Source organism: Streptomyces sp. NPDC044571 (genome assembly GCF_040647115.1).
In the GTDB taxonomy this organism is placed as follows: domain Bacteria; phylum Actinomycetota; class Actinomycetes; order Streptomycetales; family Streptomycetaceae; genus Streptomyces.
Window position 1 is genome coordinate 53993 of record NZ_JBEZBN010000011.1, and the last position, 56152, is coordinate 110144.

Annotated in this window: 49 protein-coding genes and 2 pseudogenes (2 of these 51 cut by a window edge); 32 read left to right on the top strand and 19 right to left on the bottom strand. The window is 73.2% G+C overall.

Annotation, left to right across the window (positions count from 1 at the left end):
• A protein-coding gene (locus AB0B01_RS08430) for a GDSL-type esterase/lipase family protein (RefSeq protein ID WP_361714286.1) crosses the window boundary here: on the bottom strand, positions 1-371 show its 5' portion. Its footprint begins 316 nt before the window's first position; the window shows 371 of its 687 coding nt (coding positions 1-371); its start codon is at positions 369-371; its stop codon lies beyond the left edge, outside the window.
• Positions 372-447: 76 nt separating this feature from the next.
• Between AB0B01_RS08430 and AB0B01_RS08435 the strand changes: the two genes are divergently transcribed.
• Positions 448-1458 carry a WD40 repeat domain-containing protein gene (locus tag AB0B01_RS08435; RefSeq protein ID WP_361714289.1) on the top strand — a complete coding sequence of 337 codons (1011 nt, stop codon included), beginning with the start codon at positions 448-450 and terminating at the stop codon, positions 1456-1458.
• A 95-nt stretch (positions 1459-1553) separates the two neighbouring features.
• On the opposite strand, the gene AB0B01_RS08440 is transcribed toward AB0B01_RS08435, so the two are convergent.
• Both AB0B01_RS08440 and AB0B01_RS08445 read right to left on the bottom strand, forming a co-directional pair.
• Complete coding sequence (locus AB0B01_RS08440; RefSeq protein ID WP_361714292.1) at positions 1554-2915, bottom strand: MFS transporter; 1362 nt, start codon at positions 2913-2915, stop codon at positions 1554-1556.
• A gap of 26 nt (positions 2916-2941) precedes the next feature.
• On the bottom strand, positions 2942-3379 hold the full coding sequence (locus AB0B01_RS08445; protein WP_356850709.1) for a MarR family transcriptional regulator: 438 nt from the start codon (positions 3377-3379) through the stop codon (positions 2942-2944).
• A 129-nt stretch (positions 3380-3508) separates the two neighbouring features.
• Here AB0B01_RS08445 and AB0B01_RS08450 point away from each other — a divergent pair, with 129 nt between their 5' ends.
• Positions 3509-3691 carry a ribbon-helix-helix protein, CopG family gene (locus AB0B01_RS08450; RefSeq protein WP_361714295.1) on the top strand — a complete coding sequence of 61 codons (183 nt, stop codon included), beginning with the start codon at positions 3509-3511 and terminating at the stop codon, positions 3689-3691.
• A gap of 9 nt (positions 3692-3700) precedes the next feature.
• Here AB0B01_RS08450 and AB0B01_RS08455 read toward each other — a convergent pair whose 3' ends face one another.
• A complete protein-coding gene (locus AB0B01_RS08455; RefSeq protein WP_361714470.1) occupies positions 3701-5155 on the bottom strand; it encodes an NCS2 family permease in 1455 nt (484 codons plus the stop codon).
• A gap of 163 nt (positions 5156-5318) precedes the next feature.
• On the opposite strand from AB0B01_RS08455, the gene AB0B01_RS08460 reads away from it, so the two are divergent.
• Together AB0B01_RS08460 and AB0B01_RS08465 are read left to right on the top strand one after the other, a co-directional pair.
• Positions 5319-5678 (top strand): DUF2530 domain-containing protein, encoded by a 360-nt coding sequence (locus AB0B01_RS08460; protein WP_361714298.1) that lies wholly within the window; start codon positions 5319-5321, stop codon positions 5676-5678.
• Positions 5679-5792: 114 nt separating this feature from the next.
• Positions 5793-8264 carry an HAD-IC family P-type ATPase gene (locus AB0B01_RS08465; protein ID WP_361714301.1) on the top strand — a complete coding sequence of 824 codons (2472 nt, stop codon included), beginning with the start codon at positions 5793-5795 and terminating at the stop codon, positions 8262-8264.
• 8 nt (positions 8265-8272) lie between these two features.
• On the opposite strand, the gene AB0B01_RS08470 is transcribed toward AB0B01_RS08465, so the two are convergent.
• Complete coding sequence (locus tag AB0B01_RS08470) at positions 8273-9478, bottom strand: MFS transporter (RefSeq protein WP_361714304.1); 1206 nt, start codon at positions 9476-9478, stop codon at positions 8273-8275.
• A 100-nt stretch (positions 9479-9578) separates the two neighbouring features.
• On the opposite strand from AB0B01_RS08470, the gene AB0B01_RS08475 reads away from it, so the two are divergent.
• Positions 9579-10580 carry a DUF5937 family protein gene (locus tag AB0B01_RS08475; RefSeq protein ID WP_361714306.1) on the top strand — a complete coding sequence of 334 codons (1002 nt, stop codon included), beginning with the start codon at positions 9579-9581 and terminating at the stop codon, positions 10578-10580.
• Between the two features lie 23 nt (positions 10581-10603).
• Here AB0B01_RS08475 and AB0B01_RS08480 read toward each other — a convergent pair whose 3' ends face one another.
• On the bottom strand, positions 10604-13735 hold the full coding sequence (locus AB0B01_RS08480) for a molecular chaperone Hsp90 (protein ID WP_361714309.1): 3132 nt from the start codon (positions 13733-13735) through the stop codon (positions 10604-10606).
• Between the two features lie 190 nt (positions 13736-13925).
• Positions 13926-15044, bottom strand: a complete 1119-nt coding sequence (gene serC / locus AB0B01_RS08485) for a phosphoserine transaminase (RefSeq protein WP_361714312.1) — start codon at positions 15042-15044, stop codon at positions 13926-13928.
• Positions 15045-15094: 50 nt separating this feature from the next.
• On the opposite strand from serC, the gene AB0B01_RS08490 reads away from it, so the two are divergent.
• The 4 genes from AB0B01_RS08490 to AB0B01_RS08505 all read left to right on the top strand — a co-directional run bounded on the left by AB0B01_RS08490 (position 15095) and on the right by AB0B01_RS08505 (position 20443).
• Entirely contained in the window at positions 15095-18022 is a 2928-nt protein-coding gene (locus AB0B01_RS08490; RefSeq protein WP_361714315.1) for an FAD-binding and (Fe-S)-binding domain-containing protein, read from the top strand.
• 47 nt (positions 18023-18069) lie between these two features.
• The gene (locus tag AB0B01_RS08495) at positions 18070-19050 is read left to right on the top strand and encodes an EamA family transporter (RefSeq protein ID WP_361714318.1); all 981 of its coding nucleotides are present in this window, start codon (positions 18070-18072) and stop codon (positions 19048-19050) included.
• A gap of 177 nt (positions 19051-19227) precedes the next feature.
• The gene (locus tag AB0B01_RS08500; RefSeq protein ID WP_361714321.1) at positions 19228-19965 is read left to right on the top strand and encodes a GntR family transcriptional regulator; all 738 of its coding nucleotides are present in this window, start codon (positions 19228-19230) and stop codon (positions 19963-19965) included.
• Positions 19966-20116: 151 nt separating this feature from the next.
• Positions 20117-20443 (top strand): DUF6415 family natural product biosynthesis protein, encoded by a 327-nt coding sequence (locus AB0B01_RS08505; protein WP_361714324.1) that lies wholly within the window; start codon positions 20117-20119, stop codon positions 20441-20443.
• A 301-nt stretch (positions 20444-20744) separates the two neighbouring features.
• Here AB0B01_RS08505 and AB0B01_RS08510 read toward each other — a convergent pair whose 3' ends face one another.
• On the bottom strand, positions 20745-21710 hold the full coding sequence (locus AB0B01_RS08510) for a WYL domain-containing protein (RefSeq protein WP_361714327.1): 966 nt from the start codon (positions 21708-21710) through the stop codon (positions 20745-20747).
• Between the two features lie 39 nt (positions 21711-21749).
• On the opposite strand from AB0B01_RS08510, the gene AB0B01_RS08515 reads away from it, so the two are divergent.
• Positions 21750-22202, top strand: a complete 453-nt coding sequence (locus AB0B01_RS08515) for a hypothetical protein (RefSeq protein WP_361714330.1) — start codon at positions 21750-21752, stop codon at positions 22200-22202.
• 44 nt (positions 22203-22246) lie between these two features.
• On the opposite strand, the gene AB0B01_RS08520 is transcribed toward AB0B01_RS08515, so the two are convergent.
• Complete coding sequence (locus AB0B01_RS08520) at positions 22247-23878, bottom strand: alpha/beta fold hydrolase (RefSeq protein ID WP_361714333.1); 1632 nt, start codon at positions 23876-23878, stop codon at positions 22247-22249.
• Positions 23879-24177: 299 nt separating this feature from the next.
• Here AB0B01_RS08520 and AB0B01_RS08525 point away from each other — a divergent pair, with 299 nt between their 5' ends.
• From AB0B01_RS08525 to AB0B01_RS08555, 7 genes are all read left to right on the top strand, one after another.
• Positions 24178-24978, top strand: coding sequence for a TIGR03084 family metal-binding protein (locus tag AB0B01_RS08525; RefSeq protein WP_361714336.1), 801 nt, complete (start codon positions 24178-24180; stop codon positions 24976-24978).
• A gap of 98 nt (positions 24979-25076) precedes the next feature.
• Positions 25077-26906 carry an acyclic terpene utilization AtuA family protein gene (locus AB0B01_RS08530; RefSeq protein ID WP_361714473.1) on the top strand — a complete coding sequence of 610 codons (1830 nt, stop codon included), beginning with the start codon at positions 25077-25079 and terminating at the stop codon, positions 26904-26906.
• Positions 26903-28501: a carboxyl transferase domain-containing protein gene (locus AB0B01_RS08535; RefSeq protein WP_361714339.1), complete on the top strand. Its 1599-nt coding sequence runs from the start codon at positions 26903-26905 to the stop codon at positions 28499-28501. Before AB0B01_RS08530 ends, AB0B01_RS08535 begins: the two co-directional genes overlap by 4 nt.
• Before the next feature lie 20 nt (positions 28502-28521).
• Positions 28522-30513 carry a biotin carboxylase N-terminal domain-containing protein gene (locus AB0B01_RS08540; RefSeq protein ID WP_361714342.1) on the top strand — a complete coding sequence of 664 codons (1992 nt, stop codon included), beginning with the start codon at positions 28522-28524 and terminating at the stop codon, positions 30511-30513.
• On the top strand, positions 30510-31682 hold the full coding sequence (locus AB0B01_RS08545; protein ID WP_361714345.1) for an acyl-CoA dehydrogenase family protein: 1173 nt from the start codon (positions 30510-30512) through the stop codon (positions 31680-31682). The genes AB0B01_RS08540 and AB0B01_RS08545 overlap by 4 nt, the downstream gene beginning before the upstream one ends.
• Before the next feature lie 72 nt (positions 31683-31754).
• On the top strand, positions 31755-32501 hold the full coding sequence (locus AB0B01_RS08550) for an enoyl-CoA hydratase family protein (RefSeq protein WP_361714348.1): 747 nt from the start codon (positions 31755-31757) through the stop codon (positions 32499-32501).
• Positions 32489-33094 (top strand): TetR/AcrR family transcriptional regulator, encoded by a 606-nt coding sequence (locus AB0B01_RS08555; RefSeq protein ID WP_361714351.1) that lies wholly within the window; start codon positions 32489-32491, stop codon positions 33092-33094. The genes AB0B01_RS08550 and AB0B01_RS08555 overlap by 13 nt, the downstream gene beginning before the upstream one ends.
• A 128-nt stretch (positions 33095-33222) precedes the next feature.
• Here AB0B01_RS08555 and AB0B01_RS08560 read toward each other — a convergent pair whose 3' ends face one another.
• The gene (locus AB0B01_RS08560; protein ID WP_361714354.1) at positions 33223-34329 is read right to left on the bottom strand and encodes a citrate synthase 2; all 1107 of its coding nucleotides are present in this window, start codon (positions 34327-34329) and stop codon (positions 33223-33225) included.
• 200 nt (positions 34330-34529) lie between these two features.
• Between AB0B01_RS08560 and pdxH the strand changes: the two genes are divergently transcribed.
• Positions 34530-35192 carry a pyridoxamine 5'-phosphate oxidase gene (gene pdxH, locus AB0B01_RS08565; protein ID WP_361714357.1) on the top strand — a complete coding sequence of 221 codons (663 nt, stop codon included), beginning with the start codon at positions 34530-34532 and terminating at the stop codon, positions 35190-35192.
• 575 nt (positions 35193-35767) lie between these two features.
• On the top strand, positions 35768-37084 hold the full coding sequence (locus AB0B01_RS08570) for a PAS domain-containing protein (RefSeq protein ID WP_361714360.1): 1317 nt from the start codon (positions 35768-35770) through the stop codon (positions 37082-37084).
• A 77-nt stretch (positions 37085-37161) separates the two neighbouring features.
• On the opposite strand, the gene AB0B01_RS08575 is transcribed toward AB0B01_RS08570, so the two are convergent.
• Positions 37162-37917 (bottom strand): SIS domain-containing protein, encoded by a 756-nt coding sequence (locus AB0B01_RS08575; RefSeq protein WP_361714363.1) that lies wholly within the window; start codon positions 37915-37917, stop codon positions 37162-37164.
• 178 nt (positions 37918-38095) lie between these two features.
• Here AB0B01_RS08575 and AB0B01_RS08580 point away from each other — a divergent pair, with 178 nt between their 5' ends.
• Together AB0B01_RS08580 and AB0B01_RS08585 are read left to right on the top strand one after the other, a co-directional pair.
• Entirely contained in the window at positions 38096-38788 is a 693-nt protein-coding gene (locus AB0B01_RS08580; RefSeq protein WP_356850688.1) for a metal-dependent transcriptional regulator, read from the top strand.
• Positions 38789-39154: 366 nt separating this feature from the next.
• On the top strand, positions 39155-40036 hold the full coding sequence (locus AB0B01_RS08585; protein ID WP_361714366.1) for an alpha/beta hydrolase: 882 nt from the start codon (positions 39155-39157) through the stop codon (positions 40034-40036).
• A gap of 42 nt (positions 40037-40078) precedes the next feature.
• Here AB0B01_RS08585 and AB0B01_RS08590 read toward each other — a convergent pair whose 3' ends face one another.
• Together AB0B01_RS08590 and AB0B01_RS08595 are read right to left on the bottom strand one after the other, a co-directional pair.
• Positions 40079-40258, bottom strand: a complete 180-nt coding sequence (locus AB0B01_RS08590) for a hypothetical protein (RefSeq protein WP_361714369.1) — start codon at positions 40256-40258, stop codon at positions 40079-40081.
• 396 nt (positions 40259-40654) lie between these two features.
• Entirely contained in the window at positions 40655-41101 is a 447-nt protein-coding gene (locus AB0B01_RS08595) for a MarR family transcriptional regulator (RefSeq protein ID WP_356850675.1), read from the bottom strand.
• A gap of 137 nt (positions 41102-41238) precedes the next feature.
• Between AB0B01_RS08595 and AB0B01_RS08600 the strand changes: the two genes are divergently transcribed.
• The 6 genes and pseudogenes from AB0B01_RS08600 to AB0B01_RS08625 form a co-directional block, all read left to right on the top strand.
• Positions 41239-41655 carry a multidrug efflux SMR transporter gene (locus tag AB0B01_RS08600; protein WP_361714372.1) on the top strand — a complete coding sequence of 139 codons (417 nt, stop codon included), beginning with the start codon at positions 41239-41241 and terminating at the stop codon, positions 41653-41655.
• 150 nt (positions 41656-41805) lie between these two features.
• A complete protein-coding gene (locus AB0B01_RS08605; RefSeq protein ID WP_361714375.1) occupies positions 41806-42123 on the top strand; it encodes a multidrug efflux SMR transporter in 318 nt (105 codons plus the stop codon).
• A gap of 23 nt (positions 42124-42146) precedes the next feature.
• On the top strand, positions 42147-42542 hold the full coding sequence (locus AB0B01_RS08610; protein WP_361714378.1) for a nucleoside deaminase: 396 nt from the start codon (positions 42147-42149) through the stop codon (positions 42540-42542).
• Positions 42543-42905: 363 nt separating this feature from the next.
• Complete coding sequence (locus AB0B01_RS08615; protein ID WP_361714488.1) at positions 42906-43112, top strand: hypothetical protein; 207 nt, start codon at positions 42906-42908, stop codon at positions 43110-43112.
• Positions 43113-43191: 79 nt separating this feature from the next.
• Positions 43192-43665 (top strand): annotated as a pseudogene (locus tag AB0B01_RS08620) (NADH:flavin oxidoreductase); the annotation flags it as partial.
• A gap of 131 nt (positions 43666-43796) precedes the next feature.
• Positions 43797-44183 (top strand): annotated as a pseudogene (locus AB0B01_RS08625) (NADH:flavin oxidoreductase); the annotation flags it as partial.
• A gap of 59 nt (positions 44184-44242) precedes the next feature.
• Here the strand turns inward: AB0B01_RS08625 and AB0B01_RS08630 are convergent.
• The 3 genes from AB0B01_RS08630 to AB0B01_RS08640 all read right to left on the bottom strand — a co-directional run bounded on the left by AB0B01_RS08630 (position 44243) and on the right by AB0B01_RS08640 (position 47569).
• Positions 44243-45850 carry a transporter gene (locus AB0B01_RS08630; RefSeq protein ID WP_361714476.1) on the bottom strand — a complete coding sequence of 536 codons (1608 nt, stop codon included), beginning with the start codon at positions 45848-45850 and terminating at the stop codon, positions 44243-44245.
• A 47-nt stretch (positions 45851-45897) separates the two neighbouring features.
• On the bottom strand, positions 45898-46743 hold the full coding sequence (locus AB0B01_RS08635; protein WP_361714381.1) for an ABC transporter ATP-binding protein: 846 nt from the start codon (positions 46741-46743) through the stop codon (positions 45898-45900).
• A 136-nt stretch (positions 46744-46879) separates the two neighbouring features.
• Positions 46880-47569, bottom strand: coding sequence for a bifunctional DNA primase/polymerase (locus AB0B01_RS08640; protein ID WP_361714479.1), 690 nt, complete (start codon positions 47567-47569; stop codon positions 46880-46882).
• Between the two features lie 211 nt (positions 47570-47780).
• Between AB0B01_RS08640 and AB0B01_RS08645 the strand changes: the two genes are divergently transcribed.
• Positions 47781-49163 carry a transcriptional regulator gene (locus AB0B01_RS08645; RefSeq protein ID WP_361714384.1) on the top strand — a complete coding sequence of 461 codons (1383 nt, stop codon included), beginning with the start codon at positions 47781-47783 and terminating at the stop codon, positions 49161-49163.
• 149 nt (positions 49164-49312) lie between these two features.
• Positions 49313-50662: a hypothetical protein gene (locus AB0B01_RS08650; protein WP_361714387.1), complete on the top strand. Its 1350-nt coding sequence runs from the start codon at positions 49313-49315 to the stop codon at positions 50660-50662.
• A gap of 51 nt (positions 50663-50713) precedes the next feature.
• Here AB0B01_RS08650 and AB0B01_RS08655 read toward each other — a convergent pair whose 3' ends face one another.
• The gene (locus tag AB0B01_RS08655) at positions 50714-51988 is read right to left on the bottom strand and encodes an ABC transporter substrate-binding protein (RefSeq protein WP_361714390.1); all 1275 of its coding nucleotides are present in this window, start codon (positions 51986-51988) and stop codon (positions 50714-50716) included.
• A 206-nt stretch (positions 51989-52194) separates the two neighbouring features.
• On the opposite strand from AB0B01_RS08655, the gene AB0B01_RS08660 reads away from it, so the two are divergent.
• Both AB0B01_RS08660 and purU read left to right on the top strand, forming a co-directional pair.
• Positions 52195-52641: a hypothetical protein gene (locus tag AB0B01_RS08660; RefSeq protein ID WP_361714482.1), complete on the top strand. Its 447-nt coding sequence runs from the start codon at positions 52195-52197 to the stop codon at positions 52639-52641.
• 28 nt (positions 52642-52669) lie between these two features.
• Complete coding sequence (gene purU, locus AB0B01_RS08665) at positions 52670-53545, top strand: formyltetrahydrofolate deformylase (protein ID WP_361714393.1); 876 nt, start codon at positions 52670-52672, stop codon at positions 53543-53545.
• 57 nt (positions 53546-53602) lie between these two features.
• Here the strand turns inward: purU and AB0B01_RS08670 are convergent, their stop codons facing one another.
• Both AB0B01_RS08670 and AB0B01_RS08675 read right to left on the bottom strand, forming a co-directional pair.
• Positions 53603-54871: a zf-HC2 domain-containing protein gene (locus tag AB0B01_RS08670; protein ID WP_361714396.1), complete on the bottom strand. Its 1269-nt coding sequence runs from the start codon at positions 54869-54871 to the stop codon at positions 53603-53605.
• Positions 54868-55431 carry a sigma-70 family RNA polymerase sigma factor gene (locus AB0B01_RS08675; protein ID WP_361714399.1) on the bottom strand — a complete coding sequence of 188 codons (564 nt, stop codon included), beginning with the start codon at positions 55429-55431 and terminating at the stop codon, positions 54868-54870. Before AB0B01_RS08675 ends, AB0B01_RS08670 begins: the two co-directional genes overlap by 4 nt.
• A 302-nt stretch (positions 55432-55733) precedes the next feature.
• Here AB0B01_RS08675 and AB0B01_RS08680 point away from each other — a divergent pair, with 302 nt between their 5' ends.
• Positions 55734-56152 carry the 5' portion of an EF-hand domain-containing protein gene (locus AB0B01_RS08680; RefSeq protein ID WP_361714402.1) on the top strand. It continues 100 nt past the right edge of the window, so the window shows 419 of its 519 coding nt (coding positions 1-419); the start codon lies at positions 55734-55736; its stop codon lies off the right edge, out of view.

The window sequence follows — 56152 nt, forward strand, 5'->3', positions numbered from 1 at the left end:
GCGATGAAGCGGCGGGCGTTGGCGGCGGTCTCGGTGGCCGCGGTGTAGAAGCCGAGGTCGATCAGCCCGAGGGAGACGAGCAGGACGTCGGCCTTCCCGGAGCGGCACGCGGGCCCGATGAGCGGAGCCATGTGCTGCCAGCCCTCGCCCCAGCCGGCCAGGTGGCGGCGGGCGTGCTCGGGGAAGGCGGGATCGGCGTACTCGTGGCTGGTGGGCGCGCCCGCGAAGGTGTCGTAGACCTCGCTGCGCGGGCCGACGATCTTGTAGGGGCCGCCGAAGGTGGCATTGAGGTGCTGCCACATCCGGTAGCGCCAGGTGTAGTCGCCGGCGCGTCCGATGGTCATGGAGTCGCCGACGAACATGAAACGCATCCGGTCATCATCGCGGATCGTGCGGCATGAGCCCCTGTGATGCCGGACACGCACGGGGGGCTGGCAGGCTTGGGGCATGCGCCTGTTGCCGTCGACCGTTGCCGTGTGTGCCGCCACCGTCCTTGCCGTGCTGCCGGGTTCGGCGGTGGCGGCGCAGTCCCCGGGGGCGGGGGCCACCGGTTTCACGATCACCGATCCGCGGATCAGGGAGTCGAGCGGGCTGGCGGCCAGCCGGATCCACCCGGGCGTGTACTGGACGCACAACGACAGCGACGACGGCCCGTACGTGTACGCCGTGGACGCGGCGACCGGCAAGACGGTGGCCCGCGTGACGCTGACCGGGATCGGGACACCGCGCGACGTCGAGGCGATCTCGCTCGGGCCGGACGGGCAGTTGTACGTCGGCGACATCGGCGACAACCTGAACGGCAGCTGGGACCACGTGTGGATCTACCGCTTCCCGGAGCCGATGCAGCTCGCCGATGCCACCGTCAAGGCGGAGCAGTTCACCGTGCGCTACGCGGACGGGCCGCGCAACGCGGAGGCGTTGATGGTGCATCCGGTCACCGGGCGGGTCTACATCGCGAGCAAGAGCGAGGACAAGGGCGGCCTGTACGAGGGTCCGGAGCAGCTGTCCGCGTCGGGGGCGAACGTGTTCCGGCGGGTGGCGGACGTCCCCTGGGTGACGGACGGGGCGTTCTCCCCGGACGGCGGGCGCCTCGCGCTGCGCGGGTACTTCTGGGCGCGCACCTATCCGTGGAAGGACGGGCGGCCGCAGGGCGAGGGGGAGCGGGTCGACGCGCCCTGGCAGGGGCAGGCGGAGTCGGTGACGTACGCGGCGGACGGGTCGGCGCTGCTGTTCGGGTCGGAGGGGGAGGGCAGCCGGGTGGTGGCGGTCCCGGTGAAGCCGCCCGCCGCCGCCGGCGGCCCTTCGGCCGGCCCGTCGGCCGGGGCCACCGCCGCTCCGGGGGGCCAGGGCGGGAGCCTTCCCCAGGGCGGGAGCTTCCCCAAGGGCGCGGCGGTGCTCGTGGTGGGGACGGTGCTGGTGCTGGCCGGGAAGCGGCTGCTGTCCCGCCGCCGTCGTTGACCGGGGCCCGGCGCCGTTGAGGGGCGGGCCGCCTCTTTGACCAGGCCCCACCGGGCCCACCGGGCCGGGCCCGAGGGACCGGCCCGGTGCGGCGGTCAGGCCGCCGTCGTCAGGGTCTGGCGGGACGGGACGAAGGCCACCCCGCGGCGGCTCACGCTCAGGCGGAGATTGCCCACCCGGGACAGGATCACCGCGATCACCGCGGCGGCGGCCAGCGAGACCGCCCCGCCCGCCGCCATGCCGATCCGCGCCCCGTACGTGTCCGTGACCCAGCCGACCAGCGGTGCGCCGATCGGGGTGCCGCCCGTGAACACCATCATGAACAGGGCCATCACCCGGCCCCGCATCTCGGGATCGGTGGCCATCTGGACGCTGGAGTTCGCCGTGACGTTGACCGTCAGGCCGAAGATCCCGATCGGCACCAGCAGCGCCGCGAACAGCGAGAACCCCGGCGCGAACGCCGTCACCAGCAGCAGCGCCGAGAAGACCAGCGCCGCCGCCACCAGCAGGCGCAGCCGCGAGTGGCCGCGCCGGGCGGCCAGCAGGGCGCCGGCCAGGGAGCCCGCCGCGATCAGCGTGTTGAAGAGGCCGTACGTGCCCGCATCCCCGTGGAACACGTCCTCCACGAAGGCCGACAGCCAGATCGGGAAGTTGAACCCGAAGGTCCCGATGAAGCCGACCAGCACGATCGGCCAGATCAGCTCGGGCCGCCCCGCGACGTACCGCAGGCCCTCCCGCAGCTGTCCCTTGGCCCGCGGCTGCGGCTGCACCGGGTGCAGTTCGTTCGTACGCATCAGCAGCAGGCCGGCGAGGGGCGCCGCGAAGGACAGCCCGTTCAGCAGGAAGGCCCAGCCGGAGCCCACGGCGGTGATCAGCACACCGGCCAGCGCCGGGCCGACCAGCCGCGCGGACTGGAAGTTCGCCGAGTTCAGCGAGACCGCGTTGGCGAGCTGGGCGGGGCCGACCATCTCGGAGACGAACGTCTGACGCGCGGGGTTGTCCACGACGGTGACGAGGCCGAGCAGGAAGGCCGCCAGGTACACGTGCCAGACCTGGACGTGTCCGGCCAGGGTGAGCGCGGCGAGGGCGACGCCGGTCAGGCCCATCGCGCTCTGGGTGGCGAGCAGCAGCGGCCGCTTGGCGAGGCGGTCGGCGAGTACGCCTCCGTAGAGGCCGAAGAGCATCATCGGCAGGAACTGCAGCGCGATGGTGATGCCGACGGCGGAGGCCGAGCCGGTCAGGGACAGGACCAGCCAGTCCTGGGCGATGCGCTGCATCCAGGTGCCGGTGTTCGAGACGGCCTGTCCCATGGCGAAGAGCCGGTAGTTCCGGATCTTCAGCGAGCTGAACATCCCCCGGCTGCCGCCGGGAGGGGCTGCCGGGTTCCTGCCCGCGGAGCGAGTGGTAGAGGTGGATATGTGGCCGGGTGCGGAGTCTGCTCCGTTTCCCGTACTCAAAAGCGTTCGCCTCCTGGCGTCGTTCCTTACAAGTGCGCGAGCTTCTCCAGGACGGGCGCGGCCTCGCGCAGCTTGGCCCATTCGTCCTCGGTGAGCTCGGCCGCGAGCCCGGCCAGGAACGCGTTGCGCTTGCGGCGGCTCTCTTCGAGCATCGCTTCGGCCTCCGCGGTCTGGCTGACCACCTTCTGGCGGCGGTCGTCGGGGTGCGGCTCCAGCCGGACCAGGCCCTTGGCCTCCAGCAGTGCCACGATGCGCGTCATCGACGGCGGCTGGACGTGCTCGCGCCGGGCCAGCTCACCGGGGGTGGCCTGGCCGCAGCGGGCGAGGGTGCCGAGGACCGACATCTCGGTCGGGCTCAGCGATTCGTCGACGCGCTGGTGCTTGAGGCGTCGGCCCAGCCGCATGACGGCGGAGCGGAGGTCGTTCACGGCGGCAGCATCGTCGCCATGGGCAAGGTCGGGCATGTACTTAGAATAACTCATTACTCTCGCTAAGAAACACCGGTTTCCGCGTCACGCGGGCATCACTCATACGGGTGAGTCGGCCGCGGAAAGTGACACGCGTCCACGGCCCGTGCCACGACCCTTTCGGGCATGGGGACACATGTGCTGAGCATGCGCATAGACGGGGAGCTGCTCGAACGCCTCCGGACTCACGCCGCCAAACGCGGAATGAGCGTCCAGGACTACGTGGTCCGGACGCTCATTCGCGATGACTTCGACGAGCGCTTCAAGGCGGCCGTCGACGAGACGGAGAAGTTCTACGGGGTGACGTGATGCCGGGGCTCAGGTGAGGCCGAGCCCCGGCATGGCGTAGTAGAAGACGAACACGGCCGACACCACGTACATGGCCACCGGGACCTCCCGGCCGCGGCCGGTCGCCGCCCGCAGCACGCAGAAGCTGATGAAGCCGAGGCCGATGCCGTTGGTGATCGAGTAGGTGAACGGCATCATCACCATGGCCAGGAAGGCCGGGACGGCGATGGTGAAGTCGCCCCAGTCGATGTCCTTGACCGAGCCCGCCAGGATCAGGAAGCCGACCGCCACGAGGGCGGGCGTCGCGGCCTGGGAGGGAACCATGGTGGCGAGCGGCGTCAGGAAGAGCGCCACCCCGAAGAGGGCGCCGGTCACGACGTTCGCCAGGCCCGTGCGGGCGCCTTCGCCGACACCGGCCGTGGACTCCACGAAGCAGGTGGTGGCCGAGGAGGAGGTCGCGCCGCCGGAGGCGACGGCCAGGCCGTCGATCAGCAGGACCTTGTTGATGCCGGGGAAGTTGCCGTCCTTGTCGATGAGCTTGGCCTCGTCGCCGACGCCGAGGATCGTGCCCATCGCGTCGAAGAAGCAGGACAGCAGCACGGTGAAGACGAAGAGGATGCCGGTCAGCACCCCGACCTTGCCGAAGCCGCCGAACAGGCTGACCTGGCCGACGAGGCCGAAGTCGGGCGCTGCCACCGGGTTGCCCGGCCACTCGGGCACGGTCAGGCCCCAGCCCGAGTCGGGCAGCTCGGCGACCAGCTGGACGGCCACCGCGACGACGGTCATGGCGACGATGGAGATCAGGATCGCGCCGGGGGTCTTGCGGATCAACAGGGCGAGGGTCAGCAGCACGCCGACGACGAAGATCAGCACCGGCCAGCCGTGCAGGTGGCCGTCCGTGCCGAGCTGGAGCGGCACGGTGGTGTGGGCGGCGTCCGGGATGCGCGAGACGAAGCCGGAGTCGACCAGGCCGATCAGCATGATGAACAGGCCGATGCCGATGGCGATGCCCTTGCGCAGGCCCTGCGGGACCGCGTTCATGACCCGCTCGCGCAGGCCGGTGGCGACCAGCAGCATCACCACGAAGCCGGCGAGGACCACCATGCCCATGGCGTCGGGCCAGCTCATGCGCGGGGCGAGCTGGAGGGCGACGACCGTGTTGACGCCGAGGCCCGCGGCGAGCGCGATCGGGACGTTGCCGATGACGCCCATGAGCAGGGTGGTGAAGGCCGCGGTCAGGACGGTGGCGGTGACGAGCTGGCCGCCGTCGAGCTGGTGCCCGTACATGTCCTTCGCGCTGCCCAGGATGATCGGGTTGAGCACGATGATGTACGCCATCGCGAAGAAGGTGGCGAAACCGCCGCGCACCTCGCGGGCGACGGTGGAGCTGCGCTCGGAGATCTTGAAGTAGCGGTCGAGGCCGGAGGCGCCCCGGGGGGTGGGGGCGGGGGGAGTGTCCGCGGGGGCGGGGGCCGACGTGCTCATACGGTCCTCAACGCTCATTGGGGGGTTCCTACGAGGAAAATGGGCCAAGCCCAAACCGTTTCAGTATGAACACATGAGCGAAAGCCCGTCCATCTCCGCGCGTAGACAGCAGCGGCCGGGGGAGGCCGGGGGTGGGCGTCCACGGCCCGCCTAAACTGGGGGCATGGCGAAATGGACTGCGAAGCACGAGGCGCCGGAGCCCCTGGAGGGCCCGGTCGTCGCGACCGTCACCGGCGGCACGATCCTCTGGTTCGCCCTGTTCGTCGTCCAGCTCCCGTTCTACGGCTGGTTCGCCGACCGGGACCTGCTGTGGTGGGTGTGGTGCTGTGCGGCCGGCGGCTTCCTCGGGCTGATCGGCCTCTGGTACGTCCGCGGCCGGGACGCGGCGCTCAAGCGGCACGCCGCCGCGCTGGCCGCGCAGGACGAGGAAGCGTCGGGCCCGACGGCCCCGAAGCCCCACGCCGACCCGGCGGCCCCGGAGCCCCACGCCGACCCGGCGGCCCGGGAGCCCCACGCCGACTGACCGCCCGGCCGGACCGCCCGGCCCCCGACCACGGGACGATCCGGGTCATCCTGAGGTCGGACATTCGTCCATCTCGGCGGGTGAACGGGCGGAACCCCCTTTACCGTCGAAAGCATGACGCAGCGGGCAGGGATCGAACCGGGCGGTCCGGAGCCGGGCCGTGGCGCAGGCTCCGGCTCCGCCGCCATCGACGCGGGCGCGGAGCTGGACCCGGTGCACCCCGTCCGCCCGCCCGCCCCCCGGTTCAGGCCCGGCGGCCTGACCACCGCGGAAGTCGCCGAACGCCTCGCCCGCGGCGACGTCAACGACGTCCCCGTACGCTCGTCCCGCTCCACCGTGGACATCGTCCGCGCCAACGTCTTCACCCGCTTCAACGCGATCATCGGCGTGCTGTGGGTGGTCATGCTGTTCGTCGCGCCGCTCCAGGACAGCCTGTTCGGCTACGTGATCATCGCGAACACCGGCATCGGCATCATCCAGGAGATGCGCGCCAAGAAGACCCTGGACAGCCTCGCCGTCATCGGCGAGACCAAACCCAGCGTCCGCCGCGACGGCAGCACCGCCGAGATCTCCACCTCCGAGATCGTCCTCGACGACGTCATCGAACTCGGCCCCGGCGACAAGGTCGTCGTCGACGGGGTCGTCGGCGAGGCCGACGGCCTGGAGATCGACGAGTCGCTGCTCACCGGCGAGGCAGACCCCGTCCTGAAGAAGCCCGGCGACCCGGTCATGTCCGGCTCCTTCGTCGTCGCCGGCGGCGGAGCCCTCACCGCCACCAAGGTCGGCCGCGAGGCCTACGCCGCCCAGCTGGCCGAAGAGGCCACGCGCTTCACGCTCGTCCACTCCGAGCTGCGCTCCGGCATCTCCACCGTCCTCAAGTACGTCACCTGGATGATGATCCCGACCTCCGTCGGCCTCGTCATCAGCCAGCTGGTGGTGAAGGACTCCAACCTCAAGGACTCCCTCGCCCGCACCGTCGGCGGCATCGTCCCGATGATTCCCGAGGGGCTGGTGCTGCTCACCTCCGTCGCCTTCGCCATCGGCGTCATCCGGCTCGGCCGCAAGCAGTGCCTGGTCCAGGAGCTGCCCGCCATCGAAGGCCTCGCCCGCGTCGACGTCGTCTGCCTCGACAAGACCGGCACCCTCACCGAGGGCGGGATGGACGTCACGGAACTGCGCCCGCTCGGCGGCGCGGAGCCCCCGTACGTCAAGAAGGTGCTCGGGGCGCTCGGCGAGTCCGACCCGCGCCCCAACGCCAGCCTCCAGGCCATCATCGACGCCTACCCGGACAGCGCCGAGTGGCGCTGCACCGAGTCGCTGCCGTTCTCCTCGGCCCGCAAGTACAGCGGCGCCAGCTTCAGCGAGGGCGACGGCGAGAACTCCACCTGGCTGCTCGGCGCCCCCGACGTCCTCCTCCCGGCCGGCGACCCCGCCCTCGACGAGATCGACGACCTCAACGAGCAGGGCCTGCGCGTCCTTCTGCTCGCCCGGGCCTCCCGCGAACTCGACGACGCGTCCGTCGCCGCCGGGGCCCGGCCGACCGCCCTGATCGTCCTGGAACAGCGGCTGCGCCCCGACGCCGCCGACACGCTGCGCTACTTCGAGGACCAGAAGGTCCACGCGAAGGTCATCTCCGGCGACAACGCGGTCTCCGTCGGCGCGGTGGCCGGCAAGCTGGGCCTGCCGGGCGCCGAGAACACGGTCGATGCGCGCCGGCTTCCCCCCGAACCGCACGAGATGGCCGCCGTCCTCGACGAGAACGCCGTCTTCGGGCGGGTCACCCCGCAGCAGAAACGCGACATGGTCGGCGCCCTCCAGTCCAAGGGCCACACGGTGGCGATGACCGGCGACGGCGTCAACGACGTCCTCGCCCTCAAGGACGCCGACATCGGCGTCTCGATGGGCTCGGGCTCCGAGGCGACCCGGGCCGTCGCCCAGATCGTCCTCCTCAACAACAGCTTCTCCACCCTCCCGTCGGTGGTCGCCGAGGGCCGCCGGGTCATCGGCAACATCACGCGCGTGGCCACCCTCTTCCTGACGAAGACGGTCTACTCCGTGCTGCTGGCGATCCTGGTGGTGTGCTGGGGCGTGGACTACCCGTTCCTGCCGCGCCACCTGACCCTGCTGTCGACCCTGACGATCGGCGTCCCGGCCTTCTTCCTGGCGCTGGCCCCCAACAAGGAGCGGGCGCGGCCGCACTTCGTGCGCCGGGTGATGCGCTACGCGGTGCCCGGCGGGGCGATCGCGGCGGTGGCCACCTTCGTCACGTACCTGCTCGCCCGCCACCACTACACCGGAGCCGACGCCCTCAAGGCCGAGACGAGCGCCGCGACGCTCACCCTGTTCCTGGTCTCCACATGGATCCTGGCGATCATCGCCCGCCCGTACACGTGGTGGCGGATCGCCCTGGTCGGGGCGATGGGCGGGACGTTCCTGGTCGTCCTCGTCGTGCCGTGGCTCCAGGACTTCTTCCAGCTGAGGCTGGTGGGCACGCAGATGCCCTGGATCGCGGTGGCCGCCGCCGCCTCGGCGGCGGCCCTCATCGAGTTCGTCTTCCACTGGGTGGACCGCAGGTTCCCCGCCTGAGCCGTCTTCTACGCGGCGAGGGTCGTTGCGGCGAGGTCGTGCTCGGCCCGGGCGCGGATGCGGCCGCTCAGGGCGAGGGTCGCCGCCGCGCTGAGCAGGCCCGCGGCCAGGGCGCCCCACCACAGGGCCGCGGGGCCGATCCCCGCGTACACGGTGATGCCCAGGGTGAGCGCGCCGAAGCGGGCGAGGCCCCAGGTCCAGCTGAAGGCGCCCTGGTAGCGGCCCCGGGCGGAGGCCGGGGCGAGGGCGGCGACCGCCGAGGCCGCGATACCGGCCACGAGCACTTCGCCGAGCGACCAGACGACCACCGAGGCCGCGTATCCGGCGACGGAGTCCGCGAGGCCGGTCAGCGCCACCCCGACGGCGATCAGCGCACTGCCCGCCGCCTGGACCCGCAGCTGCGGCAGCCGGGCGAGGCGGCCCGTGACGAACGGCTGGAGCCCCACGACCAGGACCGCGTTGACCGCCGCCATCGCCCCGTAGACGGCGGGCGGCAGCCCGCTGTCGTGGACGGCGAGCGGCAGGGCGACCTCGGTCAGCGAGTACACGAACAGCTGGATGCCGAAGAGCGGCAGCAGCGCGAGGAGCAGCCGGTCGCGGAGGACCACCCCGTACCCCGGGCCCGACTCCCCGGGCGAGCCCGCCGCCGTGCGCCGCGGCTCCTGCAGCCGGGTCGCCACGATGCCCGCGTAGACCAGCAGGGTCGCGGCGTCCACCGCGAAGAGCAGCCAGTAGCCGTGCGCGGCGAGGAAGCCCCCGAGCACCCCGGCGACGGCCGTGCCGATGTTGACGCCCCAGCCGAACAGGGCGTACGCCCGCTGCCTGCGCTCCGCGTCCACCGCGTCGGCCATCAGCGCGTACGCGGCGGGGCCCACCGTCGCCGATGCCGTGCTCAGCAGCAGCGCGGCGGCGGCCATCGTCGCCACCCCCGGCGCGAGGAACAGCGCAGCCTGCGCCGCCGCGGCCCCCAGCAGCCCGATGAGCATGGTCGGGCGGCGGCCGATCCGGTCGGCGAGCAGCCCGCCGACCGCCGGGCCGAGCAGATTGCCCGCCCCCAGCGCGCCGAGGACGTACGAGGTCTGCGTCCCGGTGACCCCGCGGTCGGCCAGGAGGAACACGAGGAAGGGGGTGACCAGATGGCCGAGGCGGTTGACGATCGTGCCGGCGAAGACGGTCCAGACGGTGCGCGGGAGTCCGCGGAAGGAGGTGGGCATGCGAGGAGCCTGCGCCCCGGCCCGCCCCGCACCGTAGTGATTAAGCTCAGACCGAATCCAACGGGCCTCGCAGCCCGGGACAGGGAAGGGCGGGGACCCCGTGGACAGGGAATCGGGACTGAGCTTCTCGGCGACGGACCTGGCGCAGACCCGGTTCGCGGTCTCCCCGATGTGGGAGGTCGTCACCAGCTTCCGTCTGCTGGGCGACCCCGCCGAGCCGCTGCTGCACCGCCGTTGGGCCGGGCAGGTGCGGCCCCGGCTGCTGCGCGCGGGTCTGGACCGGGGCTGGCTGTCCGATCTGATCCCGGGCCGGGGGTACCTGGCCGACTTCCTCACCCCCACTCCGGCCGGGCCGTTCCCCGACGTTTCCGCCGAGCTGGCCGTCATCCGCCGCACCCCCGCCGACCTGGTACGCGCGGACCTGAAGACCCTGGAGGCCAAGGGGGGAGCCGGCCGGGCCCGTCTGCGGCAGCTCCACGAGGAGCCGGAGGCGGCGCTGGAGAAGGTGGCCGCGGAGATCGAGACGTACTGGGAGCTCGCGCTCGCTCCGTACTGGGCCCGTATCCGCCGGCTCCTGGAGGCCGACCTGTTCCACCGGGCCCGGCAGGTCGCCGAGCACGGCTCCGCGCACGTCCTGAACGAACTGCACGCCTCCGTACGGTGGGACGAGGGCACCCTGCGCCTGCTCCGCCGGCACTGCCACCCGACCCGGGAACAGGCGGGGCCGGGGCTGCTCCTGGTGCCCTCGGTCTTCGCCTGGCCGCGCGTGCTGACCCGGACGGTGGTGAGCGAGGCGCCGCAACTGGCGTATCCCGCCCGCGGGATCGGCACGCTGTGGGAGCCGCGCGCCGGCGGAGCCGCCGTCGAAGCCGTCGCGGCCGTCATCGGCCGCTCCCGTGCGCTGCTCCTGACCGAACTCGACACCCCGGCCTCGACCACCCAGCTCGCCCGGCAGTGCGGACTGTCGGCGGCCGGGGTGTCCCAGCACCTGACGGCGATGCGGAACGCGGGCCTGGTCACCGCGCACCGCAACGGCCGCTCCATGCTCTACGCGCGGACCGCGGTGGCCGACGCCCTGCTCACCCCGTCCGAGGCCCCGTAGGGTCCCGCCCACCCCCGGACGGGTCAGTCGAACCAGCGGTCGCGGGCCAGTTCGGCCGTGCGGGACGGGTCCTCCAGGAGGGCCGCGACCTCGAAGCGGCGCGGCCACTGCCTCGCCGACCAGGCCAGGCCCGCCGCCACGCCCTCCAGGGTGGAGGCGTGCAGCACACCGTCCCCGGTGAGCCGCCAGTCGAGTTCCACGCCGCCCGCGATCAGCTCCTCGTGCTCGACGTACGTCCGGGGCGTGGCCGGGCCGAGCAGGAGCAGGACCGAATCGGGGACCTCGTGCTCCTCACCCGGGGTGGTGACCTCCGCCGGGACCGAATCCGACAGGCGGCGCACCTGCAGCAGGTCCGCGAGGTCGGCCGCGCGGTCGGGGGCGACGGGCAGCAGCGGCAGCCCGGCGGTCAGCGGCAGCAGGTCGGGGGCGTCGGCGATCACCGCGTCGACCGCGTCCACCACCCGGATCCCGCCGTCCACCACCGCCCGCAGCTCGTCGGGCAGGGTGACCTGCTCGGGGTCCAGATCGGCCAGCGCCCCGTACAAGGCGTGCAGCTGGCGGTCGGTCACCTCCCGGTCCGGATCGGCCAGCCGGCCCAGCAGCTCGGCCGCGCCTCCGGGCTCGTCCAGCAGGGCGGCCACGGTGGTGCGTACGCCGAGCGCCCGCAGGACCTGCTCGTCCTCGAAGCCGGTGGCGTCCGCCGAGGTGTAGAGACCGGCCAGCAGCGGGTCGCCGCCCGCAGCCCGCAGGCCGGCCGGGCGGCGGCCGTCGAGCACGGGGTGGTCGCGCAGCCACCAGGCGGTGTACGGGCGCACCGACTGCGTGGTGCCGTCCGGCAGCAGGACCCGTACGGGCTGGGTCAGGGCGTCGCGCAGCGGGGGCTGGGCGAGCATGGCCAGGGCCTGCGGCCAGCAGTCGTCGTCGACCAGGTCGAGATCGCGTACGGCGACGATCTCGGTGGCGACCGGCGGCAGCGGGGTGTCCGGGAGCTGATCGAGCACGTCCTCGCACCACACGTCGACCGCGTCGAGCAGGCCGACGTCGTCCGGTTCGGCGAAGTCCCCTTCGCGGGGCTCCAGTTCGTCCGGGTCGAGGACCACGTCGGTGGCGCGGACCAGTTGGAAGGAGGCCAGCACCCCGCAGGCCGTCAACGGCTGGTCGCCCCACCGCTCGGCCAACTCCGCGTCCACGTAAGGGACCTCGTCCTCGCGGATCACGGCGGCCAGCGGGGAGCCGGGCAGCAGCAGCTCGCCCGCCGGCGTGAGCCCGCCGTCCTCGTCGGGGAGGGCCAGCGCCCCCAGCCACGGCTCGTCGCCCGGGGCGAGATCGGCGTCGCGGACCAGCCCGAGCACCACCTCGGCCAGCTCGTCGGGATCCAGTGCGTCCTCGTCCCAGATCTCCCCGGCGTCCAGGGATGCGGCGACGGCGGCCCTGACCTGCGGGGTCGTCAGCACCGCGCGCGGGGTCGCCGGGAGCGCGCCCAGCTTCTCCAGCAGCGGGTGCGCCGCGTCCGGGTGCGCCACCTTCAGGCCGAGCCGGGCCAGGTCCGCCGGGGTGTCCGCGTCGGGCAGCAGCACGTGCCGCGGACCGATCGTGGTCCGGCCGTCGGCCAGCGGCACCGGCAGCCCGGAGAGCCGGTCCGGGTCCACCCCGGCCAGGGAGTCGTAGAGCCGGTGCCACCACTCGGGGGTGCGCTCGATGCCCGCGATCCGCTCGATGGCGTCGCCCAGCGGGAGCCGGCCCACGCCGAGCGCGCGCAGCTCGGCGCGGCGCTCCAGCCCGGCGGGCAGCAGGGTCGGCAGCACCTCGGCCAGGACGCGTACGGTGTCGGTGCCCGCGCCCTCGACGACCTCGGCCTCGAAGGGGCGCAGGGCGGTGCGTTCCTCGGCGTGCTCGGCGGGGGCCGCCGGTTCGAGGAAGGCGGTGCGCGGCAGCCGCCGGAGGATGGCCGCGCGCAGGGCCCCGTCCAGCGGGCCCTTGCCGAGCGGCCCGGGTACGAGGTCGACGAGCGCGGTGGTCACCGGGTCCCAGGAACCCAGCAGTTCGGCGTACGCGTCGGCCGCGCGCTCCACCAGGAAGTCGGTCAGCGGCCCCGGCGCGGGGTGGCGGCGGGCGGTGTCCAGCGGCAGCGTCGCGATGAGCAGCGCGGGGATGCCGAGGGGCTCGTCGGTCGGCGTCGGCGCGTGCACCACGGGCGCGGTGGCCGGGTGGCGGGGCTCGCCCTCGGCGTCGACGGGCACGGCCCAGGACACCGTCCAGACGGGCCGCAGCCGCTCCTCCACCGGCCGGTCGGCGAGCAGCGCCCGCTCGATGGGGCCGCTGTGGCGGACGGTGCGCCAGCGGCGGGTGCCGCCGGCGGAGTCCTCGACGACGGTGTACGCGCCCTCGGTGCGGCGGTGGAGCGTACGGGTGCCGTCGGCCGGGGTCTCGACGACGATCTCGTGCAGGCCGGGCAGGGTCAGCAGCAGGGCGTCGTCGATGCCGTCGAGGAGGCGCTGCACCAGGTCCTCGGCGGCGGCGTCGCGCAGCGGGAGGACGACGACGGTGTCGTAGCCCTCGGGCGCGCTGCCCTCGGCGGGCAGCGGCAGCCGCAGCAGCGGCACGTGGCCGTCGCGGCGGCGCAGTTCGTCACCGAGTCCGGGGCTGCCGTTGGCGGCCTCCCGGGCCAGTTCCCGGGCCTCGGCCAGGGACCAGCGGACCCCGCCGTGTCGACCCAGTACGGCGGGCTCGTCGGAGACCGCCAGCACGGCCGCGAAGCCGACGCCGAAGCGGCCCACGGTGTCCGCGGCGCCACCCGGGCCGGAGGGCTCCCGCTTGGCGGACGCCCGCAGGGTGCTCAGCGACTCCACGCCCGCCGCGTCCAGCGGGGCACCGGTGTTGGCGACGGCCAGCACCGCATGCCCGACCTCGCCGGAGTGCAGGGTCAGCCGGAGCCGGCCGGGCACCTCGGCCCGGGCGGCGGCGTCTGCGGCGTTCTGCGCCAGCTCCACGACGAGCCGGTCGCGGTAGCCGCCGAGGGCCAGGTCCTCCTCGGCGTTGGCGTCCTCCCGGAACCGGGCCGGGCCCGCGCCCCACGCGTCGAGCACCCCGCGCCGCAACCGGGCCGTGCCGAAGGGGTCCGCGCCGCCCTGGGCCGCCGTCACTCGCACGCTCACGCCGCTGCCTCCAAGCTGTACTGCATTCACCGAATGCCGAGGTCTTGACCGTATCGCGTGCGGTCCGGGAACGACGGAGCCCCCGGTGACCGAGGTCGCCGGGGGCTGCGTACGCGGGTCCCGACCGGTCAGGGCCTTCCGGTCAGGGCCTTCCGGTCAGGGGCTCCGCCGGGGTTTCAGGACTTCCCGGTCAGAGCTTCTCGATCACGTGGTCGATGCAGGCGGTCAGCGCCTGCACGTCCGCCGGGTCGATCGCCGGGAACATCGCGATCCGCAGCTGGTTGCGGCCGAGCTTGCGGTAGGGCTCCGTGTCCACGATGCCGTTCGCGCGCAGCACCTTGGCCACGGCCGCCGCGTCGATGTCGTCCGAGAAGTCGATCGTGCCGATGACGGCGGAGCGCTTGTCGGCGTCCACGACGAAGGGGGTCGCGTACTTCGACGCCTCCGCCCAGCCGTACAGGTTCCGCGCACTGGCCGCCGTACGGGCCGTCGCCCAGTCCAGACCGCCCTGGCCGTTGATCCACTCCAGCTGCTCGTTCAGCAGGAAGAGGGTGGACAGCGAGGGGGTGTTGTAGGTCTGGTTCTTCAGCGAGTTGTCGATCGCCGTCGGCAGCGAGAAGAACTCCGGGACGTGCCGGCCGGACGCGTGGACGCGTGCGGCACGCTCCAGGGCGGCCGGGGAGAACGCCGCCAGCCACAGACCGCCCTCGGAGGCGAAGGACTTCTGCGGGGCGAAGTAGTAGACGTCGGTCTCGGTGATGTCCACCGGCAGACCGCCGGCGCCCGAGGTGGCGTCCACCAGGACGAGGGAACCGGCGTCGGCGCCCGCGACCCGCTTGATGGGGGCCGCGACACCCGTCGAGGTCTCGTTGTGGGTGTACGCGTACACGTCCACGCCCGCCTCGGCGACCGGCTCGGGGTGCGTGCCCGGCCCGGAGGAGATCACGGACGGCTCCTCCAGCCACGGCGCGAGCTTCGCGGCCTTGGCGAACTTGGAGGAGAACTCGCCGAAGGTGAGGTGCTGGGACTTCCGCTCGATGAGCCCGGCGGTCGCGATGTCCCAGAAGGCGGTGGAACCGCCGTTGCCCAGGATCACCTCGTATCCCTCGGGCAGCGAGAAGAGGTCCCGGATGCCCTGGCGTACCGAGCCGACCAGGTTCTTGACCGGGGCCTGGCGGTGCGAGGTTCCGAGCAGGGAGGTACCGGTGGCGGCGAGGGCGTCCAGCGCCTCGGTCCGCACCTTGGAGGGGCCCGCGCCGAAGCGTCCGTCGGCGGGCTTGATGTCAGCGGGAATCTGGATCTCAGCCACGAGCGGAGCGTATCCGGTCCAGGTCCGCGGCCCGGAGGCGCGTCCACCGGATGAGACGCGCGTGTCCGGGGCAAGGTGGACGGGTGACGGATTCCGGGGAGTTGGAGCGGACCCTGCGGGCCGAGCTGCGCGGGGAGGTGGACTTCGGCGCGGCGGCGCGCGCCCTCGTGACGATGGACGCGTCGAACTACCGGCGTGTCCCGCTCGGGGTGGTCTGTCCGCGCGACGCCGAGGACGTGGCGGCCGCCCTGCGGGTGTGCGCGCAGGCCGGGGTCCCGGTCGTCCCGCGCGGCGGCGGCACCTCCACCGCCGGCCAGGCCACCGGGGTGGGGGTGGTGCTGGACCTGACGCGGCACCTGGACGCGGTGGTGTCGGTGGACCCGGCGGCCCGGACCGCCGTGGTCCAGCCGGGGCTGGTGCTCGACCGGCTGCAGGAGGCGGTGCGCCCGTACGGGCTGGTCTTCGGCCCGGACCCCTCGACGCACTCCCGCTGCACGCTCGGCGGGATGATCGGCAACAACGCGTGCGGCGCCCACTCGGTGGCCTGGGGCACCACCGCGGACAACGTGGCGGAGCTGGAGGTGGCGGCGTACGGGGGAGCGGTCCACCGGATCGGCACCGGCTGGGCGGGGGCTCCCGAGGGGCTGCGCGAGCTGGTCGCGGGGAACCTGGCGGTGCTGCGGACGGGGATGTCCGGGGGGTTCTCCCGGCGGATCTCCGGATACGGCGGCCTGGACGCGCTGCTGCCCGAGCGGGGCGTGCAGCTCGCCAGGGCCTTCTGCGGGAGCGAGGGCACGCTGGGGGTGGTGACCGAGGCGGTCGTACGCCTGGTGGAGGCGCCGCGCGCGCCGGTGCTCGCGGTGCTCGGGTACGCCGACGAGAGCGCCGCCGCCGACGCGGCCGCGGGCCTGCTCGGCTACGCCCCGCTCACGGTGGAGGGCATGGCCCGGGACCTGGTGCGCGGCGCGGCGTCGGCCCTGCCGCGCGGCGGCGCCTGGCTGTTCGCGGAGATGCGGGACGAGGGGGCGGCGCGCGCCCTCGTGCGGGCGGCGGATGCGCTCGACGCGGTGGTGGTCGCGGACCCGGCGGGCCGGCGGGCGCTGTGGCGGATCCGGGAGGACGCGGCGGGCACGGCGACCCGGCTGCCCGGGGGCGGCATGGCCTGGCCGGGATGGGAGGACTGCGCGGTGCCGCCGGCCCGGCTGGGCGCCTACCTGCGGGAGTTCCGGGCGCTGCTGGCGGCGCACGGGCTGCGCGGTACCCCGTACGGGCACTTCGGGGAGGGCTGCGTGCACGTGCGGATCGACTTCGACCTGGTGACGGCGGGCGGGGTGGCCCGTTTCCGGGCCTTCTCGGAGGAACTGGCGGAGCTGGTGGTGGCCCACGGCGGTTCGCTGTCGGGTGAGCACGGGGACGGGCAGGCGCGGGCGGAGCTGCTGCCGCGGATGTACGGGCCCGAGGTGGTGCGGCTGTTCGGCGCGTACAAGGAGGTGTGGGACCCGGCGGGCGGGATGAACCCGGGGATGCTGGTGCGGCCGGCCCGGCTCGACGAGAACCTCCGCTTCGCGGTGCTGCCGATGGCCGCGCCGCAGGCGGCGGAGGTGGCCCGGTGCGTCGGCGTCGCGAAGTGCCGTACGACGGAGGTCGGCGGGCCGGGGGTGATGTGCCCCTCGTACCGGGTCACGGGGGAGGAGCGGCACTCCACCCGGGGCCGGGCCCGGCTGCTGCACGAGATGCTGGCCGGGGAGATCCTGCCGGACGGCTGGCGCTCGGCGGAGGTCGCCGAGGCCTTGGACCTGTGCCTGGCCTGCAAGGGCTGCCGCAGCGACTGCCCGGTGGGCGTGGACATGGCGGCGTACAAGGCGGAGTTCCTGCACCGCCACTGGGCGGGCCGCATCCGGCCGCTCTCCCACTACACGCTGGGCGGCCTGCCGCGCTGGCTCCGGACGATCTCCGCGGTACGGGCGGCGGGGCTGGTGAACGGACTGGGGCGGCTGGCCGGCGGGGTGCCGGGGGGTGGGGATGCCGGGTCGGGGGGCGTGGGTGCTCGGCAGGCGGAGCTGGCGACCGGGAGGCGGTCGGTGGGCTCGGCGGGGCGGGCGTGGCTGGCGGGACTGGTGGGGCTGGCGCCGGAGCGGCGGCTGCCTCCGTTGGCGGCGGAGCCCTTCACGCGGTGGTGGCGGCGCAGCCGTGCGGTCGCGCGGACGGGCGGGGCACGGGGTCCGGGGCGCAGCCCCGGTTTCGGGAAGCGGCGGGGTGGGGAGGGCCGCCCGCAGGGCCCCGCCGCCACCGTCACCCTCTGGCCGGACACCTTCACGGAGTACCTCGCCCCCGAGGCCGGACGGGCGGCCGTCCGGGTCCTGGCCGCGGCGGGACTGGAGGTGGCCGTACCCCCGGCGGGAGTCTGCTGCGGGCTGACGTACCTGTCCACCGGCCGCCTCGACCGGGCCCGCCGGGTCCTGACCCGCACGCTGGACGCGGTGGGCGAGGTCGAGGCGCCCGTCCTCGTCCTCGAACCCAGCTGCGCGGCAGCCCTGCGCACCGACCTCCCCGCCCTCCTGCCCGACGAGCCCCGGGCAGCCCGCCTGGCGGCGGCCGTCCGTACCTTCGCGGAGACCTTGGAGCAGTACGCCCCGCACTGGCAGCCGCCCCGGCTGGACCGGCCGGTGGTCGGCCAGACCCACTGCCACCAGCACGCCGTGCTCGGTGACGCGGCGGACCGCAGGCTCCGTGAACGGGCCGGTCTGACGGGGGAGCTCAGCGGCGGCTGCTGCGGCCTCGCCGGGAACTTCGGTTTCGAGCCGGGCCACCACGCGGTGTCGGTGGCCTGCGCCGAGGAACAGCTCCTGCCGTCCCTGCGCGGGGCGCCGCGCGACGCGGTGGTCCTGGCGGACGGCTTCTCGTGCCGCACGCAGATCGCCCAGCTGGCGGGGGGCCGGGGTGCACACCTGGCGGAGGTGCTGGCGGAGGGGCTGTAAGGCAGGACATAGCTGAACGGGTCTTACAGACCCCTTAGTCTGGATTCATGCCCGCACCCGTGCCCGCTCCCTCCGCTTCCGGTTCTGCGACCCGTTCGCCGTCCGCTTCGGTGTCCGATTCCGCCGGTTCCGGTTCCGCCTCCGCCTCCGCCTCCGCGGAGCCTGCCGTGAGCCCGTCCCGGCTCGGTCCGGTCGCGCTCGTGATCGCGGCGGGGGTCTCGGTGCAGTTCGGGGCCGCCCTCGCCGTGATGGTGATGCCGAGGGCCGGTGCGGCGGGCGTGGTCACCCTGCGGCTGGCCGCTGCCGCGCTGGTCCTGCTGCTCGTGTGCCGCCCCAAGGTGCGGGGGTACTCGCGGGCCGACTGGGGCACCGTCGTGGCCTTCGGCATCACCATGGCCGGGATGAACGGCCTCTTCTACCAGGCCATCGACCGCATTCCGCTCGGCCCGGCCGTCACCTTGGAGGTGCTCGGCCCACTGGCCCTGTCGGTGCTCGTCTCGCGACGCCTGGTGAACCTGCTGTGGGCGGTCCTCGCGCTGGGCGGAGTCGGGCTGCTGGCCGGTCACGGCGGAGGCGGCTTCGGCGGCCTCGACCTGCTGGGCGCGGCCCTCGCGGTGGGGGCGGGCGCGATGTGGGCCGCGTACATCCTCTTCAGCGCCCGTACCGGCCGCCGCTTCCCGCAGGCGGACGGCCTCGCCCTGGCCATGGCGGTGGCGGCGGTGCTGTCGCTCCCGCTGGGCGTGTACGAAGCGGGCTCGGCGCTGCTGGTGCCGAGCACGCTGGCGCTGGGCGTCGGGGTCGCCGTGCTGTCGTCGGTCCTGCCGTACACCCTGGAACTGCTGGCCCTGCGCAGGCTGCCGGCCCCGACCTTCGCGATCCTGATGAGCCTGGAGCCGGCCATCGCCGCCACGGCGGGCTTCCTCCTCCTCCACCAGGCGCTGTCCGCCCTGGACGCGGCGGCGATCGCCCTGGTGATCGCAGCCTCCATGGGCGCAGTCCGCTCCCAGCCCCGCCTGGCAGACGCCTGACCCCCGCTCGCAGGGGCACGCCGCCCGCCCCGACCGGCCGACCTGCGGCCGGCCAACGTGGCCGGCCAACCCGCGGCCGCCCGTTCCGGCGGAGCCGACGCGCCCGGCGCCCCGCTGAGCGAAGCCGCCGACCGTTGACTAAGTTGGTACCACCCTAGGGAGAAACGGAGGTCGATCATGCCCGAGACGGCGCGGCAGATCGCCGACGACTTGCGGGCGCGCATCGACTCCGGTGAATTCGGCCCGGGCGCTCGACTGCCCGGAGAGCCTGCGCTCGTCAGGCAGTACGGCGTGGCGAAGATGACCGCCGCGAACGCGTTGAAGCTCCTGGTCACGGAAGGGGCGGCCGTTGCCCGACCGGGCTCCGGCACCTACGTCCGCGAGTTCAAGCCGATCCGGCGCGTGGCGACGCAGCGACTGTCCCGGTCGCAGTGGTCGTCGGGCGCCTCGATCTGGTCCGCGGATGTGAGTGGCCGGCCGATGGAGGTCGTGGACATCGAGGTCCACGAGACGGTCGCGCCGGGGTGGGTGGTGCGCGCCCTCCGTCTCGACGAGGGCGCGACGGTCCTCGTCCGCAGCCGCCGGTACCTCGTCGACGGATCCCCGGTGCAGCAGGCGACCTCGTACTTGGCCGCCGACCTCGTCCGCCACACCCGGATCGCCCAGCCAGACCCCGGCCCCGGCGGCGTCTACGCCCGGCTGGCAGATCTGGGCTTGGCTCCTGTCGACTTCACGGAGGAACTCCGGGCCCGCATGCCCAGTCCGGAAGAGGCAGACCTGCTCGCCCTCCTGCCGGCGACTCCTCTCATCGAGGTCTACCGGACTGCAATGACCGCAGAGCGCAAGCCTGTCGAGGTCAACCACATGCTGTTGGACGCCGGCTCGTACGTCATGCAGTACGACTTCAACAGCTGACCGTCACACCGTGCAAGGGCCCGCTTCGGCGGGCCCTTTTTGCTGGCGTGGCAGCGCTTCCGAGGAGGGCCGCTTGACCTCCCTAGGGAGATCTGTCCGGCTCCCTAGGGAGATTTATCCCTCGTCGCCCTTTGTCGAGGAGTGATGCGTCGTGCACGAGAGTCCTGCGGACACCCCCGCCTCGGCGATGGCCGCCGACGCGGCGGCCCTGGTCTCGAAGGCCCTGGTCCCCTACAACCTCAAGCCCCCCGATGAGGACATCGCCGCGCTCCTCTCCGGCCTGACCATCCAGGGCGAGCAGCTTCTCTGTGATGTCATCCGCCGGAACGGGGCGGCTGCGGCCGGCAACGCGCTGGAGGACTGGCGCACCCTCACCGGCCGCGGTCCCGAGGCCTCCCCGTTGGGCGACTGGAACCGTGTGCGCGCACTGGCGAGGGTGGTCAGGGCCTTTCACCGAGTGATCACTCAGGAAGGCTGACCGGGTGGCCGTCACGAAAGACCTCGGACGGATGCAGCGGGAGGCGTTCGACCTCTCGCGGCTGAGCCTGAAAATCATGTCCTCGGCGGCGCATCCGGACGGGGTCTGTGCGAAGGAGCACGTGAAGTGTGCCGGCTGCGGACTGCTCGCCCCGTTGGGGCCGGGATAACGCCCGAGTTGTGGTGCGCAGCCGCTCCCGATCGGGGGCCCGGAGGGCGGGGTGACGGTCCACGAGCCCGGGTGTCCCCGGGGGTCGTCGACGTCGGCCCCGGGCGTCACCTGCTCTGCTTCCGGTGGCGCCTCAGGTGTAGCGGGCCGTCATGGTGGTGAGGGCTGTGCGGATGGCGGCTCGTAGGGGCGGCGGGGACAGGACCTCTGCGTCCGGGCCCAGGGACAGGAACTGATCCTGGGCCTGGGTGTGGGACTCGATCGGGAGGACCGCGCGGGTCCAGCCCGGGAGGTCCGGGTCCGGTTCGGCCGTGGCGGTCAGGGCGCGGGCCTGGGCGCCGGTCAGCCGGGCGGCGGCGCGGGGGGAGAGGCGTACCAGGGCCTCCTCCGGGTACAGCCGGGCGTGGAAGTCGGTCTGGGTGCGGCGCCAGTGGGCCGCCAGGTCGAAGCCGTGCGGCGGCTCGGCGCGTTCCTCGGTTTCGGTGACGGACAGGATCTGGTCCACGCGGTAGGTGCGCGGCTCGGCCTGGGCGGGTGCGGCCACCAGGTACCAGCGGCCCGCCTTCAGGACGAGCCCGTACGGGGCCAGGCGCCGGTCGACCTCCCGCGGCTCCTTCCAGCGGCGGTAGCGGACCTCGATCACCCGGCCGCGCCAGACCGCGTCCGCGACCTGGGCGAGGTGCGGGGTGTCCTCGTGCTCCGCGTACCAGCCCGGGGCGTCCAGGTGGAAGCGCAGGCGCATCCGGTCGGCCTGCTCCCGCATCTCGGGCGGCAGGGCGGCGCGCAGCTTGAGCTGGGCTGCCGACAGGGCCGGCCCGAGGCCGAGCTGCGCCGCGGGGCCCGGCATGCCGGTCAGGAACAGGGCCTCCGCCTCGCCGGAGTTCAGTCCGGTCAGGCGGGTCCGGTAGCCGGCGAGCAGCTGGTAGCCGCCGCTGTGGCCGGCGTCCCCGTACAGCGGTACGCCCGCCGCGGCCAGCGCCTCCGCGTCGCGGTAGACGGTGCGTACGGACACCTCCAGCTCGGCGGCGAGTTCGGCGGCGGTCATCCGCCCGCGGGTCTGGAGCAGGAGGAGCATCGAGAGGAGCCGGCTGGACTTCACTGACACAGGATGTCAGGGGAGGGCTCTTAGGTTCACGGGATGAACGACTTCGACTTCTTGCTCGGCACCTGGGACGTCACCAACCGCCGCCGTACCGATTTCCTCGACGCGGACAGTGCGTGGGAGGAGTTCCCGGCGGTGTCCCGCGCCTCGCGCCACTTCGACGGACATGCCAGCTTCGACGAGATCGAGTTCCCGACGAAGGGCTTCGCCGGGCTCACCCTGCGCCTCTACGACCCCGTGCGGGAGCAGTGGTCGCTGTACTGGGCCAGCGGGCGCACGGGCACGCTCTTCCCGCCGGTGGTCGGCGGGTTCCGCGGTGGTACCGGCGTCTTCGAGGGCGAGGACTCCTACGAGGGCAAGGCGGTCCGGGTGCGGTTCGTGTGGCGGGACATCACGGCGGACTCCGCCCGGTGGGAGCAGTACTTCTCCGTGGCCGAGGACGACCGCTGGCTCCTCAACTGGACGATGGACCTGTCCCGTACGTCGTGAGTTCCGTCCCGCCGGCACGGGGGGCCGGCGGGACGGGGACCGGCCTAGCCGAGCGGCAGGTCCAGGTAGGACGGGGTGGGCTCCGGGGAGGTGAAGGCGAGCGTCGCGCGGGGCAGGTTGGCGTCGCCGTAGAAGGGGTCGCGGGCGTCGATCACCAGCATCAGCCGGTGCCCGCGCGGGACGTCGTACGCCGTGGCCTGGAGCTCGATGTCGGCGCGGACGAGGCTGTCGGGCGGTGAGTCGAGGTCCGTGTACGGGGCGTGCGTGACGAGGTGGCCCGTGCCGTCGGGTGCGACGGCGAGCAGGTACGCGACGAAGGTGGACTTGGAGTTCGCGGCCCGGTACGTCACGCGCAGCCGGGGTATGCCGCGCAGGCGGGTGGTCTCCGATTCCGGGTCGGCTGCCCAGACGGCGGCGACGGAGCGGTCGATGTCGCCGGTCGGGTAGGCCTTCGGGCGGCCGGCGATCTCGTCGTACCCGGAGAGCACGACCGCGTCGGCGACCGTGGCGGGGGTGTCCACCCCGCACAGGACGCTCGCGCTCCAGCCGGCGTCGGCGGCGTCGGTGAGCTCGCCGGTCCCGGCCAGGTGCAGGCGGCGTACGTCCTCGGTGACAGAGGGCCAGGTGGGGCGGGGCTCCAGGGCCCGGCCCCACATGACCTCGGCGAGCACCTGGCCCTCGTCGGTGATGCCGTTGTCGATGCCCTTGAGGTGGTGGTCCAGCCAGCGGTGGGCGGTGGTCCAGATCCGGTTGGGCAGCCCGATCATGCCGGTCATCTCCGGCCCGGAGTGGTCGCCGATGGAGAAGTCGAGGCGTTTGGGGCCGGTCAGCTCGTTGAACATCTTCAGCGTCTGGTTGTTCGGGAAGAGCGTCTCGTGCCACGCCTGCGCGAAGTAGACGGGAACGTGCCGGCGGTTGAGCTCCTTGACGTGGCTGTACGGGGAGCGCTGCTCGGCCCAGCGCAGCGTGCCCTGGACGTCGCGGTTGGCGAGGACGTTCTCGAACACGCTCTGGGTCTGCGGGCTCAGCCGTGCCTTCGAGGCCGCGCGCAGCAGTGCCTCCACGGCGGAGACGTGGCGGGTCCGGTTCTCGTAGAAGGCCTCGCCGAGGTCGCCCCAGGTGCTGAGGGCGACCACCGCGTCGACGCGGGTGTCGTGCGCGGCGACCAGTTGGCCGATGCCGGAGCCGTACGAGTCCCCGAGGAAGCCGATCCTGGTCACCGACCCGGCGGTGCGCTCGATGAGGTGGTCCAGGGCCCGGCTGCCGTCGGCGACGTCGAGCGGGCCCGCCACGTCGACCTGGCCCTCGGAACCGGCGAAGCCGCGGGCGCTGTAGGCGAGGACGTTGTAGCCGCGGGCCGCGAAGATGCTCGCCTGGACGACGTAGGGGAGCCAGCCGTGGTGCGTCCACGGCGAGGGCATCACGATCACCGGCCGCGGTTGGACCCCGGTGTGCCGCCACAGCGCGGCATCGAGCAGGTCCCCGTCGGCGCCGGCGACCTTGACGCGGCCGAAGACGGCGACGGAGCGGACGTCCGCGATCTCGGCGGCGCGGGCCGGGGCGAGGCCGGTGACGTCGCCGCTCTCCAAGGCGGTGAGGAAGGCGGTGAGGGTGGTGGCGTCGAGCTCGGGATAGAGGGAGAAGGCGGCTGGGTTCCTGCCGGTCACGTCGGTCACGTCGGTTCATCCTCTTCGTCGGTTTGCCCGGGGTGGGGGGACGAAGCGTTCAGTATCGGTGCGACATCCGGTGATCCCTGGCGAGTTGGGGAGGTACGGCCTGAATCGCCCGGCATGGTGAGCGGGTCGACCGGGGGTCGGACCTGCCGGTCCGCGGCCGGACGGCAAGCGGGCGTCCGAGGGCGCCGGTTGGGGCGGGTGGCGGGAAGGCGGCGGTTGGGCGGCCAAATCATGCAAGCATGCTTGATTGTTTTGTGGCGGGCTGCCAGTCTTCCCTCACGCCGAGAGGGGAGCACGCAGTGCCCGATCCGTCCGCCATCGCCGTCCGTGCCGACCTGCGTGAGGAGAGCCTCGAACTGGACCGCCTTGTAGGCGAGTTGCCGGAGGCGGACTGGGCCCGGCCCACCCCCGCCCCAGGCTGGACCGTCGCCCACCAGATCGCCCACCTGCACTGGACGGACCGGGCCGCGCTGCTCTCCCTCACCGACGCTCCCGGCTTCGCCCGCCTGACCGAGACGGCCCTCGCGGCGCCGGACACCTTCGTGGACGAGGGTGCGGCGCAGGGCGCGGCGCTGCCGCCCGGCGAGCTGCTGGAGCGCTGGCGGGCCACCCGTACGGCGCTCGACGCGGCACTCGCCGCCGCCTCGCCGGACACCCGCTTCCCCTGGTTCGGGCCGCCGATGAAGGCCGCCTCGATGGCGAGCGCCCGGCTGATGGAGACCTGGGCGCACGGCCAGGACGTCGCGGACGCCCTCGGCGTCCGCCGCATCCCGACCGCGCGGCTGCGGCACGTGGCCAGGATCGGCGTACGTGCCCGGGACTACGCGTTCGCCGTACGGGGACTGCCCGCTCCCGGCGAGGAGTTTCGGGTGGAACTGCGCTCCCCGGACGGCCGGGAGCTCTGGTCGTACGGCCCGGAGGACGCCGCGCAGCGGGTCACCGGCCCGGCGCTCGACTTCTGCCTCCTGGTGACCCAGCGGGCCCACCGCTGCGACCTGCGCGTGACGGCGACCGGCCCCGACGCCGACCGCTGGCTGGACATCGCCCAGGCCTTCGCGGGGCCGGCGGGCCCGGGCCGCGCACCGGGAGACGCGCGGTGACCCGTCCCCCGGTGCCCGGCCGTCCGCTACCCGGTCGTCCGCTGCGGATCGGGAACGCGTCCGGCTTCTACGGAGACCGCTTCGACGCCCTGCGCGAGATGCTGACCGGCGGACCGCTGGACGTACTGACCGGGGACTACCTGGCCGAGCTGACCATGCTGATCCTCGGCCGCGACCGGCTGAAGAACCCGGACCTCGGCTACGCGAAGACCTTCCTGCGCCAGCTGGAGGAAGGCCTCGGCCTGGCGCACGAGCGGGGCGTACGGATCGTCGCGAACGCGGGCGGGCTGAACCCGGCGGGGCTGGCCGGGTCGATCCGCGCGCTGGCGGCCGAGGTCGGGGTGCCGGTCGCGGTCGCCCACGTCGAGGGCGACGACCTGATGCCCTACGCCGGGGCGGAGGGGGCCCTGACCGCGAACGCCTATCTCGGCGGCGCGGGCATCACCGCCTGCCTGCGGGAAGGCGCGGACGTGGTCGTCACCGGCCGGGTCACGGACGCGGCCCTGGTCAGCGGGCCGGCGGCGTGGTGGTTCGACTGGGCGCCGGACGACTACGACCGGCTGGCGGGGGCGGTGGTCGCGGGCCATGTCCTGGAGTGCGGGACCCAGGCGACCGGCGGGAACTACGCCTTCTTCGCCGGGCACGACGTCCGTCGGCCCGGCTTCCCGCTGGCGGAGATCTCCGAGGACGGCACGGCGGTGATCACCAAGCACCCGGGTACGGGCGGGGTGGTCTCGGTCGGCACCGTCACCGCCCAACTCCTCTACGAAACCCAGGGCGTGCGCTACCTCGGCCCCGACGTGACGGCCCGCCTGGACACGGTCCGCCTGACCGAGGCGGGTCCCGACCGGGTCCGGATCTCGGGCGCGGTGGGCGAGCCGCCGCCCTCCACCCTGAAGGTGGGGGTCACCCGGATCGGGGGCTGGCGCAACGAGGTGGCCTTCGTCCTGACCGGCCTGGACATCGAGGCGAAGGCGGCCCTCGTGCGGGCGCAGATGGCGGAGGCGCTGGCGCCGGTCTCCTCGGTCGCCTGGACTTTGGCCCGCACGGACCACGAGGACGCCCCGACGCAGGAAACGGCGAGCGCGCTGCTGCGGCTGGTGGTCCGGGACCCCTCGCCGGAGCGGGTGGGCCGCGAGCTGACCTCGGCGGCCGTCGAGCTCGCCCTGGGCAGCTACCCGGGGTTCCACGTCACGGCCCCGCCGGCCCCGGCCCAGCCGTACGGGGTCTTCACCTCGGCCCCGATCCCGGCCGACGAGGTCCCGCACGTGGCGGTCCTCCCGGACGGCACCCGCCGGATGATCCCGGCTGCCCGAGCCTCCTCCCCAGCCCCGCCCCTCTCCGGAACCGGGGACGTGACCAGCGGGGCCCCCGACGGGCGCTCCGCGCCCGCGCCCTCCCCCGCCGCGCGGGCCGGATGTGCGGGGCACACCCCCGCCCCGCCGGCGGGTGAGGCGCCGGGGTCCGGGGGCGGAGCCCCCGTCGGCCCCGGGGCGGAGCCCCTGGAGCGGCGCCCGGGCCCGCAGCCCCCGGCTCCGGGGAAGGGCGGGGAGGGGGCGAGCCCCGCAGGGCCGGTGATCCGCGCGCCCCTGGGGGCGGTGGCCGGGGCTCGGAGTGGGGACAAGGGCGGCGACGCCAACGTCGGTGTCTGGGTCGAGACCGACCCGGCCTGGGACTGGCTCCACCGCACCCTCACCGCAGAGGTGTTCCAGGAACTGCTCCCGGAGACCCGCGGGCTGCGCGTGGAGCGGCACGCCCTGCCGAACCTCAGGGCCCTGAACTTCACCGTCACCGGCATCCTCGGCGCCGGCGTCGCCTCCGCCCACCGCTTCGACCCCCAGGCCAAAGCCCTGGGCGAGTGGCTGCGCGCCCGCCACCTCGACATCCCCGTCCACCTGCTGCCCGCCCCGGAGGGGACCGGCCCATGACCCGTCTCACCAGCACCGTCGACCCCCACGCCCCCGAGTTCGCCGCCGCCCGCGCCGCCGCGCAGGAACGCCTGGCCGAGCTCGATGCCGAACACGCCAAGGCCCTCCTCGGCGGCGGCGAGAAGTACACGGCCCGCCACCGGACCCGCGGCAAACTCCTCGCCCGCGAGCGGGTGGAGCTGCTCCTCGACCCGGACACCCCGTTCCTGGAACTGTCCCCGCTGGCCGCCTGGGGCAGCGATTACCCCGTCGGTGCCTCCATGGTCACCGGCATCGGCACGGTCGAGGGCGTCGAGTGCCTGATCACCGCCAACGACCCCACCGTCCGCGGCGGGGCGTCCAACCCCTGGACCCTCAGGAAGGCCCTGCGGGCCAACGAGATCGCCCGGCAGAACAACCTGCCCTGCATCAGCCTCGTCGAGTCCGGCGGCGCCGATCTGCCCTCCCAGAAGGAGATATTCATCCCGGGCGGCGCGATCTTCCGGGACCTCACCCGGCTCTCGGCCGTCGGCATCCCCACCCTCGCCGTCGTCTTCGGCAACTCCACCGCCGGAGGCGCGTACGTCCCCGGCATGTCCGACCACACCATCATGATCAAGGACCGGTCCAAGGTGTTCCTCGGCGGTCCGCCCCTGGTCAAGATGGCCACGGGCGAGGAGAGCGACGACGAATCCCTCGGCGGAGCCGACATGCACGCCCGCACCTCCGGCCTCGCCGACCACTACGCCCTCGACGAGCACGACGCGATCCGCCAGGCCCGCCGGGTCGTGGCCCGCCTCAACCACCGCAAGCCGCACCCGGATCCGCCGCGCGCCCAGGAACCGGCGTACGACCCGGACGAACTCCTCGGCATCGTCCCGGCCGACCTGAAGACCCCCTTCGATCCCCGCGAGGTCATCGCCCGCATCGTCGACGCCTCGGACTTCGACGAGTTCAAGCCGCTGTACGGCACCAGCCTGGTCACCGGCTGGGCCACCCTCCACGGCTACCCGGTCGGCATCCTCGCCAACGCGCAGGGCGTGCTGTTCAGCGCCGAGTCGCAGAAGGCCGCCCAGTTCATCCAGCTCGCCAACCAGCGCGACATCCCGCTGCTCTTCCTCCACAACACGACCGGCTACATGGTCGGCAAGGAGTACGAGCAGGGCGGCATCATCAAACACGGCGCGATGATGATCAACGCGGTATCCAACTCCCGCGTCCCGCACCTCTCGGTGCTCATCGGGGCCTCCTACGGCGCCGGCCACTACGGCATGTGCGGCCGCGCCTACGAGCCCCGGTTCCTCTTCGCCTGGCCCAGCGCCAAATCCGCCGTCATGGGACCCCAGCAGCTCGCCGGCGTGCTCTCCATCGTCGCGCGGCAGTCCGCCGCCGCGAAGGGACAGCCGTATGACGAGGAGGCGGACGCCGGGATGCGGGCCTTCGTGGAGGCGCAGATCGAGTCCGAGTCCCTGCCGATGTTCCTGTCCGGGCGGCTGTACGACGACGGGGTCATCGACCCGCGCGACACCCGTACCGTCCTCGGCCTGTGCCTGTCGGCCGTCCACAACGCCCCCGTCGAGGGCGCCCGCGGCGGCTTCGGCGTCTTCCGGATGTGAGCCCGCACATGACCCCGCACATGACCCAGCTGATCACCTCGGTCCTCGTCGCGAACCGCGGCGAGATAGCCGTCCGCGTCTTCCGCACCGCCCGCGCCCTGGGCCTGGCGACCGTCGCCGTGCACTCCGACCCCGACGCGGGCGCCCTGCACGTACGGGAGGCGGACGCGGCCGTACGCCTGCCCGGGGCCGCCCCCGCCGACACCTACCTGCGCGGCGACCTGGTCGTCAAAGCCGCTCTCGCCGCGGGCGCAGACGCCGTCCACCCCGGCTACGGCTTCCTCTCCGAGAACGCCGACTTCGCCCGCGAGGTGCTCGCCGCGGGCCTGGTCTGGATCGGCCCGCCGCCCGAGGCCATCGAGGCCATGGCCTCCAAGACCCGGGCGAAGGAGCTGATGCGCGCCGCCGGGGTCCCGCTCCTCGACCCCGTGGACCCGGCGCACGCCACTGCCGCGGACCTGCCGCTGCTGCTCAAGGCCGCCGCGGGCGGCGGCGGGCGGGGCATGCGCATCGTCCGCGAGCTGTCCGAGCTCAAGGCCGAGCTGGACGCCGCGGCTGCCGAGGCCCGGTCCGCCTTCGGCGACGACGAGGTCTTCGCCGAGCCCTACGTCGAGCGCGGCCGCCACGTCGAGGTGCAGATCCTCGCCGACGCCCACGGCACGGTCTGGGCGCTCGGCACCCGGGACTGCTCCCTGCAGCGGCGCCACCAGAAGGTCATCGAGGAGGCCCCCGCGCCCGGCCTTCCCGAAGCCCTGCGCACCATCTTGCACGAGGCGGCCGTGGCCGCCGCCCGGGCCGTCTCCTACCAGGGCGCGGGCACGGTCGAGTTCCTGGTCGCCGCCGACGGGCGCCCGTACTTCCTGGAGATGAACACCCGCCTCCAGGTGGAACACCCCGTCACCGAGGCGGTCTTCGGCCTGGACCTGGTCGCCCTCCAGCTGCGGATCGCCGAGGGCAGGCCCCTGCCCCTCACGCCTCCGGAGCCCGCCGGCCATGCCGTGGAGGCCCGCCTGTACGCCGAGGACCCGGGCAGCGACTGGCGGCCCCAGACCGGTGTCCTGCACACCCTCGCCGTCTCCGGCGACGTCCGCGTGGACACCGGTTTCACCGACGGCGACACGGTCGGCATCCACTACGACCCGATGCTCGCCAAGGTCGTCGCACACGCCCCGACCCGAGCCGAGGCGGTCCGGGCCCTCGCCCACGCCCTGGCCGGAGCCCGGATCCACGGGCTCCTCACCAACCGCGAACTGCTCGTACGCTCCCTGCACCACCCCGAGTTCGCGGCCGGCCGCGTCGACACCGGCTTCTACGAGCGGCACCTGGCCGCCCTCACCGCGCCCGCCCCGGGCGCCGAGCGGGCCACCGCCCTGGCCGCCGTCGCCGCCGCCCTCGCCGATGCCGCGCCCGCCCCCGGAGCCCCGCTCGCCGCCCGCCTCGGCGGCTGGCGCAACCTCCGCTCCCAGCCGCAGAGCCGCTGCTACAGCGCGGGCGGGACCCCGTACGAGGTCCGCTACCGGCCCGCCCGCACCGGGCCCCCGGAGCTCGTGGACCAGCCCGGCGTTCGCGTCCTCTCCGTCGAACGGGAAGGCGTCACCCTCGAAGTCGACGGTGTCCGGCGGATGTTCCACGTGAAACGCAAATCGAACACCCAAGGCCCGGGAGGGGAGGAGACCTACGTGGACTCCGCCCCTGCCTTCGGCGGGGGGACCCCCACGCTGGGTGCCCGCACCCTGACCCCCGTCCCCCGGTTCAGCGACCCCCGAGCCCGCACCGAACCCGGCTCCCTGCTCGCCCCCATGCCCGGCACCGTCATCCGCGTCGCCGAGGGCCTGGCCCCCGGCACGCCCGTCACCGCCGGGCAGCCCCTGCTGTGGCTGGAGGCCATGAAGATGGAACACCGCATCGTCTCTCCCGCCTCCGGCACGCTCACCGCGCTCCACGCCACCGTCGGCCACCAGGTCGAGTTCGGCGCCCTGCTCGCCGTAGTCCAGGAGGAACCGCCAGCATGAGCCCCGCCACCAGCCCCGTCATGGAAACCGAAGACCGCAAGGCGCTGCGGGCCGCCGTCGCCGCCCTCGGCCGGCGCTACGGGCGCGACTACCTCGCCCGGGTCGCCCGCGAGGGCGGCCACCCCGACGAGCTGTGGGCCGACGCCGCCAAGCTCGGCTACCTCGGCGTCAACCTCCCCGAGGAGTACGGCGGCGGGGGCGGGGGCATCGCCGAACTCTCCATCGTCCTCGAAGAACTGGGCGCCGCGGGCTGCCCCCTGCTGATGATGGTGGTCTCACCGGCCATCTGCGGCACGGTCATCGCCCGCTTCGGCACCGAGGGGCAGAAGCGGGCCTGGCTCCCCGGTCTCGCCGACGGCAGCCGCACGATGGCCTTCGGGATCACCGAGCCCGATGCCGGCTCCAACGCGCACCGCATCACCACCACCGCCCGCCGTGACGGACAGGAATGGGTGCTCAGCGGCCGCAAGGTGTTCATCTCCGGCGTGGACATCGCCGACGCCACCCTCATCGTCGGCCGCACCGAAGACGCCCGCACCGGACGACTCAAGCCCTGCCTGTTCATCGTCCCCCGCGACGCCCCCGGCTTCTCCCGCTCCGTCATCGACATGGAGCTCCAGGCGGCCGAGAAGCAGTTCGAACTGGTCCTGGACGAGGTGCGGCTGCCCGCCGACGCCCTGGTGGGCGACGAGGACGCAGGCCTGCTCCAGCTGTTCGCCGGGCTCAACCCCGAACGCATCATGACCGCCGCCTTCGCCATCGGCATGGGCCGGTACGCGCTCGCCCAGGCCGTCGACTACGCGCGCACCCGCCAGGTCTGGAAGGAGCCGATCGGCGCCCACCAGGCGATCGCCCACCCCCTCGCGGTCGCCCACATCGACCTGGAACTCGCCCGCCTGATGATGCAGAAGGCCGCCCACCTCTACGACGCGGGCGACGACATGGCCGCGGGCGAGGCGGCGAACATGGCCAAGTACGCTGCCGCCGAGGCCTGCGTGAAGGCAGTGGACCAGTCCGTCCACACCCTGGGCGGCAACGGCCTCACCCGCGAGTACGGACTGGGCTCCCTCATCACGGCCTCCCGGGTGGCCCGCATCGCCCCCGTCAGCCGCGAGATGATCCTCAACTTCGTCTCGCACCAGACCCTGGGCCTGCCCAAGTCGTACTGAGCCCCGGGCGTCGGCTGCCGCCCGTCGGCTGACGCCCCGCACCACCCGTACAACCCTCCGGAGGAGAACGGCATGTCCCCCCTGGTCCGCGTCGAGCCGGCAGCGCATCCGCCCGGTATCACCACCCTCACCCTGGACTCCCCGGGCAACCGCAACGCGCTGTCCGCGGGCCTCGTCGGCGAGCTGCGCGCCGCCCTCGCCGCGGCGGCCGCCGACCCCGCGGTCCGGGCCGTCCTCCTCACCCACACCGGCAGCACCTTCTGCTCGGGCGCCGACCTCAAGTCCCCCTGCGAACCGGCCGACTTCCTCGCCCTGCTCCGCGAGATCGCCGAACTGCCCCGGCCGGTCGTCGCCCGCGTCACCGGTCACGTCCGGGCGGGCGGACTCGGCCTGCTCGGCGCCTGCGACATCGCCGCCGCGGGGCCGCAGTCCTCGTACGCCTTCACCGAGACCCACCTCGGGGTCGTCCCCGCCGTCATCTCCGCGCCGCTGCTGCCCCGCCTGGACCCGCGCGCCGCCAGCCGCTACCTGCTGACCGCCGAGGCCTTCGACGCGGCCGAAGCCGCCCGGATCGGGCTGCTCACCCTGCACGGCGAGGACGTCGACGAGGTGCTCACGCCCGTGCTCACCGGGCTGCGCAAGGCCGGCCCGCAGGCCTTGGCCGAGACGAAGCGCCTGGTCACCGCGCCGCTGCGGGCCGCTCTGGACCGGGACGGAGACGCGCTGGCGGAGCTGTCCGCCCGCCACTTCGCCTCGGACGAGGCCCGCGAGGGCATCACCGCCCGCTTCGAGCGCCGGGACCCGTCATGGGCCCTGTGACCGGCGCGAAGCCCGTGACCGGCCCCAAGCAGGCCCGCAGCCGCGTCACCCGCCGCCACCTCCTGGAAGCGGCCGTCTCCTGCCTGGCCGAACAGGGCTGGGCCGGCTCCACCGTCGCCGTCGTCGCCGAACGCGCCGGTGTCTCCCGCGGCGCCGCCCAGTACCACTTCCCCACCCGCGAGGCCCTGTTCACGGCGGCCGTCGCCTACGTCGCCGAGGAACGCTCCACCGCCCTGCGCGAGCTCTTCCACGCCGGTCCGGCGGCCCGCCCCGCCGTGGTCGGGGCCCTCGTCGACCTCTACACCGGCGCCCTCTTCCGGGCCGCCCTCCAGCTGTGGGTCGCCGCCTCCAACGAGGAACAGCTGCGTCCCCAGGTCGTCGAACTGGAGGCGCGCGTGGGCCGCGAGACCCACCGCATCGCCGTCGACCTCCTGGGCGCCGACGAATCCGTCCCGGGCGTACGGGAGACCGTGCAGGGCTTCCTCGACATGGCCCGCGGCCTCGGCCTCGCCAACGTCCTGACCGACGACGGCCCCCGCCGCGCCCGCGTCGTCGCCCAGTGGACCCGCATCCTGGACACCGTCCTCGGCTGAGCCGTACCGCCACCCGAGCCGTCCCAGGCAAACCGGGGCCGCACACGGCAAACCGGGGCGCACACGGCACAGGGCGCCGCACCCCGTCGGGGATGCGGCGCCCTGCGGCCTCCGGCGGACGGGACGGGTCAGGCCGTCTTGGCGATGTCCGCGAAGCCCTCGATCTCGCGCGGGTCGCGCCGGCCCGGGCCGATGTAGCGGGCCGAGGGGCGCACCAGGCGGCCCGTGCGCTTCTGCTCCAGGATGTGCGCCGACCAGCCGGCGGTGCGGGCGCAGGTGAACATCGAGGTGAACATGTGCGCCGGGACCTCCGCGAAGTCCAGCATGATCGCGGCCCAGAACTCCACGTTGGTGGCGAGCACCCGGTCGGGGCGGCGGGCGTGCAGCTCCTCCAGCGCGGCCTTCTCCAGCGCGGCCGCCACCTCGTAGCGCGGGGCGTCCAGCTCCTTCGCGGTACGCCGCAGCACGCGGGCGCGCGGGTCCTCGGCCCGGTACACCCGGTGCCCGAAGCCCATCAGCCGCTCGCCCTTGTCCAGGGCCTTCTTCACGTACGCCACGGCGTCGCCGGTGCGCTCGATCTCCTCGATCATGCCGAGCACGCGGGACGGCGCGCCGCCGTGCAGCGGCCCGGACATCGCGCCCACGGCACCCGACAGGGCGGCCGCCACATCGGCGCCGGTGGAGGCGATCACCCGCGCGGTGAACGTCGAGGCGTTCATCCCGTGCTCGGCGGCCGAGGTCCAGTACGCGTCGACGGCCTTGACGTGCTTCGGGTCCGGCTCGCCCCGCCAGCGGATCATGAACCGCTCGACCACGGACTCGGCCTTGTCGATCTCGCTCTGCGGCACCATCGGCAGGCCCTGCCCGCGGGCGGACTGGGCGACGTACGACAGTGCCATCACGGCGGCCCGCGCCAGGTCGTTGCGGGCGGTCTGCTCGTCGATGTCGAGCAGCGGTTTCAGGCCCCACACGGGGGCGAGCATCGCGAGGGCGGACTGCACGTCGACGCGGATGTCACCGGAGTGCACCGGGATGGGGAACGGCTCGGCGGGCGGCAGGCCGGGGTTGAACGCCCCGTCGACGAGCAGACCCCACACGTTCCCGAAGGAGACGTGGCCGACCAGGTCCTCGATGTCGACGCCGCGATAGCGCAGCGATCCGCCTTCCTTGTCCGGTTCTGCGATCTCGGTTTCGAACGCGACGACCCCTTCGAGCCCGGGTACGAAGTCGGACATCAGGCGGCTCCTCAGATAGTGCGAACACGCGCGGCTCCCGGCGTGATTCGCAGTCCGGCGCGGTCATCCCCGTTGATGCCCGGCACGGCCGCTGGTCACCCGTTGTGGGACCCGCGGACCGGCCCCAAGATTTTGGCGGTTCCCGCTGGCCTGCGGAAGCGTGACATACGGCACACTGCCGCGCGTCCTCCTGCGGCAGGATGGCCCGCGTGACCGACCAGGACATTGACCCCGCCACCATGCGCAAGCAGTACCGCTCGGAGATCGTCCACGAGGACGGCCTCGCCGAGGATCCCATGCGCCAGTTCGCCGTGTGGTTCCAGCAGGCCGCCGACTCGCATCTCTTCGAGCCGAACGCGATGGTCGTCTCCACCGCGACGCCCGACGGCCGCCCCAGCTCCCGCACGGTGCTGCTGAAGCAGTTCGACGAGCGGGGCTTCGTCTTCTACACGAACTACGCCTCCCGCAAGGGCCGCGAACTCGACGCCAACCCGCACATCGCCCTGCTGTTCCCCTGGCACCCCATCGCCCGCCAGGTCATCGTCACCGGGACCGCCTCCCGCACGGGCCGCGACGAGACCGCCGCGTACTTCCGCTCCCGACCCCACGGATCCCAGCTGGGCGCCTGGGCGAGCGAGCAGTCGGCGGTGATCGCCTCCCGCGCGGAGCTCGACCGCCGCTACGCCGAGCTGGAAGAGCGCTACCCGGAGGGGGAACAGGTCCCGGTCCCGCCCGAGTGGGGCGGCATCCGGATCGTCCCCGAGGAGGTGGAGTTCTGGCAGGGCCACGAGAACCGCCTCCACGACCGCCTGCGCTACGTCCGCGAGGGCGGGAAGTGGCGCATCGAGCGGCTCTGCCCGTAGCCGTGCGGCGGCGCTGACGGGAGGGTCGGGCGGGCCGCGCCCGGCCCCGGAGCACCGTCCGGGAACGCAGACGACCCGCGAGCTCGGGTTTCTCTTCTGCAGTAAGAGAAGCCGGCCGGACGTACCGGCGAGCCCGCGGGTCGGGTGACTGCTTGGGATTGGCGCCGGGCGATTCCGCCGGGCACCGCACTGGGTGCGTGCGACGACGGGCCTTTAGCCCGCAGCCACCTCACGCGTCCGGTTACCGTACATTTCCGGAACCACCTCCCTTCTCGTGTACGGCAGAGCCTAGACACGCACCCCGCGCGCCACAAGCATTTATTTCCCCCCGCCCCGCGCAGCCCCGCGTCACCGCCTCCGGCCGGCGGGGGACGTCCGTACGCGCCGGAGGCTCTGCGCCGTGACGGCCCCGACCGTGGTGGTGAGGGTGGCCGCGGTGGGTGGCTTACGGGGTGCTCACCGGGCCCTCCTGAGCGGATTTCGTGCCCAATTCGGGGAATGCGGTGTGGGCTGCGTCACGTTCCAGTTCAATGATCTGACGTGCCGCACACGCGAACACCTGCAGGGGGTGCCAGGTGAGTGCTTCCGGACGGAGTGAGACCGCCGACGATCTGCTCGCAGCGCTGCTGGACGGGATGGACGCGGCTCTCTGCGCCTTCGACGCCGACGGCGTGATCACCCACTGGAACCGCGAGGCCGAGCGGATCCTCGGCTGGAGCGCCGCCGAGGCGGTGGGGCGCAAGGGCTTCGCCGGGTGGGCAGCGCGGGCCGCCGACGCGCAGGACGTCGAGGACCGGCTCATGGCCGCCCTGGAGGTTCCCGGCCGGCAGGTGAACGAGTTCGCGCTCCTGACCAAGGAGGGCGGCCGCGTCCTCGTGCGGACCCAGTCCGCCGGAGTGCCGGGCGCCGACGGGAAACCCGCCGGGGTGTACTGCGCCTTCACCGAGGTGCACACGCAGATCGACCTGGAGCGGTCCATTGCCCTGAGCGAGGCCCTGATGGAGGACGCCTCCTGGGGCGTCGTCCTCGTCGACGTGGACCTGCGCCCGGCCGTCGTCAACGCCCACGCCGCCCGTGCCTTCGGCTCCGGACGCACGACGCTGCTCGGGCGGCCCCTCGGGGAACTGCTCAGCCAGGGCGTCGAGGAACTGGAAGGCGCCCTCCAGCACGTGCTGGCCGAGGGATCCTCTCCCGAGCCCGTCGAGCTCTGGGTGTCCGTGCCCACCCCGGAGGGGGTGCGGCGGCGGTGCTGGCGGTGCGGGTTCCTGCGGCTCGGTTCTCCGCTGGCGGAGGAGCCGGTACCGCTCGGCGTCGGCTGGCTGTTCCAGGACATCACCGAGGGCCGCCAAGCCGCGCTGGACACGGCTCAGGTGCGGTTCCGCTCCAGCCAGCTCCACCGGGCGGGGCGGGCGGCCGCCGAGTGCGAGGACCCGGCGGAGGCCGCGGTCGTACGCCTGGACTTCGCCCTGGCCGGCTTCGCGGAGCACGCCCTGCTCGACGTACTGGACCAGCCGGCCGATCCCGAGCGGCAGCGGCTCGTGCGCTCCGCCGCCTCGCCGCCGCTGCTGCCGGGGTCCGGGGCGATCCCCGTGCGGTACGAGCCCGGGCACCCGGCGCTCCAGGCCCTGGACCGGATCGGGTCGGTGCGCAGCAGCGCGCCGCGCGGGGACGCGGCCGAGGGCTGGGCGCAAGCCCGCCACTGGCCGCGGGACACGGCGCACGCGCTGTGCACCGTACTGCGCAGCCGCGGGCGGACCCTGGGCGTGCTGACCTTCGTACGGGGACCGTCGCGGGCCGCCTTCGAGCAGGCGGACGCGGCGTACGCGGAGGAGGTCGCGGCCCGTGTCGCCGCCGACCTGGACCTGGCCCGCGCCCCGAAGGACGCGCCGTAGGACACCGTGGTGAGGACCCGGTGGTGAGGGCCGGTCGTCAGGGCCTGGTGGCCAGGACCCGGTCGTCCCGTGGCGGACTAGTGGCGGAAGAAGATGCGGTCGCCGTACTCCTGGAGGACCCGGCCGTTCCACTCGTGGCCGCCGTCCACGTTGCCCGAGCGCAGCAGCGGGGGCTCCACCCCGCGGGCGGCGAGTTCGCCGGCCGCGGCCGCCGTCACGGCCTGCATGATCGCGCTGGTGACGACGGTGGAGGCGGGGGCGAAGGGGGCGTCGATGCCGTCGAGGGTCAGCTCGGCGTCCCCGACCGCGATCTTGCTGTCGAGCACGATGTCGCAGTGGTCCTTGAGGAAGGTGCCCGAGACGTGCCGCGACCTGGTCTGCGTCGCGTAGGCCACCGAGGTCACGCCGATGACCTTGAGGCCGAGGGCGCGGGCGTTCATGGCCATCTCGACCGGCAGGGCGTTGCGCCCCGACAGGGAGATGATCACGAGGACGTCCCCGGCGGTGGCCGGGCTGCTGTCCAGGACGGCCCCGGCGAGGCCGTCGACCCGCTCCAGGGCGCTGCCCAGCGTGGCGGGCATGACGTCGACACCGACCGTGCCGGGCACCGCGAGGAAGTTCATCAGCGCCAGTCCGCCGGCCCGGTAGACCACGTCCTGGGCCGGCAGCGAGGAGTGGCCGGCACCGAAGGCGAACAGCCGGTTCCCGGCCGCCACCGCGTCGGCCATGACGGTCCCGGCCTCGGCGATGCGCCCACCCTCCTCCTCCCGCACCCGCTCCAGCAGGCCGATGGCGGCGTCGAGGAACTGACCGGCCAGCTTGCTCTCGCTCATACGCCGAAGGCCCTTCCGAAAGTGGGTGCGTCCGTGTCCGCCGCTCACCGTGCGGTCTGTACCAAGGGCGTGTCAATACGGACGTCAATCCCCGGGACCGCGCCCGGCACGGGACGGTTGTCGGCCCGATGCGTCAGAATTGGGGGCAGGGCCAGCGCACGATATCCGAGGGGCACGAATGTCCGGACTGATCGACACCACGGAGATGTATCTCCGCACCATCCTGGAGCTGGAAGAGGAAGGTGTGGTCCCCATGCGCGCCCGTATCGCCGAGCGGCTCGATCAGAGCGGCCCCACGGTGAGCCAGACGGTGGCGCGGATGGAGCGCGACGGCCTGGTGGCCGTCGCGACCGACCGGCACCTGGAGCTGACCGACGAGGGGCGACGGCTGGCGACGCGCGTGATGCGCAAGCACCGGCTCGCGGAGTGTCTGCTCGTCGACGTCATCGGTCTGGAGTGGGAGCAGGTGCATGCCGAGGCCTGCCGCTGGGAGCACGTGATGAGCGAGGCGGTGGAGCGGCGGGTGCTGGAGCTGCTGCGCCACCCGACCGAGTCGCCGTACGGGAACCCGATCCCGGGGCTGGAGGAGCTCGGCGAGAAGGCCGAGGCGGACCCCTTCCTGGAGGACGGGATGGTCAGCCTGTCGGAGCTGGACCCGGGGACCGAGGGCAAGACCGTGGTCGTGCGCCGGATCGGCGAGCCGATCCAGACGGATGCGCAGCTGATGTACACGCTGCGGCGGGCCGGCGTGCAGCCGGGATCGGTGGTGAGCGTGACGGAGTCGCCGGGCGGGGTGCTGGTCGGCAGCGGCGGCGAGGCGGCCGAGCTGGAGGCGGACATCGCCTCGCACGTCTTCGTCGCCAAGCGCTGAGGCTTCGTCGGCTCGCGCTGGGGGCCGCGCCCCGCGTCACCGTCACGTGTCCCGGTCACTCGTCCTGGGGATGTGTGGCGAGTGAGGTGTGGATGCGGTGCCAGGGTGTGGTGATGTGGGTGGTCCCGGCGCCGCGCCGGGCCGGGGCCGGGGCTCCCCATGGTGTACCCGAGGCCCGCGCGCTACAGGTCTTACCCGCGGACCGTCTTACCCCCGCGGCCCCTGCACCCGGGGGTAAGGATCTCCATCGGCAGCGGTGGTCAATCCTTGAGCAAGGTCACTCGAAAGAGGGGTGTTGGGGGCGAGAACCCTGTTTTCGAATGCGGGTTCGATAGTCTGGCCGGGAGCGAAGGGGGTGCATCTGCGGTGGTACAGCGCATTGATGTGACGGGGTCCGACGGCGTGCGCCTGGCTGCTTGGGAGTTCCGGGAAGCCGAGGACGAGCCCGCGGACCCGCAGAGCCCGCGGGTGCTGTTACTCCACGGCCTGATGGGCCGTGCCTCCCACTGGGCCGGTACCGCCCGGTGGCTCGCCGAGGGCCGCCGCGTCGTGGCCCTCGACCAGCGCGGCCACGGGCAGAGCGAGCGCCCGCCGACCCGCCCCGGCAGCCCGTACTCCCTCGGCCGCGAGGCCTTCGTGGCCGATGCGGAGGCAGCCATCGAGCAGCTCGGCCTGGCCCCGGTGACCGTGGTCGGCCATTCCATGGGCGCCCTCACCGGCTGGCAGCTCGCGGCCCGCCGCCCCGAGCTGGTCGAGGCCCTGGTGATCTGCGACATGCGGGCCTCCGCCCTCGGCGAAGCCTCCCAGCGCGCCTGGGAAGAATGGTTCCGCCGCTGGCCCCTGCCCTTCCCCACTCAGGACGCCGCCCGCCGCTGGTTCGGCGAGGACGACCCCCGGGTCGAGCGCCCCGACCCCGGCCGCGGCGCCTTCTTCGCCGAGGTGATGCACGAGGCCGCGGACGGCTGGCGACCCCTCTTCTCCCGCCGCCAGATGCTGACGGCCCGGGAGACCTGGGTCCACGACGCGCACTGGGAGGAGTTGGCCCAGGTCCGCTGCCCGACCCTGGTCGTCCGGGGCCTCGACGGCGAGCTGGGCCGCGCCGAGGCCCAGGAAATGGTCCGCGTCCTGCCGGCCGGCCAGTACGCCGAAATCCCCGACGCGGGCCACTACCTCCACTACGACCAGCCGGCCGCCTGGCGCGCGGCCCTCGAACCCTTCCTGGACCGGATCAGAGCCACCGCCCCCTGACGCCCCGACCGCCCCGACCGGAGGAAGCCGAAGCCGCCCGGGCTACTCCGCTCTGTCCGTCCTGCCGAGCCGCAGGACGAACAGCATGCCGATCGCCGCCGTGCCCGCCACCGTCAGGCCCAGCACGGTGGCGCTGAAGGCGATGCCGCGCGCGAGTGCCACGCTCTGCGGCCGGTGCAGCACGTGGTCTGCCAGCGTGTCGAGCAGTCGTAATGAAGGCACGGTTCCCCCGGTCGTTCATCCGTCGATGCGAAGTGGTCGCCGATCCGGATCGCGGGGGTGCACATGGCGTCTGCGAACGGGCCCCGGCCACGGCGCTGCGGCAGCAGCCCGGCCCCGGCTCACGTTCCCCCGTGATCGTTGCAGTCTGAAGGTACCCACCGGGGTCTATGCAGAGTCAGGCATGTATCAAGCGAAGCAAGGGTGAGCTAGGTCCCTTGGGCTTGCATGTTCAAGTAACCACAACGGTGCTGTCACAGAGGTGAGCCGCGGGTTACATCCAGTGGGGCGCAGGAAGGGCCGCGTTCACCCGGGGGCGTTTGCATGGGGGCGGAAACAAGCAAAGCCGCCCGGACGGCGGGCGGCTCTCTTCGGTCCGGAGGTGAACGACCGGCCTGCTCAGTACGCGCTGCGCAGGGCCTGCACGGTGCCGGCGAGCCTCGGGTCGGCGCCCATGGTGTTCAGTGCGGAGCTGAGCACCTCGGCGTAGGTGGTGCGGGCGGCGTTGTAGCGCTCGCGACCCTCTTCGGTGATGACCGCGTACACACCGCGCTTGTCGGCGGGACAAAGGTCCTTGTAGGCGAAACCGGCTGCGTCGAGGCGGCCCACCAGGCGGGTCACCGAGCTCTGGCCGAGGCCGATCCGGTCCGCGAGCTCCTGCATCCGCAGCTCGCCGTCGCCGGCCTGGGACAGGTCCTCCAGGGCTCGGTACTCGGAGAGTCCGATGCCGTGCCGGCGCTGCAGGGCCTGGGCCAGCGCGCGTTCGACCTGGGTGTGCAGGGTCAGGACCCGGCTCCACATCGCCTGGTCGGAGGAGGCAGGCGGCGCAAAGGGGCGTGTGGTCATCAGGTGAACCTCCTCCGGGATCAACGTTTGACAACAAGATACATGACCGTGCAAGCTTTTGTTCTGCCGCTCATCCCTGCCTAGGGACCTCTCGGGCGACAATTACATGCGCGTACAAGCAACTATATGGGGGCTTCATGTCCGCGAACACGGCGCCCGCCGGCTCCTCCAAGGGATGGGCCTGGCTGCTGTTCTCCTCGCTCTTCGAGATCATCTTCGCGCTCAGCACCAACGCCACCGACGGCTTCACCAAGCTGTGGCCCTCGCTGCTGACGGCCGCCGCCGCCTCCTGCGGCATCTACACGCTGTCCCAGGCCCTCAAGACCATCGACGTCGGCGTCGGCTACACCGTCTGGTCCGGCATCGGCGGCGTCGGCACGGTCATCTTCGGCACCCTCATCTACGGCGAGCCCATGACCGTCTGGAAGGTCCTCGCCTTCATCCTCATCATCGGCGGCGCCCTGGGCCTGCGGATCACCGACAACATCGCGGCCAAGAAGGCGGCCGCCGTCCCCGGAGCCCAGGCCGAGCCCGCTCCCGCGCCCGTCGCCTGACCGCGCCCGTCGCCTGACCGCGCGCGTCGCCTGACCCGCGCACCCCGCCTGACCGCGCCCCCGACCGGGCCCGCACCCGCGCCCGCCGGCGCTCCACCCCGCACCGCCCCTCCCCATCCCGTCCCGTCACAGAACAGAAAGGCCGCTGTCATGACCTGGGTCTTCCTCGGCTTCGCCATCCTCTTCGAGATCGCCTTCGCGCTCGGCACCAACGCCACCAAGGGCTTCACCCGCCTGTGGCCCTCCGTGCTCACCCTGCTCGCCGCCGCGGGCGGCATCTACACCCTGTCGCTGGCCCTGCGCGAGCTGGACGTCAGCGTCGGCTACACCATCTGGACCGGTATCGGCGGCGTCGGCACCGTCATCCTCGGCTCGATCCTCTTCAAGGAGAAGATCACGCTCGCCCGTCTGATCTCCTTCGCGTCGATCATCGGCGGTGCCATCCTCCTGCGTCTGACCGCTGTCTGAGCCGGGAGGGAGCACGAGCACGTATGCGCATCACCGAGATCCCCCAGAGCGAGCTGACCGGCTACGTCCAGGAAGCGGTACGGATCAGCCGCGAGCACGTCGCGGCCGGCGGCATCCCGTTCTCCGGCCTGGTCGTCAACAACGGCCGGATCCTCGGCACCGGCCTCAACCGGGTGCGCGAGGACAACGACCCCACCGCGCACGCCGAGGTCGTGGCCTCGCTCTACTTCAACGTCACCCACATCGTCCACGCGGTCGACCGCCGGCAGGCCGCCCAGTACGGCTTCGACTACGCGGGCTCGTACTCGGTCTTCACCGAGGGCCCGGAGAACTGGCCGATCAAGGCCACCTCCCTCCCCGTCCCCGATGCGACCAAGCCGTTCGAGGAGTTCCTCACCATGGACCGGAGGCACGCATGACCGAAGTGACCGGTACGGCCGAGGCGGCCGGCACGGCCACCGGCAGGGTCGGCATCAAGGTCTGGTCGGACTACGTCTGCCCGTTCTGCATGCTGGCCGAAGGGCCGCTGCACGAAGCCACCCGCGACCTCGACGTCGACATCGAGTGGATGCCGTTCGAGCTGCGCCCCCACCCGACTCCCACCTGCGCCCGGAGGACGAGTACCTCCCGGCCATCTGGGCGCGCGCCGTCTACCCGATGGCCCGCCGGACGGGCGTGGACATCACCCTGCCCACCGTCTCGCCGCAGCCCTACACCCGGCTCGCCTTCGAGGGCTACCAGCCGCCGCCGAACACGGCAAGGCGGCGGAGTACACCCCCCGCATGCTCCGGGCCTTCTTCCAGGAGAACCGGGACATCGGCCGGCTGGACGTCCTCGCCGACATCGCCGTCGAACTGGGCCTGGGCGCCTCCGAAAACCACCGGATCGAGGGCGTCCCCGCCGTGGCGCAGCTGCGCAAGGCCGTGCTCGACGCCCAGGCCGAACAAGCCGTGATCCAGGGCGCCGCCTGCGGCATCGACGGGTGCTGACACGACGGTGGCACACCCCGCCCTCGCCGCGATCCGGTTCGCGCACCTCGACCTGCCCAACCGGCTCGCCGTCGCCCCGATGACCCGGGTGTCGGCCACCGCCGACGGCCAGGCCACCGCCGACATGGCCGCGTACTACGAGGGCTACGCGCAGGGCGGTTTCGGGCTCGTCATCACCGAGGGCACCTACACCGACACCGCCTTCAGCCAGGGCTACGCCAACCAGCCGGGCATCGCCGACCCCGCGCACCGGGCGGCCTGGCGGCAGGTCACCACCCGGGTGCACGCGGCCGGGGGGCGGATCGTCCTCCAGCTGATGCACGCGGGCGCCCTGGCCCAGGGCAACCGCTACCGGGACGGCACCGCGGGCCCCTCCGCGGTCAGACCGTTCGGCACACAGCTGGCCAGGTTCCGCGGCGCCGGGCCCTGGCCGGTGCCCGCCGAGATGACCAGACGGCAGATCGCCGAGGCCGTGGACGGCTTCGCCGCAGCCGCCGGGCGCGCCCGTGAGGCGGGCTTCGACGGAGTGGAGATCCACGCGGCCAACGGCTACCTGCTCGACCAGTTCCTCATGGCGCACACCAACCTGCGCCTGGACGGCTACGGCGGCGGCCGGGCCCGGGTTTCACGGTCGGAGTCCGCTTCTCCCAGAGCAAGGTCAACGACCCGGGCCACCGCTGGACGAACGGGCCGCGCGAGGCCGCCGTCGTCTTCACCACCGCGGCCGACGCCGGAGCCGACTACCTGCACATCGCGGGCAGCGGGCGCGACTGGTACGCGCAGGCGGCCCTCGACGGCGGGAACGGCCTCACACTCCCCGCGCTGGCCCGGGCCACGACCGGCCTGCCGGTCATCGCCAACGGCGGGCTGCGCGATCCCGCCGTGGCCCGGCGGGTGCTGGAAGAGGGGCATGCCGAGCTGCTCGCCCTGGGCACGGCGGCGCTGGCCGACCCCGACCTGCCGCGCAGGCTGGCCGAGGGAGTGCCGCTCACGCCGTTCGACCCGGCCGTGCTGAACCCGCTGGCCACGCTGGAGAACGCCCGCCGGGTCCGGGCCGGCCAGCCGGCGTGAGCGTCGGAAGGGGTGACCGGCCTCCCCGGCCCGTCACCCCCTCCCGTACGCCCACACGGTCAGCCCTTGCTGACCGCCAGCAGGATCTCCGGGAGCCTGCGCGCCACCACCGGCGCGGCCAGGCGCAGCCCCGACCAGGCGGCCAGGGCGCCCCACAGCACACCCAGGGGCAGCAGCACCCAGGAGAGGGACTGCTGGTCCGCCACGTTGCACCAGATCGCCAGGGCGATCACCGGAGAGGAGATCACCGCCGAGGCCAGCAGGCCGCCGAAGATGCCCGCCCACGCCAGACCGCCCTGCCCCGGGGCGACGTTCTTGAAGGCGCCGTCCGTCGGAACGGAGTACGGGAACCGGGCCGAGGCCAGCGCGCCCGAGCACAGCATCGAGCCCAACAGGGCCAGGGCCACCCCCAGGGCGGCCGGGAAGCCCCGCCAGTCGTGCACCAGGGCGGCCGTCACCGCCGTCACCAGCACCGTGTAGGGGACGGTGACCAGGGCCAGGGCGCAGGCACGGCCGCGCAGTTCCGTGAACGCGTCGCGCGGGGTCGAGATGGTCTGCGCGACCATCCAGAACGCCGAGGTGTCCTGGCCGAACTGGTTGTACATCTGCACGCCGAGCATGCCCGCGCCGAAGCAGGCCAGATAGACCGAGCCCGTGCCCTGCAGGGCGTTGAAGACCGGCACGATCAGCCCGACCACCAGGGCCGTCACCCACGCCGCCTTGGTCTTCGGGTCGCGGACCACATAGCGCAGGGTGCGCTGCATGATCGCGCCGGTGCGTCCGCCCGGCAGCAGGGAGCGGGCCGGGCCGCCGGCCGCGGACCTGCCCTCCTTCGGCTGCGCCGCCGCGATCGTCGACCCGTCGGGGGTGACCATCAGCTTCGTCAGGCTCCGCTCCCAGGCCATCAGGAGCAGCGCCAGCGCAAGGAGGGTCAGGGCCAGTTGGGCCGCCGCCACCCCGTACGCGCCCTCGCTCGCCGAGTCGACCATGCCGACGGCCGTCGCCGGCGGCAGCCACCGCAGCACCGCCTCGGCCGGCTCCAGCCGCTCCAGGCCGCCCGTCTCGAAGAGGCGCTGGCCGGCGAAGTTGGCCACCTGCGCGCCCACGCCGATCACCAGCCCGCTGAGCAGCGCGAGGTCACGCCCCTTGCGGCTGGTCAGCAGCCGGACGTTCGCCGTGGCCACGGCACGGGCCAGGGCGACACAGCCCAGCAGGAGCAGCGGTACGGCCACCACCGCGGCCACCGCCCCGGCGGCTCCGCGCGCGACGGCCACCACCGAGCCCACGGCCAGGCACACGGTGAACAGCGGCCCGATGCCGACCAGCGAGGAGGCCAGCAGGGCCCGGACGAGCGGACGCGGGCGCAGCGGCAGCATGACCAGCCGGCTCGGGTCGAGGGTCTCGTCGCCGGAGGGGAAGAACAGCGGCATCACCGACCAGCCGAGCGCGAGGATCGCGGCCAGCAGGACGACGACCGTCCCGGCATGGGCGTGGCCGTGCAGCAGCGCCAGGCCGAGGGTGGTGAAGAAGCCCACCACCAAGGCGAACGCCAGCGAGGAGAAGTAGGCGGCCTTGCGCTTCGACGAGCCCTTGAGGCCGTTGCGCAGCAGCGACAGCTTCAGCCGGATGAAGATCCGCGTCAGGTTCACCGCCGGAGCCGCGGCCACCGCCGCGGTCGCCTCCTGGACCCCGGTCGCGGCCGGAACGGAGGCGCTCACCGGGCCGCCTGCCCGCCGCCGAGCCAGTCGAGGGAGTCGCCCGCGTCGCGCCCGCCCGCACCGACCAGTTCGAGGAAGGCGGACTGCAGCGACGGCGCGTCGCCCCGTACGGCGGCCAGCGGACCCGCGGCGCGGATCCGGCCGGCGGCCATGACGGCGACCCAGTCGCACAGCGACTCCACCAGCTCCATCACGTGGGAGGAGAAGACGACCGTGGCACCGGAGGAGGTGTAACGTTCCAGCACCCCGCGGATGGTCTGCGCCGACACCGGGTCCACGCCCTCGAACGGCTCGTCCAGGAAGAGCACTTCGGGATTATGCAGCAGCGCCGCGGCCAGCCCGATCTTCTTCCGCATACCCGTCGAGTAGTCCACGACCAGCTTGTGCTGCGAGCCCGCGAGGTCGAGGACCTCCAGCAGCTGCGTCGCCCGCTTGTCGGTCTGCTCGCCCGGCAGCCCCCGCAACCGGCCCATGTAGCCGAGCAGTTCACGCCCCGACAGCCGCTCGAACATGCGCAGCCCCTCGGGCAGCACGCCGATCCGCGACTTCACCTCGGCCGGATCGGCCCACACGTCGTGCCCGGCGACGACGACCCGCCCCATGTCCGGGCGCAGCAGTCCCGTCACCATCGACAGCGTGGTCGTCTTGCCCGCGCCGTTCGGGCCGACCAGGCCTATGAACCTGCCGGCGGGCAGCTCCAAGTCGATCCCGGCCACCGCCACCTGCTCGCCGAAGCGCTTCCACAGCCCTTCAACCCGTACCGCCGCCGGTACGGCGGACGGCGCGGGTCGCGCACCGCCCGGACCGTCCGTCCCGCCCGTCGCATCACCCTGGTGCGGCATGCGCCTGCCTCTCGTTCTGTTCCCCGTGGTCGTGCGGTCCTCACGATAGGAGCCGGGGGAGAGGAGGGGCAGTTACGTATGTCATGACTTCCGGTGCCGTGTCCTCCGCCGCGGGCCGCCACGTCCCGGGCCGGGTTCAGGAGTTGCGCCGGGACCGCTCCGACGCGGCTTCGCGCCCGCACGCGTAGGCCAGCGCGTCGATCAGCTCCTCCGTGTCCGGCAGCCAGCGGTTCGCCGGTGTGGGCCGCCGCGCCCACTGCACTGCGCCCCGGCCGCCGAAGCGGGTGGGCGGGGCGGCCACGTACTCGCCCTCACCGCGCGCGACCAGGTCGATCGTGGCCGGGGACCAGCCGAGCTTGCGCACCAGGTCCGGCACCTTCGCCCCGGCACCCGGCAGGACGAAGAACAGCATCCGGTGGTCGGGGGTGAGGGTGACCGGGCCGAGCGTGCGCTGCATCCGCTCCAGCCGCGCCAGCGCCAGGAACCCGGCGGCGTCCGGCACGTCCAGCGCGTCGAAGGTCCGGCCCGTCGGCAGCAGGATCGACGCCTCCGGCTGCCGCCCCCACAGCCGCCGGACCTGCACGGCGCTGCCGGTGGCCTGCGCCGCCCAGTCCTTCACCGTGGCGTGCGCCCCCGGCGCCACGCAGTCCTCCGCCCCGCAGGAGCACAGCTCCCGTCCGTCACCGGGCTCCAGCCAGGCGCCGGCGAAGACATCCCAGTGCCGCTCTTCCACGTACCGCACGGCATGGTCCAACAGCTGCTCGCCGCGCTGCTTGGGGATGGGTGCGGTCTCCGTGACTCCGATGGTCTCTTCCACGCCCATCACAACTCTCGGGGTCACCCGGGGTTACGGGCGTAAACCGTGCGGTGGGCGGAGCATCGATCCTGCATGCGGGGCGCACTGATGCACGCGCGGGGGCGCGTGGGAGGCCGGAGCGCTGGAGTTGGGTAGCGACACGACGCAGAGCGGATGATTCTCCGCAACTCAGGCGGGAAGTGATCATTCCAACGATCACCCGCGGCCACTGGGGGTTTTCATGGCAGCCAGGCCTCTCGTCGCGCGCCAGCCGAATGAACGGCTACAGGCGCTCATCCAGGAAGCCGGGTGCTCGAATGCCGGGCTTGCCCGGCGCGTCAACATGTGCGGGGCCGAACACGGCCTCGATCTCCGCTACGACAAGACTTCCGTCGCCCGCTGGCTGCGCGGCCAGCAGCCGCGCGGCCGGGCGCCCGGCATCATCGCCGAGGCGCTCGGGCGCAAACTCGGCCGGACCGTCACCATCGACGAGATCGGCATGGCCAACGGCAAGAACCTCGCCTCCGGCATCGGCCTGCAGTTCTCCCCGACCGTCGTCGGAGCCATCGAGCAGGTCAGCGAGCTGTGGCGCAGCGATGTCGGGCGCCGCGACTTCCTGTCCGGGTCGAGCGTCGCCGCCTCCGCGCTCGTCGAGCCGAGCCGCGACTGGCTGATCACCGGGGCCGACGCGCAGGTCGCCCGCAACGGGGGCGCGCGCGTCGGGATGCCGGACGTGGAGGCCGTACGGGCCACCACCGAGGCCCTCAAGGACCTCGACCACCGCTTCGGCAGCGGCCACGTCCGGCCCGTCGTCGTCCACTACCTCAACTCCGTGGTGTCCGGGCTGATCGGCGGCTCGTACAGAGAGCCGGTGGGGCGGGCGCTGTTCGCGGCGGTGGCCCGGCTGACCGAACTGGCCGGGTACATGGCGGTGGACACCGGCCAGCCGGGCCTCGCCCAGCGCTACTACATCCAGGCGCTGCGGCTGGCCCAGGCCGCCGGGGACCGGGCGTACGGGGGCTACGTGCTGGCGGCGTCCATGAGCCACCTGGCCGCCGAGCTGGGCAACCCCCGCGAGATCGCGCAGCTCGCGCGGGCCGCCCAGGAAGGCACCCGCGGGCAGGTCCCCCCGCGGGTGGAGGCGATGTTCTACGCCGCGGAGGCGCGCGGGCACGCGCTGCTGGGCGACGCGCGGGCGACGGCCGTCCTGACCTCGCGGGCGGTCGGCGCGCTGGAGCGGGCGGATCCGGAGTCGGGTGACGATCCGGTGTGGATCCGGCATTTCGATCAGGCGTACCTCGCCGACGAACTGGCCCACTGCCACCGGGACCTGGGCCAGGCGGACGCGGCGGCCCAGCAGGCGGAGCTGGCCCTGCGGGACCTGCCGGCGGGCAAGGCGCGGCGCCGGTCGATCGGACTGCTGCTGCTGGCTGCCGCGCAGGTGCAGCAGCGGGAGGTGGAGCAGGCGTGCCAAACCGCCGCGCAGGCGGCGGAACTGCTGTCGGGGCTGCGCTCGAACCGCGGCGGCGAGTACCTGGACGACTTCCGCCGCCGGTTGGACCCGTACAGGGAGGAGGCCGCGGTCCGGGAGTTCACCGCCCGACTGGAGACCGCGGCGGCCTGAGCCGCGGGGGCGGGGTCCACGGCTCCGCGGCCTGGGGGCCGTGGGGCCCGTGCGGCCGTGCGAGCCGTGGGGGTCTGACGGCGAGGTGGGTGACCGGGTAGCGTGAGGCGACGGTTGCGGAGGTCGGAGTAGTCGGTGAAGGAGTCCCGGTGACGGAGAGCGGACAGGGGAGCGGCGACCACGCCGCCCCGCAGGCCGGCGCGCCGTGGGGTCCGGACCCGGCGGAGCCGGCCTACGGGCACGTGGTCGGGCCCGGGTACGAGGGGCCGGGCGAGGCGCACGGATACGGCTACCCGCCGCTCCCGGAAGCCGTGACCCAGTACATCCCGCCGGTCCCGGCGGCTCCGGGGCAGGGTGAGGCGGCGACCCAGTACATTCCGCCGGTCCCGGCGGCTCCGGGGCAGGGTGAGGCGGCGACCCAGTACATTCCGCCGGTCCCGGCGTCTCCCGGGCACCACGAGGCGGCGACGCAGTACATCCCGCCGGTCCCGGCGTCCGCCGGCCAGGATGAGGCGGCGACGCAGTACATCCCGCCCGTCCCGGCGCCTCCCGGGCACCACGAGGCCGCGACGCAATACATCCCGCCGGTCCCGGCGTCCGCCGGTCAGGACGAGGCGGCGACGCAGTACATCCCGCCCGTTCCGGCCGCCCCCGACGCCTTCGACGGGCTGTTCCGCGACTCCGGCGCAGCCGCCCAGGGGCACACCCAGCAGCTGCCGCCGGTCCAGGAACCGGTGCTGCGGCAGCCGCCGCCGCGGGCGTACCCGCCGCGCGCGCAACGCCCCGTACCGCCCCCGCCCCAGCAGTTCCAGCCGCACCCCCAGTACGCCCCGCCCGCGCCGCCGCCCCCGCCGGAGGCGGGCCGCCGGGTGTCGCCCGTGGTCGTCGGCGCCGTCGTCATCGGCCTGGCCGTCGTCGGGCTCGGGGTCGGTGCGCTGCTCAGCGACGGCAAGGCGCGGAACAACGACCCCGGCGCGGTCGGCGCCGTCCCCAGCGCCGGCAGCTCGACCGCGGCCGGTGGCGGGGAGGCCCCCGTCGACCCGGCCCGCTCCCAGGCCGTCCAGCTGGACAAGCTCCTCGCGGACAGCAACGACAGCCGCGCCGCCGTCATCCGGGCCGTCGACGACATCAAGGGCTGCCGCAACCTCGGCCAGGCGGCGAACGACCTGCGCGACGCCGCCCGCCAGCGCGAGCAGCTCGTCACCCGCCTCCAGGACCTGAAGATCGACCAGCTCCCGGACAACGCGAAGCTGGCCGACTCCCTCACCAAGGCCTGGCAGGCGTCGGCGGACGCCGACAACAGCTACGCCGCCTGGGCGGACGACGTCTCCGGCGAGAAGAAGGGCTGCAAGGACGGGCAGGCCAAGTCGACCGGCAACGCCGCACAGGGCAACAAGTCGAGCGGCGAGGCGACGAAGGCGAAGGAGTCGGCCGCGACCCTGTGGAACGCGATAGCGGCCAAGTACAACCTCACCAAGCGGGACAAGTCCCAGCTGTAGCGCGGGGGGCCCGCCCGGCGGGGACCGGGCCTTCACGTGCCACGTGCAGGCTCACGCCGTGCGCGGGGCCTGCTCCAGCGTCTGCGTCATGTCCATCGACTGCTCGCCCTGCTGGGCGACCAGCCGGCCGGCCTGGACGACCTGGAAGGTGACCCGCCCGTTCACGATCCGCGGGAAGCCGGCGACGGCGCGCATGTCCTTGTAGCGCCAGCTGAGGTCCGGGGTCAGGCCGCCGGTCTGCACGGGCTCCGACTGGTTCAGCATGCGCGCCACCTTGCGCCCCGTGATGTCCTCGCCGGACTTGAACCGCTTCAGGGTCTCGCTCAGCACGGTGTAGGCGATCCACGTGGTCTGCGTACCGCTGTCGTCGGGGTCCACGGCGTCGTCGCCGAAGGCGTACTCGGAGATCACCTTCCGCATCGGCTGCCACAGCGGATCGCCCGACACCGGGTACCAGCTGGTGAGGTACGCGCCCTCGAACGGGCTCTCCTTGCCGCCGGTGCGGTCGACCAGGGCCTGGCTGACACTGCCCAGCACCGAGGAGATCTGCGGGTTCCGGTGCTTGTCGTCGGCCCGGCGGAAGGCGTCGAAGAAGGTCTCGGTGCGTTCGCCGAGCACGGCCGTCACGCAACGCTTCTCCTTGCCGCCCGAGGGGTCGGCCAGTGCCTCCCGGGCCTGCGGGAGGTAGTCCCCCGAGTCCTCTGCGGCCCGGATGTCGCTGGCCTCGGGCATCTTGTTGGCCTTCAGACCGGCATTGAGCAGCACCGGCATGGAGTCACCCGCGAGGGTGTCCGGGCGGACCAGCGCGACCTGGCTGCAGGCCCGCCCCAACTGGTGTCCGGCCCCGGCGAGGAGCACGGGCTGGCCGCCGTTGACGGGGTAGGACAGGGTGCTCTGGAACTCCTCCGAGGAGACTCCGTACCCGCCGATGAAGGGGATGCCCTCACCCTCCAGGGGAGCCATGAAGGCGCGTCCGTGCTGGCTGTACGAGCCGACGACCGCGACCGCCTTCTCCGCGATGGCCTTGCGGGCACAGTCGGCGGCGCCGTTCGTCGTGTTCTTCTCGTTGCAGGTCAGGACGCGCAGTCTGTGGCCGTTGATGCCGCCCTTGGCGTTGACCCAGGCCTCGTACGCCTTCGCCATCCCCGGCATTCCGGGCATGTTGGTGGCTTTGGTGTCCTGGGGGGCGAAGGTCATGACCGTGATGGTGTCCCCGGAGCCCCCCGAGCCTCCGGGGACCACCCCGCATCCGGCGACGAGACACGCACCCGTCGCCGTGGCCGTGAAGGTGCGGGAGAGGAATGCGGTGCGTCGCCGATCGGTCATGTCCATGCACCATTCCGCCCGAGGGGTAACCGGATGGTGAGGGACCGGCAACTCGCGGTGACATCCGGGTGAATTCCGCGTGCACGCTCACCTAGCGTCACGGATGGGCGCCTCAAGATCACGCTGAGCCGGAACGTACGATCGAATGCGTGACATTCGTCCAAGGTTCGAAGAACTCTTCCCGACGCGGCGGCCGCTCCTCCACCATGGGCGGCATGCCCCTCAACGACATGCCGTGGTGGCGCTGGCGCAGCAACGTGCGCTCGGCGCTTCACATGCTTTCCGATCCGGCGTTCCACGAGGAGACCTGGCTGGCCGGGGTCGAGGGATACGGGGACGTCACCGACGCCGTGTACCGCCTCGTCGAGGACACCTGGCTCGACAGCTGGTCCGCCGAGAAGTACGTCGGCACGATCTTCCGGGACTCCCAGGAGGCCACCCTCGTGGACCTCGCGGTGCTGCGGGTGCTGCGCATCCTGCACCAGGTCGGCCCCGACGCCCCCGTCTCCGCCTACCTGGAGCACCACGCCTGGCCCGAGGCGGTACGGGCGGCCCGCGAGGCCCACGTACGGCTGTCCACCGCGGACGGGGACGACCCGGACGCGGCGCCGCGCTCGCTGGAACTCCTGAGGATCCTCACCCGCGCGGGGTGAAAGACGGAGTGTGAAAGGCTGTGGGGTCATGAGCGACGACCCGCACACCCAGGCCCCCCAGCAGTACGTCCTGACGCTGTCCTGCCCCGACAAGCAGGGCATCGTGCATGCCGTGTCCAGTTATCTGTTCATGACCGGATGCAACATCGAGGACAGCCGGCAGTTCGGCGACCACGACACCGGCCTCTTCTTCATGCGGGTCCACTTCTCGGCCGACGCCACCGTGACGCTGGACAAGCTGCGGGCCAGCTTCGCCGCGATCGGGGACTCGTTCCGGATGGACTGGCAGCTGCACCGCTCGGACGACCGCATGCGGATCGTGCTGATGGTGTCGAAGTTCGGGCACTGCCTGAACGACCTGCTGTTCCGTACGAGCATCGGCGCGCTGCCGGTCGAGATCGCCGCCGTGGTCTCCAACCACACCGATTTCGCCGAGCTGGTCCGCTCCTACGGCATCCCCTTCCACCACATCCCGGTGACGAAGGACACGAAGGCGCAGGCCGAGGCGCAGCTGCTGGAGCTGGTGCGCGCCGAGAACGTGGAGCTCGTCGTGCTCGCCCGGTACATGCAGGTGCTGTCGGACACCCTGTGCAAGGAGCTGAGCGGGCGGATCATCAACATCCACCACTCGTTCCTGCCGAGCTTCAAGGGCGCGAAGCCGTACCACCAGGCGCACGCGCGGGGCGTGAAGCTGATCGGTGCGACCGCCCACTACGTGACGGCCGACCTGGACGAGGGCCCGATCATCGAGCAGGAGGTGGAGCGGGTGGGCCACGAGGTCACCCCGGACCAGCTGGTGGCGATCGGGCGCGACGTGGAGTGCCAGGCGCTGGCGCGCGCCGTGAAGTGGCACAGCGAACACCGCGTGCTCCTCAACGGCAGCCGCACGGTGGTCTTCGCGTAGTCGCGGTCTCCGTCGTGGCCCCGGGCCTGGTCCGGGGCCACGCCGTGTCCGGCCCCCCTAGAGGCGGCTGAGCGAGGCCGCGGCGAAGAGGACGTCGCGGATCGCCTCGCGGTCGCCGTGCTGGCCCACCGCCGCCTCCTCCGGCGAGATGTGCCCGGCGGCCAGCTGGCAGAACTCCGCCCCGTCGAGTGCGATCCGGGCCACCGTGTGGTCCGGCGAGGGCTTCGCCGCGGGGGAGTCCAGGGCGATGTCCCAGCTGCCTCCGCCCGCGCCCTCGATCTCCAGGTGCAGCGTCCGCCCCGGCGCCCCCGCCGCGACCAGGCTCCGCGCCGGAGCGGCCAGGCCCGCCCGCCGCCGGTGGGCCAGGGCGCTCGGCAGGAGCCGGGCCGCCAGGTCGATCATCCGGTTCAGATGGGGCCCGGACGGCGGGTCGTACGGGTAGTCCACCGCCTCCGCGATGTCCCACGCGTGCACCCAGCACTCGAAGGCCCGCTCCAGGAAGGCGTCCCCGAGCGGCAGCGCGAACGCCCCGTAGTCCACCGACAGTTCCGCCACGCCCCGCCCGGCGAACGACACCGTCCGCACCAGTGTGTGGCCCTGCTCCCGCCACGGCTCGCGGACCTGGCGGGTCGCGGGGTGCGCGGCGGAGTCCCAGTAGAACTCCGTACGGGCCGTCGTGCCGCCCTTCTGCGGTGCGTCGGGGCCCAGCGGATCGTCCAGTCCCAGCGCCGTCGCGATCAGCCCGTCCACCGTCAGCAGATGGCCGATCACCCCCGCCACCGTGGTCCGGCGCGACTGGCGCCGCTCCTCCTCGAACCACTTCAGCCGGACCGGGGTGTGCCACTCCGAATCGCCGAAGTCCCGCAGCAACGCGTCGAGCCGCGCGGTCTCGGTGTCGTACGGGCTCGCCCACACCGGCACCGGGATCCGGGCCGGCCGCTTGCCCAGGCAGTCCTCCAGTACCCGCGACCGCAGCAGCGGTTTGAGGTCGAGGCTCTCCTCCGGATGCAGCAGGCCCACCGCGTCGCGCAGCCGCAGCGCCTCCTCCGCGCAGGGCGCGCACTCGGTGAGGTGGTCCTCCACCGCCTGCGTCTCCTCGGCGGAGCACGCGGACAGCGCCCATGCGCCGAGCAGCGACTTCAGCACGGCGTGCGAGGGAGGCGGCTCCTGCGGCTCCGGCTCCGGCACCGGTTCGGGCCGCGGCCCCGGCGCGTACCGCGGGTCGAGGTCGTCGGCCGGTTCGCGCGGGCCCGGTATCCGGGCGCCGGCGCCTCCGGGCCGCTGCTCCTCGAATCCGTCGTCGGATGGCTCGGCGGGGCCGTTCATCGGGGCGTTCCATATCCGGGCGGGGCGGTGTCCTCCCGGGGGAGGGCGTTGGCGGTCGACAGCAGCTGGAGTCCGAGCCTCAGTCGGCGTCGGGCCTCGTCCTCGCTGATCTGCAGGTCGGCGGCCGCCTGACGGTAGTCGCGGCGCTTGAAGTACGCGAGTTCCAGGGCGGCGCGCAGGGGCGCGGGCATCGACGTGACGATGTAGTCGGCGCGGGCCGCGGCATTGGCGCTGCGCACCTTCTGCTCCAGCTCCTCGCGCGAGCCGCGGCCCAGTTCGGCCTGGCGCAGCCGGGCGACGGCCTGGCCCTGGGTGATCCGGGCGACCCAGGAGCGCATGGAGCCCTGCTTGGGGTCGTAGGCGTCCGGGTTCTCCCAGATGTAGCCGAACACCTCGCGGGTGATCCGGTCCGCGGCCTTCTCGTCGCCGAGCACCCGGTGCGCGAGGCTGTGCACGAGCGAGGCGAAGCGGTCGTACAACTCCCCGAGCGCGGCTGCCTCACCGCGGGCGAGGCGCTGCTGCATGCGCCGGTCCCAGCGCGGTGGTACGTCCTTCGGCATAAGTGCCCCCAGCCGTGTGTCGACGCATCGAATGTAATGGGCAGTGGCAGGTCCGCGCCCGTTTTGGGGGAAGCTCCCCCTGGAAGAGTGCCCTGCGTGATACGGCGGTGGCGGGGCGTGAACCGTGCGGCGGGCCACGGTACATGGGCACTGGTGTACGCGCCCCGCCGCGCTCCCCGTGCGCGGGTTCGATGCGGCCACCGGCTTGACGTCTTCGCTTAACGCGCAGGCCACCGAGGCCTTACGCTCCTGGCTTGTCTTGAACTGCACCCCACCGCACATGTGAAGGCGGAACCACGGATATGGACAGCGCAGAATACGAGCGCAAGATCGCCGCCCGATTCGCCACCTTCGACCAGGACGGCAACGGCTATATCGACCGCGAGGACTTCAGCGCGGCCGCGAAGGCGGTGCTGGCCGAATTCGGCACCACCGCCCGCTCCGACAAGGGCCAGGCGGTCTTCGCCGGCGCGGAGGCGTTCTGGCAGGGCATGGCCGGCATCGCGGACGTCGACGGCGACCAGCGGGTGACCCGCGAGGAGTTCATCACGGGGGCGGCGAAGCGGCTGCGGGACAACCCGGAGCGGTTCGCGGAGATCGCCCGGCCGTTCCTGCGCGCGGTGATCGCGGTGGCGTCCGGCGACTCCGCGGGCACGACCCCGACGGCGGCGGCCCGCGTACTGGGCGTGCTCGGCACCCCCGCGGACCTGGCGACCCGGGT

What these genes read in the sequence shown, in the direction of transcription:
- AB0B01_RS08605 (WP_361714375.1), top strand. Translation starts at nt 41,806, where the DNA reads ATGACCTGGGTCTTCCTCGGCTTCGCCATCCTCTTCGAGATCGCCTTC.
- AB0B01_RS08600 (WP_361714372.1), top strand. Translation starts at nt 41,239, where the DNA reads ATGTCCGCGAACACGGCGCCCGCCGGCTCCTCCAAGGGATGGGCCTGG.
- AB0B01_RS08575 (WP_361714363.1), bottom strand. Translation starts at nt 37,917, where the DNA reads ATGAGCGAGAGCAAGCTGGCCGGTCAGTTCCTCGACGCCGCCATCGGC.
- AB0B01_RS08470 (WP_361714304.1), bottom strand. Translation starts at nt 9,478, where the DNA reads ATGCCCACCTCCTTCCGCGGACTCCCGCGCACCGTCTGGACCGTCTTC.
- AB0B01_RS08495 (WP_361714318.1), top strand. Translation starts at nt 18,070, where the DNA reads ATGCCCGCACCCGTGCCCGCTCCCTCCGCTTCCGGTTCTGCGACCCGT.
- AB0B01_RS08545 (WP_361714345.1), top strand. Translation starts at nt 30,510, where the DNA reads ATGAGCCCCGCCACCAGCCCCGTCATGGAAACCGAAGACCGCAAGGCG.
- AB0B01_RS08530 (WP_361714473.1), top strand. Translation starts at nt 25,077, where the DNA reads ATGCTGACCGGCGGACCGCTGGACGTACTGACCGGGGACTACCTGGCC.
- purU (WP_361714393.1), top strand. Translation starts at nt 52,670, where the DNA reads ATGAGCGACGACCCGCACACCCAGGCCCCCCAGCAGTACGTCCTGACG.
- AB0B01_RS08450 (WP_361714295.1), top strand. Translation starts at nt 3,509, where the DNA reads ATGGGGACACATGTGCTGAGCATGCGCATAGACGGGGAGCTGCTCGAA.
- AB0B01_RS08465 (WP_361714301.1), top strand. Translation starts at nt 5,793, where the DNA reads ATGACGCAGCGGGCAGGGATCGAACCGGGCGGTCCGGAGCCGGGCCGT.
- AB0B01_RS08635 (WP_361714381.1), bottom strand. Translation starts at nt 46,743, where the DNA reads ATGCCGCACCAGGGTGATGCGACGGGCGGGACGGACGGTCCGGGCGGT.
- AB0B01_RS08555 (WP_361714351.1), top strand. Translation starts at nt 32,489, where the DNA reads ATGGGCCCTGTGACCGGCGCGAAGCCCGTGACCGGCCCCAAGCAGGCC.
- AB0B01_RS08445 (WP_356850709.1), bottom strand. Translation starts at nt 3,379, where the DNA reads ATGCCCGACCTTGCCCATGGCGACGATGCTGCCGCCGTGAACGACCTC.
- AB0B01_RS08660 (WP_361714482.1), top strand. Translation starts at nt 52,195, where the DNA reads ATGGGCGGCATGCCCCTCAACGACATGCCGTGGTGGCGCTGGCGCAGC.
- AB0B01_RS08515 (WP_361714330.1), top strand. Translation starts at nt 21,750, where the DNA reads ATGAACGACTTCGACTTCTTGCTCGGCACCTGGGACGTCACCAACCGC.
- AB0B01_RS08455 (WP_361714470.1), bottom strand. Translation starts at nt 5,155, where the DNA reads ATGAGCACGTCGGCCCCCGCCCCCGCGGACACTCCCCCCGCCCCCACC.
- AB0B01_RS08500 (WP_361714321.1), top strand. Translation starts at nt 19,228, where the DNA reads ATGCCCGAGACGGCGCGGCAGATCGCCGACGACTTGCGGGCGCGCATC.
- AB0B01_RS08460 (WP_361714298.1), top strand. Translation starts at nt 5,319, where the DNA reads ATGGCGAAATGGACTGCGAAGCACGAGGCGCCGGAGCCCCTGGAGGGC.
- AB0B01_RS08560 (WP_361714354.1), bottom strand. Translation starts at nt 34,329, where the DNA reads ATGTCCGACTTCGTACCCGGGCTCGAAGGGGTCGTCGCGTTCGAAACC.
- AB0B01_RS08490 (WP_361714315.1), top strand. Translation starts at nt 15,095, where the DNA reads ATGAGACGCGCGTGTCCGGGGCAAGGTGGACGGGTGACGGATTCCGGG.
- AB0B01_RS08610 (WP_361714378.1), top strand. Translation starts at nt 42,147, where the DNA reads ATGCGCATCACCGAGATCCCCCAGAGCGAGCTGACCGGCTACGTCCAG.
- AB0B01_RS08615 (WP_361714488.1), top strand. Translation starts at nt 42,906, where the DNA reads ATGCTCCGGGCCTTCTTCCAGGAGAACCGGGACATCGGCCGGCTGGAC.
- pdxH (WP_361714357.1), top strand. Translation starts at nt 34,530, where the DNA reads ATGGCCCGCGTGACCGACCAGGACATTGACCCCGCCACCATGCGCAAG.
- AB0B01_RS08670 (WP_361714396.1), bottom strand. Translation starts at nt 54,871, where the DNA reads ATGAACGGCCCCGCCGAGCCATCCGACGACGGATTCGAGGAGCAGCGG.
- AB0B01_RS08550 (WP_361714348.1), top strand. Translation starts at nt 31,755, where the DNA reads ATGTCCCCCCTGGTCCGCGTCGAGCCGGCAGCGCATCCGCCCGGTATC.
- AB0B01_RS08535 (WP_361714339.1), top strand. Translation starts at nt 26,903, where the DNA reads ATGACCCGTCTCACCAGCACCGTCGACCCCCACGCCCCCGAGTTCGCC.
- AB0B01_RS08435 (WP_361714289.1), top strand. Translation starts at nt 448, where the DNA reads ATGCGCCTGTTGCCGTCGACCGTTGCCGTGTGTGCCGCCACCGTCCTT.
- AB0B01_RS08655 (WP_361714390.1), bottom strand. Translation starts at nt 51,988, where the DNA reads ATGACCGATCGGCGACGCACCGCATTCCTCTCCCGCACCTTCACGGCC.
- AB0B01_RS08675 (WP_361714399.1), bottom strand. Translation starts at nt 55,431, where the DNA reads ATGCCGAAGGACGTACCACCGCGCTGGGACCGGCGCATGCAGCAGCGC.
- AB0B01_RS08645 (WP_361714384.1), top strand. Translation starts at nt 47,781, where the DNA reads ATGGCAGCCAGGCCTCTCGTCGCGCGCCAGCCGAATGAACGGCTACAG.
- AB0B01_RS08580 (WP_356850688.1), top strand. Translation starts at nt 38,096, where the DNA reads ATGTCCGGACTGATCGACACCACGGAGATGTATCTCCGCACCATCCTG.
- AB0B01_RS08595 (WP_356850675.1), bottom strand. Translation starts at nt 41,101, where the DNA reads ATGACCACACGCCCCTTTGCGCCGCCTGCCTCCTCCGACCAGGCGATG.
- AB0B01_RS08540 (WP_361714342.1), top strand. Translation starts at nt 28,522, where the DNA reads ATGACCCAGCTGATCACCTCGGTCCTCGTCGCGAACCGCGGCGAGATA.